Annotated in this window: 54 protein-coding genes and 3 pseudogenes; 33 read left to right on the forward strand and 24 right to left on the reverse strand. The window is 70.9% G+C overall.

The features are described 5' to 3' along the window. Positions 1-365: 365 nt before the first annotated feature. Together AB0J69_RS48265 and AB0J69_RS48270 are read left to right on the forward strand one after the other, a co-directional pair. The gene (locus AB0J69_RS48265; protein ID WP_364132586.1) at positions 366-746 is read left to right on the forward strand and encodes a VOC family protein; all 381 of its coding nucleotides are present in this window, start codon (positions 366-368) and stop codon (positions 744-746) included. After that, positions 743-1,627, forward strand: coding sequence for a sigma-70 family RNA polymerase sigma factor (locus AB0J69_RS48270; RefSeq protein WP_364132587.1), 885 nt, complete (start codon positions 743-745; stop codon positions 1,625-1,627). The genes AB0J69_RS48265 and AB0J69_RS48270 overlap by 4 nt, the downstream gene beginning before the upstream one ends. 201 nt (positions 1,628-1,828) lie before the next feature. Here AB0J69_RS48270 and AB0J69_RS48275 read toward each other — a convergent pair. The 3 genes and pseudogenes from AB0J69_RS48275 to AB0J69_RS48285 form a co-directional block, all read right to left on the reverse strand. Further along, positions 1,829-2,023, reverse strand: a pseudogene (locus AB0J69_RS48275) (dihydrofolate reductase family protein); the annotation flags it as partial. Between the two features lie 236 nt (positions 2,024-2,259). Further along, a complete protein-coding gene (locus tag AB0J69_RS48280) occupies positions 2,260-2,829 on the reverse strand; it encodes a dihydrofolate reductase family protein (RefSeq protein WP_364132588.1) in 570 nt (189 codons plus the stop codon). Positions 2,830-2,858: 29 nt separating this feature from the next. Continuing rightward, on the reverse strand, positions 2,859-3,356 hold the full coding sequence (locus AB0J69_RS48285) for a pyridoxamine 5'-phosphate oxidase family protein (protein ID WP_364132589.1): 498 nt from the start codon (positions 3,354-3,356) through the stop codon (positions 2,859-2,861). A gap of 297 nt (positions 3,357-3,653) precedes the next feature. Between AB0J69_RS48285 and AB0J69_RS48290 the strand changes: the two genes are divergently transcribed. Continuing rightward, positions 3,654-4,955, forward strand: coding sequence for a pentapeptide repeat-containing protein (locus AB0J69_RS48290; protein ID WP_364132590.1), 1,302 nt, complete (start codon positions 3,654-3,656; stop codon positions 4,953-4,955). Positions 4,956-5,156: 201 nt separating this feature from the next. Here the strand turns inward: AB0J69_RS48290 and AB0J69_RS48295 are convergent. Next, positions 5,157-5,315, reverse strand: a pseudogene (locus AB0J69_RS48295) (MerR family transcriptional regulator); the annotation flags it as partial. A 130-nt stretch (positions 5,316-5,445) separates the two neighbouring features. Beyond that, complete coding sequence (locus AB0J69_RS48300; RefSeq protein ID WP_364132591.1) at positions 5,446-7,032, reverse strand: serine hydrolase domain-containing protein; 1,587 nt, start codon at positions 7,030-7,032, stop codon at positions 5,446-5,448. 253 nt (positions 7,033-7,285) lie between these two features. Between AB0J69_RS48300 and AB0J69_RS48305 the strand changes: the two genes are divergently transcribed. Beyond that, positions 7,286-7,693 (forward strand): YciI family protein, encoded by a 408-nt coding sequence (locus tag AB0J69_RS48305; protein WP_364132660.1) that lies wholly within the window; start codon positions 7,286-7,288, stop codon positions 7,691-7,693. Then, on the forward strand, positions 7,690-8,835 hold the full coding sequence (locus AB0J69_RS48310; RefSeq protein WP_364132593.1) for a DUF6596 domain-containing protein: 1,146 nt from the start codon (positions 7,690-7,692) through the stop codon (positions 8,833-8,835). Before AB0J69_RS48305 ends, AB0J69_RS48310 begins: the two co-directional genes overlap by 4 nt. An 18-nt stretch (positions 8,836-8,853) precedes the next feature. On the opposite strand, the gene AB0J69_RS48315 is transcribed toward AB0J69_RS48310, so the two are convergent. Continuing rightward, complete coding sequence (locus tag AB0J69_RS48315; RefSeq protein ID WP_364132595.1) at positions 8,854-9,672, reverse strand: alpha/beta hydrolase; 819 nt, start codon at positions 9,670-9,672, stop codon at positions 8,854-8,856. Between the two features lie 48 nt (positions 9,673-9,720). On the opposite strand from AB0J69_RS48315, the gene AB0J69_RS48320 reads away from it, so the two are divergent. From AB0J69_RS48320 to AB0J69_RS48340, 5 genes are all read left to right on the forward strand, one after another. Continuing rightward, positions 9,721-10,359, forward strand: coding sequence for a TetR/AcrR family transcriptional regulator C-terminal domain-containing protein (locus AB0J69_RS48320; RefSeq protein ID WP_364132596.1), 639 nt, complete (start codon positions 9,721-9,723; stop codon positions 10,357-10,359). Between the two features lie 726 nt (positions 10,360-11,085). Next, a complete protein-coding gene (locus tag AB0J69_RS48325; RefSeq protein ID WP_364132597.1) occupies positions 11,086-11,754 on the forward strand; it encodes an RICIN domain-containing protein in 669 nt (222 codons plus the stop codon). Between the two features lie 271 nt (positions 11,755-12,025). Further along, positions 12,026-14,239: an ATP-dependent RecD-like DNA helicase gene (locus AB0J69_RS48330; RefSeq protein ID WP_364132598.1), complete on the forward strand. Its 2,214-nt coding sequence runs from the start codon at positions 12,026-12,028 to the stop codon at positions 14,237-14,239. 90 nt (positions 14,240-14,329) lie between these two features. Beyond that, positions 14,330-15,559 (forward strand): Ig-like domain-containing protein, encoded by a 1,230-nt coding sequence (locus AB0J69_RS48335; protein WP_364132600.1) that lies wholly within the window; start codon positions 14,330-14,332, stop codon positions 15,557-15,559. After that, positions 15,556-16,059 (forward strand): GNAT family N-acetyltransferase, encoded by a 504-nt coding sequence (locus tag AB0J69_RS48340; protein WP_364132602.1) that lies wholly within the window; start codon positions 15,556-15,558, stop codon positions 16,057-16,059. The genes AB0J69_RS48335 and AB0J69_RS48340 overlap by 4 nt, the downstream gene beginning before the upstream one ends. Positions 16,060-16,082: 23 nt before the next feature. On the opposite strand, the gene AB0J69_RS48345 is transcribed toward AB0J69_RS48340, so the two are convergent. Continuing rightward, entirely contained in the window at positions 16,083-17,039 is a 957-nt protein-coding gene (locus tag AB0J69_RS48345) for a radical SAM protein (protein WP_364132604.1), read from the reverse strand. 152 nt (positions 17,040-17,191) lie between these two features. Between AB0J69_RS48345 and AB0J69_RS48350 the strand changes: the two genes are divergently transcribed. The 11 genes from AB0J69_RS48350 to AB0J69_RS48400 all read left to right on the forward strand — a co-directional run bounded on the left by AB0J69_RS48350 (position 17,192) and on the right by AB0J69_RS48400 (position 27,000). Further along, positions 17,192-17,515, forward strand: a complete 324-nt coding sequence (locus AB0J69_RS48350) for a multidrug efflux SMR transporter (RefSeq protein ID WP_364132606.1) — start codon at positions 17,192-17,194, stop codon at positions 17,513-17,515. Further along, positions 17,512-18,162, forward strand: coding sequence for a TetR family transcriptional regulator (locus tag AB0J69_RS48355; RefSeq protein WP_364132607.1), 651 nt, complete (start codon positions 17,512-17,514; stop codon positions 18,160-18,162). Before AB0J69_RS48350 ends, AB0J69_RS48355 begins: the two co-directional genes overlap by 4 nt. Further along, positions 18,159-18,713 (forward strand): GNAT family N-acetyltransferase, encoded by a 555-nt coding sequence (locus tag AB0J69_RS48360; RefSeq protein ID WP_364132609.1) that lies wholly within the window; start codon positions 18,159-18,161, stop codon positions 18,711-18,713. The genes AB0J69_RS48355 and AB0J69_RS48360 overlap by 4 nt, the downstream gene beginning before the upstream one ends. Further along, the gene (locus tag AB0J69_RS48365) at positions 18,710-19,012 is read left to right on the forward strand and encodes a DUF952 domain-containing protein (protein WP_364132611.1); all 303 of its coding nucleotides are present in this window, start codon (positions 18,710-18,712) and stop codon (positions 19,010-19,012) included. Before AB0J69_RS48360 ends, AB0J69_RS48365 begins: the two co-directional genes overlap by 4 nt. Positions 19,013-19,063: 51 nt before the next feature. Beyond that, entirely contained in the window at positions 19,064-19,438 is a 375-nt protein-coding gene (locus tag AB0J69_RS48370) for a nuclear transport factor 2 family protein (RefSeq protein ID WP_364132612.1), read from the forward strand. Positions 19,439-20,175: 737 nt separating this feature from the next. Continuing rightward, entirely contained in the window at positions 20,176-20,427 is a 252-nt protein-coding gene (locus AB0J69_RS48375; protein WP_364132613.1) for a hypothetical protein, read from the forward strand. Positions 20,428-21,474: 1,047 nt separating this feature from the next. Further along, positions 21,475-23,190 (forward strand): enoyl-CoA hydratase-related protein, encoded by a 1,716-nt coding sequence (locus tag AB0J69_RS48380; protein WP_364132615.1) that lies wholly within the window; start codon positions 21,475-21,477, stop codon positions 23,188-23,190. A 34-nt stretch (positions 23,191-23,224) separates the two neighbouring features. Next, a complete protein-coding gene (locus AB0J69_RS48385; protein ID WP_364132617.1) occupies positions 23,225-24,736 on the forward strand; it encodes a UDP-N-acetylglucosamine 1-carboxyvinyltransferase in 1,512 nt (503 codons plus the stop codon). 68 nt (positions 24,737-24,804) lie between these two features. Then, the gene (locus tag AB0J69_RS48390) at positions 24,805-25,836 is read left to right on the forward strand and encodes a tyrosine-type recombinase/integrase (RefSeq protein WP_364132618.1); all 1,032 of its coding nucleotides are present in this window, start codon (positions 24,805-24,807) and stop codon (positions 25,834-25,836) included. 64 nt (positions 25,837-25,900) lie between these two features. After that, the gene (locus AB0J69_RS48395) at positions 25,901-26,155 is read left to right on the forward strand and encodes a helix-turn-helix transcriptional regulator (protein ID WP_364132619.1); all 255 of its coding nucleotides are present in this window, start codon (positions 25,901-25,903) and stop codon (positions 26,153-26,155) included. A gap of 374 nt (positions 26,156-26,529) precedes the next feature. Next, positions 26,530-27,000, forward strand: coding sequence for a hypothetical protein (locus AB0J69_RS48400; protein WP_364132620.1), 471 nt, complete (start codon positions 26,530-26,532; stop codon positions 26,998-27,000). 144 nt (positions 27,001-27,144) lie between these two features. On the opposite strand, the gene AB0J69_RS48405 is transcribed toward AB0J69_RS48400, so the two are convergent. The 5 genes from AB0J69_RS48405 to AB0J69_RS48425 all read right to left on the reverse strand — a co-directional run bounded on the left by AB0J69_RS48405 (position 27,145) and on the right by AB0J69_RS48425 (position 31,901). Beyond that, the gene (locus AB0J69_RS48405) at positions 27,145-29,523 is read right to left on the reverse strand and encodes a LuxR C-terminal-related transcriptional regulator (RefSeq protein WP_364132621.1); all 2,379 of its coding nucleotides are present in this window, start codon (positions 29,521-29,523) and stop codon (positions 27,145-27,147) included. Positions 29,524-29,735: 212 nt separating this feature from the next. Beyond that, entirely contained in the window at positions 29,736-30,167 is a 432-nt protein-coding gene (locus AB0J69_RS48410) for an ATP-binding protein (protein WP_364132661.1), read from the reverse strand. 5 nt (positions 30,168-30,172) lie between these two features. Continuing rightward, a complete protein-coding gene (locus AB0J69_RS48415) occupies positions 30,173-30,403 on the reverse strand; it encodes a DUF5999 family protein (protein WP_364132623.1) in 231 nt (76 codons plus the stop codon). 114 nt (positions 30,404-30,517) lie between these two features. Next, positions 30,518-31,033, reverse strand: coding sequence for a hypothetical protein (locus AB0J69_RS48420; protein ID WP_364132624.1), 516 nt, complete (start codon positions 31,031-31,033; stop codon positions 30,518-30,520). Continuing rightward, positions 31,023-31,901 (reverse strand): GyrI-like domain-containing protein, encoded by an 879-nt coding sequence (locus tag AB0J69_RS48425; RefSeq protein ID WP_364132626.1) that lies wholly within the window; start codon positions 31,899-31,901, stop codon positions 31,023-31,025. The genes AB0J69_RS48420 and AB0J69_RS48425 overlap by 11 nt, the downstream gene beginning before the upstream one ends. Before the next feature lie 70 nt (positions 31,902-31,971). On the opposite strand from AB0J69_RS48425, the gene AB0J69_RS48430 reads away from it, so the two are divergent. From AB0J69_RS48430 to AB0J69_RS48440, 3 genes are read left to right on the forward strand one after another with little or no spacing between them, the layout of a single operon-like run. Continuing rightward, positions 31,972-32,733: a MerR family transcriptional regulator gene (locus AB0J69_RS48430; protein ID WP_364132628.1), complete on the forward strand. Its 762-nt coding sequence runs from the start codon at positions 31,972-31,974 to the stop codon at positions 32,731-32,733. Between the two features lie 51 nt (positions 32,734-32,784). Continuing rightward, the gene (locus tag AB0J69_RS48435; protein ID WP_364132629.1) at positions 32,785-33,096 is read left to right on the forward strand and encodes a metalloregulator ArsR/SmtB family transcription factor; all 312 of its coding nucleotides are present in this window, start codon (positions 32,785-32,787) and stop codon (positions 33,094-33,096) included. Beyond that, positions 33,093-33,887, forward strand: a complete 795-nt coding sequence (locus AB0J69_RS48440) for an SRPBCC domain-containing protein (RefSeq protein WP_364132631.1) — start codon at positions 33,093-33,095, stop codon at positions 33,885-33,887. Before AB0J69_RS48435 ends, AB0J69_RS48440 begins: the two co-directional genes overlap by 4 nt. A 60-nt stretch (positions 33,888-33,947) precedes the next feature. Here AB0J69_RS48440 and AB0J69_RS48445 read toward each other — a convergent pair whose 3' ends face one another. The 4 genes from AB0J69_RS48445 to AB0J69_RS48460 form a co-directional block, all read right to left on the reverse strand. After that, complete coding sequence (locus AB0J69_RS48445; protein ID WP_364132632.1) at positions 33,948-34,973, reverse strand: DUF4037 domain-containing protein; 1,026 nt, start codon at positions 34,971-34,973, stop codon at positions 33,948-33,950. A 221-nt stretch (positions 34,974-35,194) separates the two neighbouring features. Continuing rightward, on the reverse strand, positions 35,195-35,938 hold the full coding sequence (locus AB0J69_RS48450; RefSeq protein WP_364132634.1) for a GNAT family N-acetyltransferase: 744 nt from the start codon (positions 35,936-35,938) through the stop codon (positions 35,195-35,197). 13 nt (positions 35,939-35,951) lie between these two features. Further along, entirely contained in the window at positions 35,952-37,382 is a 1,431-nt protein-coding gene (gene purB, locus AB0J69_RS48455) for an adenylosuccinate lyase (protein ID WP_364132635.1), read from the reverse strand. 171 nt (positions 37,383-37,553) lie between these two features. Beyond that, positions 37,554-40,829, reverse strand: a complete 3,276-nt coding sequence (locus AB0J69_RS48460; RefSeq protein WP_364132637.1) for an efflux RND transporter permease subunit — start codon at positions 40,827-40,829, stop codon at positions 37,554-37,556. 104 nt (positions 40,830-40,933) lie between these two features. On the opposite strand from AB0J69_RS48460, the gene AB0J69_RS48465 reads away from it, so the two are divergent. Next, on the forward strand, positions 40,934-41,386 hold the full coding sequence (locus tag AB0J69_RS48465) for a MarR family transcriptional regulator (RefSeq protein ID WP_364132638.1): 453 nt from the start codon (positions 40,934-40,936) through the stop codon (positions 41,384-41,386). An 88-nt stretch (positions 41,387-41,474) separates the two neighbouring features. On the opposite strand, the gene AB0J69_RS48470 is transcribed toward AB0J69_RS48465, so the two are convergent. Next, positions 41,475-43,763 carry an ATP-binding domain-containing protein gene (locus tag AB0J69_RS48470; protein ID WP_364132640.1) on the reverse strand — a complete coding sequence of 763 codons (2,289 nt, stop codon included), beginning with the start codon at positions 43,761-43,763 and terminating at the stop codon, positions 41,475-41,477. A 417-nt stretch (positions 43,764-44,180) separates the two neighbouring features. Between AB0J69_RS48470 and AB0J69_RS48475 the strand changes: the two genes are divergently transcribed. Beyond that, entirely contained in the window at positions 44,181-44,402 is a 222-nt protein-coding gene (locus tag AB0J69_RS48475; RefSeq protein WP_364132641.1) for a hypothetical protein, read from the forward strand. A gap of 60 nt (positions 44,403-44,462) precedes the next feature. Here the strand turns inward: AB0J69_RS48475 and AB0J69_RS48480 are convergent, their stop codons facing one another. Beyond that, positions 44,463-45,494, reverse strand: a complete 1,032-nt coding sequence (locus AB0J69_RS48480; protein ID WP_364132642.1) for a hypothetical protein — start codon at positions 45,492-45,494, stop codon at positions 44,463-44,465. A 343-nt stretch (positions 45,495-45,837) separates the two neighbouring features. On the opposite strand from AB0J69_RS48480, the gene AB0J69_RS48485 reads away from it, so the two are divergent. Further along, positions 45,838-46,536, forward strand: coding sequence for an alpha/beta fold hydrolase (locus AB0J69_RS48485; protein WP_364132643.1), 699 nt, complete (start codon positions 45,838-45,840; stop codon positions 46,534-46,536). A 769-nt stretch (positions 46,537-47,305) separates the two neighbouring features. After that, positions 47,306-48,382, forward strand: a complete 1,077-nt coding sequence (locus AB0J69_RS48490; RefSeq protein WP_364132644.1) for an RNA polymerase subunit sigma-70 — start codon at positions 47,306-47,308, stop codon at positions 48,380-48,382. A gap of 257 nt (positions 48,383-48,639) precedes the next feature. On the opposite strand, the pseudogene AB0J69_RS48495 reads toward AB0J69_RS48490, so the two are convergent. Further along, positions 48,640-49,204: pseudogene (locus tag AB0J69_RS48495) on the reverse strand (dihydrofolate reductase family protein). 586 nt (positions 49,205-49,790) lie between these two features. Between AB0J69_RS48495 and AB0J69_RS48500 the strand changes: the two are divergent. Continuing rightward, on the forward strand, positions 49,791-50,276 hold the full coding sequence (locus tag AB0J69_RS48500; RefSeq protein ID WP_364132646.1) for a DUF4158 domain-containing protein: 486 nt from the start codon (positions 49,791-49,793) through the stop codon (positions 50,274-50,276). Between the two features lie 11 nt (positions 50,277-50,287). After that, positions 50,288-51,049 (forward strand): SDR family oxidoreductase, encoded by a 762-nt coding sequence (locus tag AB0J69_RS48505; RefSeq protein ID WP_364132647.1) that lies wholly within the window; start codon positions 50,288-50,290, stop codon positions 51,047-51,049. Between the two features lie 160 nt (positions 51,050-51,209). Here the strand turns inward: AB0J69_RS48505 and AB0J69_RS48510 are convergent, their stop codons facing one another. Then, entirely contained in the window at positions 51,210-51,680 is a 471-nt protein-coding gene (locus tag AB0J69_RS48510) for a pyridoxamine 5'-phosphate oxidase family protein (RefSeq protein ID WP_364132648.1), read from the reverse strand. A gap of 132 nt (positions 51,681-51,812) precedes the next feature. On the opposite strand from AB0J69_RS48510, the gene AB0J69_RS48515 reads away from it, so the two are divergent. Further along, complete coding sequence (locus AB0J69_RS48515; RefSeq protein ID WP_364132649.1) at positions 51,813-52,358, forward strand: dihydrofolate reductase family protein; 546 nt, start codon at positions 51,813-51,815, stop codon at positions 52,356-52,358. 286 nt (positions 52,359-52,644) lie between these two features. Here the strand turns inward: AB0J69_RS48515 and AB0J69_RS48520 are convergent, their stop codons facing one another. Together AB0J69_RS48520 and AB0J69_RS48525 are read right to left on the reverse strand one after the other, a co-directional pair. Continuing rightward, complete coding sequence (locus AB0J69_RS48520; RefSeq protein WP_364132650.1) at positions 52,645-53,301, reverse strand: histidine phosphatase family protein; 657 nt, start codon at positions 53,299-53,301, stop codon at positions 52,645-52,647. Between the two features lie 67 nt (positions 53,302-53,368). After that, a complete protein-coding gene (locus AB0J69_RS48525) occupies positions 53,369-54,616 on the reverse strand; it encodes a PEP/pyruvate-binding domain-containing protein (RefSeq protein WP_364132652.1) in 1,248 nt (415 codons plus the stop codon). Between the two features lie 60 nt (positions 54,617-54,676). Here AB0J69_RS48525 and AB0J69_RS48530 point away from each other — a divergent pair, with 60 nt between their 5' ends. After that, positions 54,677-55,069, forward strand: coding sequence for a DNA-binding protein (locus AB0J69_RS48530; protein WP_364132654.1), 393 nt, complete (start codon positions 54,677-54,679; stop codon positions 55,067-55,069). Next, positions 55,066-55,701: a transcriptional regulator gene (locus tag AB0J69_RS48535; protein WP_364132656.1), complete on the forward strand. Its 636-nt coding sequence runs from the start codon at positions 55,066-55,068 to the stop codon at positions 55,699-55,701. Before AB0J69_RS48530 ends, AB0J69_RS48535 begins: the two co-directional genes overlap by 4 nt. A gap of 164 nt (positions 55,702-55,865) precedes the next feature. On the opposite strand, the gene AB0J69_RS48540 is transcribed toward AB0J69_RS48535, so the two are convergent. Both AB0J69_RS48540 and AB0J69_RS48545 read right to left on the reverse strand, forming a co-directional pair. Then, on the reverse strand, positions 55,866-56,537 hold the full coding sequence (locus tag AB0J69_RS48540) for a DAK2 domain-containing protein (protein WP_364132658.1): 672 nt from the start codon (positions 56,535-56,537) through the stop codon (positions 55,866-55,868). After that, positions 56,534-57,416 (reverse strand): dihydroxyacetone kinase subunit DhaK (locus AB0J69_RS48545; RefSeq protein WP_364132659.1); only part of this gene is annotated, 883 nt, incomplete at its 5' end. The genes AB0J69_RS48545 and AB0J69_RS48540, both read right to left, overlap by 4 nt.

Raw genomic sequence — 57,416 nt, forward strand, 5'->3', positions numbered from 1 at the left:
GCCGGTCCGGGTTGCGGGGGCGGGCGGGGCGGGGGGGGGGGGGGGGGCGCGGCGCCGCAGCGGGTGGCCAGCAGCAGCGCCGCCACGACCAGGGTCATGCGTGTGGGCATCGCGCGCCTCCCGCTGCCGCAGGTGCCTGTCGGGCATGGGTCTGCCTGGAAGTCTCCTGCACACCGCGCCCGCGCGCGAGCCTTCCGACGAGCGGCGGCCACGTGGAGCCGGTCCTCGCGCCGGGCATGGCGGCGATCAGCAGACGTCCTGTTACCTTTTCGCGTGGGCACTCGTCATGGGTGTGACGACCGAAGACGCACGGTCGTCACACCGACGAGTGAAGCGAGAACAGGATGCTGACTACCATCATGTACGTGACGGTCTACGTCACCGATCAGGACCGTGCGCTGGAGTTCTACACCGAGGGGCTCGGCCTGGAAAAGCGGGTCGACTTCTCGGGGCCCGACGGACGGTTCCTCACCGTGGGCGTTCCCGACAGCCCGGTGCAGATCCTCCTGTGGTCGCATGCGGCGGCCGCGGGTCAGCCGGGTGAGGTGGGCCGGGATGGCGCGCCCGGTCCGCTGATCCTTGAATCCGATGATCTGCGGAAGGATTTCGAGATCCTGCGCCGGCGCGGCGTCACCTTCGAGGAGTCCGAACCGGTGGACTATCCGTTCGGGGTTCGCATCGAGGCGGTGGATCCGGACGGCAACCGGGTCTCGCTCCGCCAGCAGCGAAAGCAGCGCCGGCCGTGACGGCCGTGACCACCCAGCCGTCCGGCCTGGTGACCGAGGCGTTCGAAGCCCAGCGCGATCGGCTGCGCGCCCTCGCCTACCGCGTGCTGGGCTCGCACGCCGACGCCGAGGACGTGGTCCAGGAAGCCTGGATGCGCCTCGTCCGCCAGGACGCGGCGACCATCGGCAACCTGGCGGGCTGGCTGACCACCGTGGTGGGCCGGATCAGCCTGGACCTCCTGAGATCCCGGCAAGCCCACCCCGAGACCGCTTACGGGCACGCGTTCGCGGACCTCGTGGTGACGCCCGCCGACGACCCCGCGCCGGACGAGCAGGTGGCGCTGGCCGATTCGGTCGGCCTCGCCCTGCTCATCGTGCTCGACTCGCTCACCCCGAGCGAGCGCCTGGCGTTCGTCCTGCACGACATGTTCGCGGTCCCGTTCCACGAGATCGGCCACATCCTCGGCAAATCCACCGACGCCACCAAGATGATCGCCAGCCGCGCCCGCCGCAAGGTCCGAACCACGGACCGGCCGGCGGGCCCGGGCCGCGAGCACCAGAAGGTCGTCCAGGCGTTCAGCGCCGCCGCGCTCGGCGGCGACTTCGAAGCGCTCCTGCGTGTCCTCGACCCGAACGTGAAGCTGACCGTCGACACCCCCGACGGCATGGTCGTCACCCTCGGCGCCACTGCGGTCGCCGCCGGCGCCCGCATGTTCTCCGGCGAGGTCGCCCGCCAGCGACCCGTGCTGGTCAACGGCATCCCCGGCCACATGTCCTGGCGCCCCGACGGAACCCCTCTGTCCGTCATCGCCTTCACCGTCACCGAAGGCCGGATCACCGGCATCCACATCGTCGTCGACCCGGCCAAACTCGCCTCGATCCATCTGCCCGCCCCGGCCTGAGCCGGTGTCGTCAGGGTGGGGGTTGGGGGTGGTGGCCGGCCGTGAGCTCGGCGACGTACCTGTCGATCGTCGCCGAGCTCACGCCGAGCGCCGGGACGCATCGAAGCGCTCGAACCGGCCGGTCATCCGCCGGGTGGCGGCCACATGGCCGGCGCGGCGAATGCCCGGTCCGGCGAGGCACTGGTGACTCGGACGGCGGTGTCAGTCCGACTCACCGCGGGCGCGCCGGTAGCACTCGTAGATCACGCGCGAGCCGAGCGTCCTGGTCTCGACCAGGTCCAGCCGAACCTCCTCGGCGCCCGGCGGCAGGTAGGGCGTGCCGCCACCGACGACGACCGGATAGCGGAACATCCCCAGCTCGTCGACCAGTCCGAGCTCGATCGCCGCCCTCCCGGTCCGTGATGAAGCCGTCCACCGAGACGATCATCGAGAAGATCAGCATGACTTCGACCCTTCTGAAGGCAGCTCTGCCACGGCTGGTGACCGATCGCGAGCCGAAGACTCACCGTCGTGGCGGTGCAAGCGATCGTACGGCCGTTGATCGACGCCGCCGCGCAGTCCCGCGCAGTCCCGCGACCGTCCTGGGGCCGGACAGCACACCCCCGCCGAAGCGGGAGACGCGGACTTTCCGCTTACTTCTTGATCTCGTAGCGCAGACGCACCACGCCGTTGTCGAACGAGGTGCCCTCTGCCAGCTTCAGCTCTTGCCTATCCGCGAAGATGCGCGTTCCCCTGCCGCGTGACGCCGGGCAGACGAGCAGGATGATCTCGTCGACGACACCGACATCCATCAGGAAGTGCATGAGTTTCAAGCTCCCCCACAGCCAGATGTCCTTGCCGCTCTGCTCCTTCAGCTCCCGGAGGGTGGCGACCGGGTCGCGCGTCACGGTCGCGGCGGGAAAATCTCCCCAGGGGGCGTCATCCAGCTTCGACGAGGCGACGACCTTGGTGAGGTTGTTGAGCTTCTCGCCGTACTCGCCCTGCTCGTCGGCGTACGGCCAGTAGTCCTTGGACTGGGCGTAGGTGTTCGCGCCGAGAATCAACGTGTCGACCGAGTCGATGAACCCCATCATGCTGGCCTCGAACGCCTTGTTGGTGGTCTCGGAAAAGGGCTCCCCGGACACGAAACTGAGCCCGCCGTCCTCCTCCGCGGCGATGTTGTCGACGGTGACCCACTGCTGGACGATGAGTTTGCGCATCATGTTCTCCTCTGTATTGGTCGGGACCGTGTTCACGCGCGCTCACGCTCGGCCCGTTGCCGGACCAGCTCCTCGACCGCGCTCGGCAGGGTCGTCTCGAAGTCGATCAGCTTCGCCCACGTCGGGGTCACCACGATCCGGACCATGCCGTCGTAGAGCGAGCGGACCTCGGCCTCCCACTCGACCCGCTGCTCGGGCGTCATCTTGTACGAGCCGTTGATCTGGAGGTATTCGTCCGGGATGCCGTCGACGACGTCCAGCTCGACCCGGCCGCGGATCAGCAGGATCTTGGGCGGGTGCGCCTCGGTGTCGATCGTCAGGGCGACCATCGGGTTCTCGCGCAGAGCCGGGAGCTTCGGGGCGTTCTTCGTGGTGCACATGACGATCTCCGAGCCGTTCCAGGTGAACGCGATCGGGACGTTCCGGGGCATGCCGTCCTTGGCCACGTACGCCAGCCGGGTCACGTCGCGTGCCAGCAGCTCTTGGCTGATCGGCCGGTCCAGGATCTCGGTGATCTCGTTCGCTCGCATGGCCGTCCCTCCAGGGTCGTTGTCGTGATTCGCCCCAGGGACGGAGCCGCCGGAGCATTCTCGACATCCGCCGGCCCCGAGTTCCGAAATTTTTTCCGGCTGCCACCGCCATGGCGGCCATCCACTCTGTGGCCGGCACCACGGGCACCGGCGGCTTGGCGGGCGCGATCCAAGACGGCCGGTCGCGATCGCCGCTCACGCCTGTTCACAGGGCCTCGGGCGCCCGGCGAGTCACCCGAAGTAACAGTTCCGTCGAAAGGCTTACATTCGGTACCCAGCTCCAGATCAAATGGGGCTGTGACATCACGGCAAGCGCGTCGGCGGCGGGCCCTGATCTGGTCGATCAGCGTGGTCGTCATCACCGCCATCGCCACCGTGACCTTCCACCTGCTCACCGGCGCACCCGGCACCGCCTGGCTGGCGCCGGTGCTGGACCGGCTGCCCCGTTACCTGACGCCGCCGTACACCACGGCGGATCTCCCTCCGCTGGTGCTCACCATCCTCGCGGCCGTCAGCCTCCTGATCGGCGCCGGATTCTGGGCCGCGGGCGAGCTGCGTCGCCGCCGCGAGCTGCGGCCGCTCACCCCGGAGGAGACCGAGGCCCGCCCGCCTGAGAAAGCTTTCGGCACGCTCGCCGCCGACCGAGGGGCGCTTCTTGAGCGGATGAGCACCTGGGGCATCGTCCTCGGGTTGCTGCTGGCCGCGGGCAGCCTGGTCTACACCGACGCCAGGTCCATGCAGACCCCGCTGGAAGGGCAGAGCCTCGACAGGTACGGCCAAGCCGTGGCGCAGCTCGCTTCCGAGCGGATCGAGGTCCGCCTGGACGCGATCGACACGCTGCAGCGCCTGGCGCAGGATTCTCCACGTGATCGGGTGATGACCGTCGACGTCATGTCCGCGTACGTGCGCGAGCACGATTCCATGTCCCCAGCCCGGCAACTCGGGCAACCGGCCACCGACGTGCAGATGGCCCTGACCGTGCTCGGCAGCGTCTACGACGCGCCGAACACCGAGCTCGGGCACGACTGGGTCTGCGGCTGCAACCTGGCGCGCATCCGCGTGCCGGGCGCGGATCTGAGCGGCCTGAACCTCGGCACCGCCGTCCTGACCCGGGCGGACCTGAGCGGGGCCCACCTGAGCGGGGCCAACCTGGCCCACACCGACCTGTCCGGCAGCGACCTGCACAAGGCGTACCTGGACAGTGCGGACCTGGGGCACGCGATCCTGTTCATGGCGGACCTCAGCGAGGCGGACCTGAACGGCGCGGACCTGAGCGGGGTGGACCTGTTCGAGGCGGACCTGAGGAAGGCGGACCTGAGCTGGGCCGACCTGAGCGGGGTGGACCTGTTCAACGCGGACCTGCGCGGGGCGGACCTGCGCGAGGCGAACCTGAACGGGGCGAGCCTGCGCGGGGCGGACCTGCGTAGAGCGGATCTGCGCAAGGCGAGCCTGCTCGGCGCTGACCTGAAGGGGACGAACCTCAAGGGCGCCGACCTGACAGGTGCCGACCTGACGGGCGCCGACCTGACCGGGGCGAACCTGAACGCGGCCAGGACCGACGACGACACCAAGCTCCCCGCAGGAGCCCCTGGGACGTGAGCGGGCGGCGTCCCCGGCGGCCCGGGCACGCCCGCGATGCCCTGGACCACGCGCTCCTGCCGGTACCGGACGAGATGCCCCCGGCCACCCGCCGGGCGGCCGGTCCGAGGGACCGGAGCGCGGCGCGGTCAGGGGGAGTCCGGCGTCGAGCAGGAGCCCGATGTCGGCCAGGGGCACCCCTGCGGCGGCCAGCGTGCGGACCTGCACCAGGCGCAACAGCTCGGCCGATCCGTAGCGCCGGTAGCCGGAGCTGTCGCGTTCCGGCTCCTTCACCAGGCCGAGCTTGTGGTAGTGCCGGACCGTCTTCACTGTGACGCCGACGAATGCCGCCGCCTGCCCGATCGTGACCCCGTTCCTCATCTGCTCAGCCTGCCCTGTGCTCGAGCCCGGCGACCACGCACACCGCGGCCGGGCGTATGGACGGGCCACGCCGGGCCCGTGGAGCTCGGCGTGGCCCTGGTTCGGGGTTCTCCCTGATGCACGCCGGTGCTCAGTCCGCCGGCTGGGCCGGATCGGCCTGTCCACCGCCGAACACCTCGTTGAGGAGCCGTTGCTGGGCGTACCGGAATGCCGCCGCGATGGACAGGTCGGCGTCGTCCACGCAGTTCAGCGCGGCGGTCAGGGTCCTGCTGCCGCCGGGTGTGCCGCACATCAGCGCCGCGTGGCCCACGGTGCCGCCGTTGTGCGAGATGACGGTGCCGCCGCCGTCCGTGGTCACCACGAACACGCCCAGGCCGTAGTCCATGTTCGGGATGCCCGTCGGGTGCGGGGTGCACATCTCGGCCAGCAACTCGGCCGGCAGGAGCTTGCCGCCCAGCAGCGCGGAGATGAAGGTGTGCAGGTCTTGGGTGGTGGAGATCATGTCGCCGCCGGTGGAGCTCCAGGAGATGTTCTGGCGGGTGACGTCGATCGTCTTCTGCTCGCCCGCGTCCTCGTAGCGGTAGTAGGCGTGGGCGTGCGGCTCGGGGATCTCCGGCGAGGCGTCCGGCACCACCGTGCCCGACAGCCCGAGCGGCCCCAGGATCCGCCACTGCATCTCCTCGGCCAGCGAGCGGCCGGTGACCTTCTCGATCAGCAACCTGGCCAGCACGTAGTTGGTGTTGGAATAGCTCCAGCCGGTCCCCGGCTCGAACCGGGCCGGCCTGGACAGCGCCAGCTCCACCAGCTCCTGCGGCCGGTAGGTCTTGAACCGGTTGTCCACCCACTCCCTGCCCGCGGGGCCGTAAGGGATGGTGATCCCCGGCGCGAACGTCCCGTCGTCGTAGACCTCGCCGAGGAAGTCGAACAGCCCGCTGGTGTGCTGCAGCAGCATCCGCACCGTGACCCGCCGGTCCAGCCCGAACTCGGGCAGGTAGTCCGCCGCCGGGATGTCCAGCCCGATCTTGCCCTCGGCCACCAGCTGCAGCACCAGGGTCGCGGTGAAGGTCTTGGTGTTGCTGCCGATCCGCACGTGCCCGTTGACCGGCGGCTTCGCGGCCCCGCCCAGCTCGGCCACCCCGGCGCTGCCGGCCCACGCGCCCCGCTCATCGTGCACGCGCAGCGACACCCCGAGGAAACCGGAATCGACGATCTCCTCGATCGCCTGCTGCAGCTCCGGCCGGTCGTGCCCGGAAGCGGCCGCCGGCGCCGCCCCGCCGCCCGCAGCGGCCGCCCCGGCGGCGTCGAGGGCGGCTGCGTCGAGGGCGGCGGTGATCTTGCGGGCCATCGCGGCCGTGGTGGTGCCGGCCTGGTCCGGGCGAGCCTGGGCGGCTTCGATGGCGAGGAGGATGGTGCCGCGGAAGTTGCCGGCCTCTGCCGGTGCTTGCCCGCCGAGCAGGTTCATGGCTGCGGTCAGGGCCGGCAGCACCTGGTCGGCGAGTTCTGCGACGGTCTTGCCCTGCAGTTCGATGTCCTCGGCGTTCGCGGCGAGCACGTGCCCGACCAGACCGGTCGCCGACGTCAGGGCGATGGTGGCCTTCGTGGTGGCCTTCGTGGCGGCCTTGCGGGGCGAGCCGGTGGCGGCGGCCATCAGCGACACGGCGCCGTACGCGGCGGTCCGCAGGGTGCTTTTGTCCTGGTCGGACAGGGGGATGGACATGGTGGACCGCTCCTTGAGATCTGTTGTTCCCGGTCGGCGTCGTGCCGCTGCGGCGAGCTTCCACCCTGACCTCAGGTCAACCTCAACAGTGATCTAGCCCACAGCTGCTTGTTTCGGTGGTTCGGGACGGCTCGCGCACGGATCCGGTGGTGTCCCGCAGCGCCAGCGTCGCGGTGGGATGTCGAGAACCCGCGCGGTTTCGTCCCGCACGGACCACCGGCCACAATGGGCCGTACACACCAAGGAGAACATGATGGCCAAGTACCTGCTGCTCAAGCACTACCGGGGCGCGCCGGCAGCGGTCAACGACGTGCCGATGGACCAGTGGACGCCGGAGGAGGTCTCGGCCCACGTGCAGTACATGCGGGACTTCGCCGCCCGGCTCGAGGGCACCGGCGAGTTCGTCGACCATCGGGCGCTCTCCCCGGAGGGCACGTTCGTCCGCTACGACGGCGAGGGACGGCCGCCGGTCACCGACGGCCCGTTCGCGGAGACCAAGGACCTGATCGCCGGCTGGATGGTGATCGACGTCGAGACCTATGAGCGGGCGCTGGAGCTGGCCGGCGAGCTGTCGGCGGCTCCGGGCGCGGGTGGCAAGCCGATCCACGAGTGGCTCGAGGTGCGCCCCCTCCTGGGCGAGCGGCTCACGGTGACCGAGTGAACGAGCCGCTGCTGCGGGAGCTGGTGCCCGCGGTGATCGGTGTCCTTGTCCGTCGCGGAGCCGACTTCGCGGCGGCCGAGGACGCCGTGCAGGAAGCCCTGGTCGAGGCCCTGCGCACGTGGCCGGACGACCAGCCGCGCGACCCCAAGGGCTGGCTGGTCACCGTGGCCTGGCGCAAGTTCCTCGACGCCGCCCGCGCCGACACCTCCCGCCGGCACCGCGAGGTACGCGTCGAGACCGAGCCCGTGCCCGGCCCGGGGGAGGCGGTGGACGACACGCTCCAGCTGTACTTCCTGTGCGCGCACCCGTCCCTGACCCCGGCCTCGGCCGTCGCGCTCACGCTGCGCGCGGTCGCCGGCCTGACCACGCGTCAGATCGCGCAGGCCTACCTCGTGCCGGAGGCGACCATGGCCCAGCGCATCAGCCGGGCCAAGCGGACCGTCTCCTCCGTCCGGTTCAACCAGCCCGGCGACGTCCCCACGGTGCTGCGCGTGCTCTACCTGGTCTTCAACGAGGGCTACTCCGGCGACGTCGACCTCGCCGGCGAGGCGATCCGGCTCACCCGCCAACTGGCGGTCAAGACCCACCATGAGGAGGTCGCGGGCCTGCTCGCGCTCATGCTGCTCCACCACGCGCGGCGCCCGGCCCGGACCGGCCCCGACGGCCGGCTCATCCCCCTGGCCGAGCAGGACCGCAGCCTGTGGAACACCCGCCTGATCGCCGAGGGCGTCGACGTGCTGCAGGCCGCCCTGGCCCGCGACCGCCTGGGGGAGTTCCAGGCCCAGGCCGCCATCGCCGCGCTGCACGCCGACGCCCGCACGGCCGAGGAGACCGACTGGGTGCAGATCGTCGAGTGGTACGACGAACTGGTACGCCTCACCGACAGCCCGGTGGCCCGCCTCAACCGGGCCGTCGCGGTCGGCGAGGCCGACGGCCCGCGGGCCGGCCTGGCCGCCCTGGCGGAGCTCGACCCCGCCCTGCCCCGCCACATCGCCGTCGCGGCGTACCTGCATGAGCGCGACGGTGACCCCGTGACCGCGGCACGGCTCTACGCCGAAGCCGCCCGATCGGCCTCCAGCCTCCCCGAACGCGACCACCTCACGCGACAGGCCGCACGGCTCAACGCGCAGCTGCGCGGCTGAGCGGCCGCGCGGCGGGCTCTACCCGAGGCCGTGGTCGCGGGCCCACTCCGCGAGCACGGCTTCGAAGGCGTCACGTTCCTCCAGGTACGGGAAGTGACCGCTGCGCTCGAACACCGCCAGGCGGGCCCGGGGGAGGCGTCCGGCGATCTCCCGGCTGTGGGCGGGCGGGCACTGCGGGTCATGCCGTCCGACCATCACGAGTGTGGGGCAGGCGATGCCCTCCAGCCGGGGCCCCAGGTCGAACCCGCTCAGCTCCTCGGAGAACGCCATCATGCGCGGCATGGAGACCTCCGGCTCGGCCCAGCCGGGCGGCACAGGCGTCGCCTCCGGGTCGGCCACGCTGAGCCTGAACACGATGTCGGCGAACCTGGCCTGGTCGGCGGCGTCCCCGAGAGCGAGCGGGCGGGCCCGGGCGAGCTCGGCGGCTCGCGGGTGGCCCGGGGCGTACAGGCTGTCCTGGAGGAACCGATGGCTGGGCGCGGTGCCGATGAGGACCAGGGCGCTGATCGCCGAGGGATCCTGCAGGGCGTGCAGCAGGGCGACCATCCCGCCGGTCGAGGCGCCGGCCACCACCCACGAGGCGATCCCGAGGGCATCGCGGGCCTCGTGCAGCTGCTCGGCGAAGGCGGCCATCGACAGGTCCCGCCGATCGCGGACAGGACCGGACCCGGCCAGTCCGCGCGGGTTGATCGCGTGCACGCGGAACAGGGGAGTGAGGGTACGCGCCAGCAGGTCGCCCGCGGAGACCGCCGTGTACTGGTGGATCATGGCCAGCGCGACTCCCTGACCTGCGATCTCGCAGGTCAGCTCGCCGCCGGGAATGGCGATCGTCTCCATGCGGCCTCCCCGCTGTTTACAACGTAGTTGACAATGTACGCTGGAAGGATGGGGACGGCTAGACCAACCCGGCTGACCGCGCAGCAGATCACCGACACCGCGCTACAGCTGATCGACGCCCACGGCCTGACAGGGCTGACCATGCGCCGCCTGGGCGCCGAGCTGGGCGTCGAAGCGATGGCGATCTACCGCCATTTCTCCGGCAAGGAGGTGCTGCTGCAGGCCGTGGCCGCCCGATTCGGCGCCACGTTGCGGAGCCGGATGCCCACCGGTGTGCGCGGCTGGGACAAGGTCCGCCACCTGGCCAGGACGCTCCGGCAAGGGCTGCTCGACCACCCCAACCTCGTCCCGCTGCTGTTCGACCGTCCCGCGCTGTTCACCGCGGAATGGCTCGAGAGCCTGGACGTCCAGTTGTCTGCCTACCGCGAAGCCGGGCTTGGCGCCGCGGCGAGCGTGCAGGCCTACCGGACGCTCGGGGCGTACGTCTTGGGCTATGTCACCGTGGAGCTGCAGTTCCGGCGGAACCCCTACCACCCCGAGGACGCCGGGCCCGTCCTGGCGCTCCTGGCCTCCGGCCGCTTCGCCACCCTTCAGGATGCGCTCCCGCACCTGGCCGCCGACTGGGACGAGGTGTTCGAGCTCGGCCTGGACACGGTCATCACCGGCATCCAGGCACAACTCACCTAAAGGTACGCCCGCCCTTGGCGGGACGGTACTGGCAGACGAATTCCAGCCACGGCGGGGCCACCATCATGAAGTGCTCCCAGCTCCCCGGCACCGCGTCGCCACGGCCGCCCTGCACTTCGCGGACGGACGTCAGCAGGAAGCCCTCCCCGACGAGCCCGTTGACGATCTGATGCGCACTTTGCGCGCAGTTGTTGGTCTAATTGTTGGTCGTCGTATTGTTTGTCACCCTTGACAGAATCGGCGCGCTTGCGAGCCGGTGCCGCCGATAATCGCGGCACCAGCCAAGAAGGTCAGCACGGCGGTGAATTGCGTCACCTTGTTCACACCTATCTCCTGGTGGAGACGTGGCCTTGTGACAGTGAAAGATACCGCCACGTGATCGACGCGGCCGAAGCAGACACGTTTGCCGAGACAATTGACAGCCTTTTTGCCGCTTGACCAGGGTCCCATGTCCGGGAAAAAGCGGGCGATCAACAGGTCTGGAGGTCTCGTGCACCGCCTGTCACGCGCTCGCTCCCACCGGCTCCTGCACCCGCGCCGCCTCGACGCAGTCCGCCGGCAAAGGGGCCGCCACCTTTCATCGCGAGACGCAAGTGCGAGACATCCGGAAAGATACGGGACCGAACAATAAACACTGCGGACGGCCAGATTCTCCCAACAGGCGTATTGGGCAGGCATTGATCAGGCTTGACTCGATCCCGGAAGATCCTCGATAGACTGACATTGTTGCTTCCCGCATCCCGTGTCCGCGCTCCTCAGAAAGAGCAGCGAGGGGGAATCGCAATGCCTGATCCTAGAGCCTTCCTGAACGCCGTCAGCGCGTCATTCCTGGTTTTCGCCGGGCTTCCGCCCGCGTTCGCGGACGGCACCCGCGATCGGGGTCCCGACACCTGGATCACCAACAGGATCACAGGCGGGCAACTCTACGTCGACATACCTGCAGGATGCCGCTACAACATCGAGAATCCTGAATGCGTCCTCGGCAAACGCATCCGGCTGGGCGCACGAATCGGCGGCAACTACCACGCCTTCTTCTTCGAGTCCGACCCCGGCCGCGTAGGGCACCTGATCAAATGGACCGGCCTGAACGGTACGAAATGCCTGGATGTTGCGTGGGGCGGCAAGGCCAACGGCACCCCCGTGATCCTGTGGGGCTGCCATGGAGGCGCCAACCAGCAGTGGCAGCCGGAGGTGTTCTACAAGGGACCCCACAACGGCTTCAAAACGCTCAAGAACGTCAGCAGCGGCAAGTGCCTCGACGTCGACAACCCGGCCTACCCCAACTGGCCGCGCCCCGACGCGCCCCTGCAGATCTGGGACTGCTTCCATCCCACCGAGCTCCGCAAGGCTGCGAACCGCGTCAATCAAGTCTGGGAGTACCGATGGGGCCACTGACGAGGGCCGTCCGCGCCCAGACGCACGGTCAGCGGCGCAGGCAGGAAGGGCAACTGCGGGAGACGTGACACCACTGGGGCCGGCGGTGCAGAACCCACTGTTCTGAGTCCGTCACGCGCGCTCCACGTCCTTCCGCGTCCGTCTCCTGGCGTCCTGCTTGATGGCGCCCTTGGCCACCCGTCGTCCTGGCGGCCCATCCCGCCGTGCAACCCCCGCACGCCGCCCTTCCTTTACCCTGACCAGGAGACGATCACGCGAAAGGGATGCAACGGTGAGCGAAGGCGCGGCCAAGATCGCACCCTCCGAGCTTTCAGCCGTACTCGAACGCATCACCTACGCCAACGAGGAGACCGGCTACACCATCGCCCGCGTCGCCACCGAACGCACCGGCGCCGACCTGCTCACCGTCGTCGGCCCGCTGCTCGGCGCCCAGGTCGGCGAGTCGCTGCGGCTGCTGGGCCGCTGGACCTCCCACCCCCGCTACGGCCGCCAGTTCGAGGTGTGGTCCTACACCACCGTGCTGCCGGCCACCGTCCAGGGCATCCGCCGCTACCTCGGCTCCGGCCTCATCAAGGGCATCGGCCCCAAGATGGCCGAGCGCATCGTCGACCACTTCGGCACCGACACCCTCGACATCATCGAGCAGCACCCCGGACGCCTCACCGAAGTGCCCGGCCTCGGCCCCAAACGCACCAAGATGATCGCCGCCGCCTGGGACGAACAGAAGATCATCAAAGAGGTGATGATCTTCCTGCAGGGCGTCGGCGTGTCCACCTCCATCGCCGTACGCATCTTCAAGCAGTACGGCGACACCTCCATCTCCGTCGTCAGGACCCAGCCCTACAAGCTCGCCGACGACGTGTGGGGGATCGGCTTCAAGACCGCCGACACCATCGCCCAGGCCGTCGGCATTCCCCACGACAGCCCCGAACGCGTCAAGGCCGGCCTGCGCTACACCCTGTCCCAGGCCGCCGACGACGGCCACTGCTACCTGCCCGCCCCCAACCTCGTCGCCGACGCCGTCAAGATCCTCGACGTGCCCGCCGAGCTCGCCACCGCCTGCCTGGAACAGCTCGTCGCCGACGAAGGCGTCGTCCGCGAGAGCGTCCCCGCCGGCGACAACCACGTACCCGCCGTCTACCTGCCGCCCTTCCACCGCGCCGAGATCTCCCTGGCCTCCGGCCTGCTGTCCCTGCTCAACGGCGGCCACGACCGCCTGAAGACCTTCGCCGACGTCGACTGGGAACGCGCCGAGACCTGGCTGCACGCCCAGACCGGCGCCGAACTGGCCACCGAGCAGCGCCAGGCCGTCCGCCTGGCCCTCACCGAGAAGGTCGCCGTCCTGACCGGCGGCCCCGGCTGCGGCAAGAGCTTCACCGTACGCTCCATCGTGCTGCTGGCCCGCGCCAAACGCGCCAAGGTCATCCTGGCCGCCCCCACCGGCCGCGCCGCCAAACGCCTGGCCGAGCTGACCGGCCACGAGGCCACCACCGTGCACCGCCTGCTGCAGCTGCGCCCCGGCGGCGAGGCCACCTTCGACCGCGACAACCCCCTCGACGCCGACCTCGTCGTCGTCGACGAGGCCTCCATGCTCGACCTGCTGCTGGCCAACAAACTCGTCAAAGCCGTCGCCCCCGGCGCCCACCTGCTGTTCGTCGGCGACGTCGACCAGCTGCCCTCCGTCGGCGCCGGCGAGGTCCTCAAAGACCTCCTGGCCGCCGACGACATCCCCCGCGTACGGCTGACCCAGATCTTCCGCCAGGCCCAGGAATCCGGCGTCGTCGTCAACGCCCACCGCGTCAACACCGGCCGCCACCCCGTCCTGGAGGGCATGAAGGACTTCTTCCTGTTCCCCTGCGAGGAACCCGAGGAGATCGCCGCCCTCACCGTCGACGTCGTCGCCCGCCGCATCCCGCGCCGCTTCCGCCTCGACCCCCGCCGCGACGTCCAGGTCCTGGCCCCCATGCACCGCGGCGCCGCCGGCGCCGGCGCCCTCAACACCGCCCTGCAGGAAGCCCTCACCCCCGCCCGCGAGGGCATGCCCGAACGCCGCTACGGCGGCCGCGTCTTCCGCGTCGGCGACAAGGTCACCCAGCTGCGCAACAACTACGACAAGGGCGCCGCCGGCGTCTTCAACGGCACCGTCGGCATCGTCACCGACATCCGGCCCGACGAGCACAAGCTCACCGTCCTGACCGACGAGGACGAATCCGTCGAATACGCCTTCGACGAACTCGACGAGCTCGCCCACGCCTACGCCGTCTCCATCCACCGCTCCCAGGGCAGCGAATACCCCGCCGTCGTCATCCCCCTGGCCACCAGCGCCTGGATGATGCTGCAGCGCAACCTGCTCTACACCGCCATCACCCGGGCCAAGAAACTCGTCGTGATCGTCGGCTCGCGCCGGGCGCTGGCCCAGGCCGTACGCACCAGGGGAGCGGGCCGCCGCCACACCGGCCTGACCCACCGCCTGACCCGGCACTGACCTGCCCCCACCCCCATAAGTAATAGAAATGTGATCGAACTCTCCCAAAGGATTCCGCGTCATACATGTGGGAGCATTAAGGTTTTTGGGGTGCCTTTTGGTGCCCATGGGGAGAGGACGATCTTGAACGTTGCGCCCGCCTGGAGGACACCCGCCACCGCACTCGCGCTGCTCACGGCGGCTGCCCTGACGGCCTCATGCTCGAACGGCGGCACCGCGGCCCCCCGCACCGGCACCCCCGAAGGCACCACCGTGGCCACCCCCCAGGCCCCCACCGTCAAGATCACCCCCGGCGAAGGCACCACCAAGGTCAGCCCCGAGAAGAAAGTCGTCGTCGAAGCCGCCGGCGCCGCCCTCGACAACGTCACCGTCCAAGCCGACGGCGAACAACTCGACGGCAAATACAACACCGACAAGACCCGCTGGGTCTCCAAGACGCCGCTGAAGCCCTCCACCAGCTACGACGTCTCCGCCACCGCCGGCGCCACCACCGCCACCAGCACCTTCACCACCGCCAAACCCCAGCGCGCCCTGCAGATCGCCGACGTCACCCCCAACGCCAAGGGCGAGACCCTCGGCGTCGGCGCCCCCATCATCGTCACCTTCAACCAGCCCGTCACCAGCAAGGCCACCATCGAACGGGCCCTGGAGGTCGAGGCGGAAAAGCCCGTCGAAGGCGCCTGGCGCTGGATCAACGACACCGTCGTCATCTACCGCACCGCCAAATACTGGCCCGCCCACCAGAAAGTCACCTTCAACGCCAACATCACCGGCATCAAAGGCGGCAAAGGCCTCTACGGCGTCAAGGACTACACCGCCAACCTCAAGATCGGCGCCAAACAGATCAGCAAGGTCGACGTCGCCAAACACATGATGTACGTCTACAAAGACGGCAAACGCGTCCAAACCATGCGCATCAGCGCCGGCATGGCCACCACCCGCGAATACACCACCACCTCCGGCGTCCACCTCACCATGGAACGCGGCAACCCCGTCCGCATGATCTCCCCAGGCCGCAAAAAAGGCGACCCCGGCTACTACGACGTCATGATCAACCACGCCGTACGCATCTCCAACTCCGGCGAATACGTCCACGCCAAGGACAACGTCTGGGCCCAAGGCGTCCGCAACGTCAGCCACGGCTGCATCAACTCCCGCCCCGACCAGGCCAAATGGTTCTACGACAACTTCCAGCGCGGCGACGTCGTCGACATCAAGGGCACCAACCGCGAACTCGAATGGAACAACGGCTGGGGCTACTGGCAAATGTCGTTCTCCCAGTGGAAAAAGGGCAGCGCCCTGAAGAACGACAACCGATGACCCCGCACATCCGCCCAGGACAAACCAGCGACATCCCCCTCGTCCTGGCCATGTTCGACAGCGCCGTCACCTGGCTCACCACCCAAGGCCGCACCGGCCAATGGGGCAGCCGCCCCTTCACCGGCGACCCCCACCGCACCCAGCAGGTCACCACCTGGCTCCACGGCGGCGGCATGCGCATCGCCGAACTCGACGGCCACCCCGCCGGCTGCATCTCCGTCGGCCCCGCCCACGACTACGTCACCCCCGCCACCGAACCCGAGCTCTACGTCCAGGCCCTGGTCACCCACCGCCGCCACGCCGGCCACGGCGTCGGCCGCGCCCTGCTCGACTGGGCCGCCGACGAAGCCCGCACCCGCGGCGCCACCCTCCTGCGCGTCGACTGCTACGCCGGCGACGACGGCCGCCTGGTCGCCTACTACGAAAGCTGCGGCTTCACCCGCGCCACACCCTTCACCGTGGGGGAGTGGCCCGGCATGCTCCTGCACCGCCACCCCTGACCCTCACCACCGCCACCCCACCGTCACACCAGCGCCAGCTGCGCCGCCTCCGGCTCACCCCGCACCGCCACCGGCGCCCCGCACTCCATCCCGTACACCCGGCACAACGCCGCGATCTGCCCCGTGATCCGCCCCTCATACCCCGCCGCCGGCAACCCCGCACGGTCGTACAACTCCTCATACCGCTCCACCAGCCGCGGATGCGCCTGCTCCAACCACTCCAGATACCACGCCCGCGTCCCCACCGGCAGCCGCAACACCACCGGCTCCACCACCCGAGCCCCCGCCGCCGCGATCCGCCGCACCGTCGCCCCCAGCTGATCAGCCGCGTCACTGAGCAACGGCAACACCGGCGCCATCAGCACCCGGCAATCCACCCCCGCCTCCACCAGCGCCGACACCAGCTCCAGCCGCGCCTGCGCCGTCGGCGCCCCCGGCTCCACCACCCGCCGGATCCGCTCGTCCACGAACGCGATCGACACCGCCACCCGCGCACCCGCCCGCGCCAGCAACCCCGCATCCCGCAACACCAACGCACTCTTGGTGTACACCGTGAACGGCACCCCCGACCCCGCCAGCGCCCCGACCACCCCCGGCATCAGCCGATACGTCTCCTCAGCCGCCTGGTAACAGTCACCGCTCACCCCCACCGCCAGCTCCTCGCCCTCCCAGCGCGCCAGCTCCACCCGCAACCGCTCCACCACGTTCGGCCGCACCACGATCCGCGTGTCGAAATCACGCCCCGCATCCAGCCCCAGCCGCCGATGCCCGGCACGGGCACCGCAGCCGCGGCAGGCATGGGCGCAGCCACGGTAGGGGGACACGGCCCACCGCTGGGCGATGCCCGCGGTCTGCGGCACCCGCTCGATCACCGTACGGGCCTGCATCTCGTAGAAGTCCCCGCGCACCACCGCCCGCCGCTCGATCAGCGGACGCTCATCGGCGGCGTCGTCGACCAGCGAAAGCGCGTCCCAACCCACGCCCACCAGTGGAACACGTATTCGACTCCCTTTTCAAGCGATTCCACCAACACAAGACCCCCACGCCCTGACACCAGGCCCGGGGGAGTGGGGGACAGGCACCCCGATAAAATTGGCACACCCGTACCACTTCATGTCAGGGGAACCCCACCATGGCCTGGCTCCTGCTCGCCCTCGCCATCGCCTCAGAAGTCCTCGCCACCTCCGCACTCAAACTCAGCAACGGCTTCACCCACCTCGGCTGGACCATCGTCGTCGCCGCCGGCTACATCACCTCCTTCGCCCTCCTGGCCCGCGTCCTCAAACTCCACCTCGACATGGGCACCGCCTACGCCGTCTGGTCCGGAGCCGGCACCGCCGCCATCGCCCTCATCGGCGCCGCTTTCATGGGCGAAACCCTCACCCCCCTCAAGATCAGCGGCATCCTCCTCATCATCGGCGGCGTCGTCGTCCTCAACCTCGCAGGTGCCCATTGACCCCCCACCCGGCACCCGAGAACCCTGCCACCCCAGACACCGGACCACCCAACCCAGCCACCCCCACAACCACGGCCACCACCACCCCCGCCCAAGCACGCGGCAAACGCCGCCGCGCCACCCTCCTCACCGCCGCCGTCACCCTCCTCACCGAAGGCGGATTCGCCGCCGTCACCCACCGGGCCGTCGCCCAGCGCGCCAACCTCCCCCTCGCCGCCACCACCTACTACTTCACCTCACGCGACCAGCTCCTCGCCGAAGCCTTCGCCCAGCTCGTCGAAACCGAACTCGCCACCACCCGCACCTGGATCACCCACCACGGACTCACCACCCTCACCGACCAGATCGCCACCGCCGACCGCACCCGCCAGCTCGGCCTGTGGGAGCTCTACGTCCACGCCGGCCGCGACCCCGCACTCCAGCACATCGCCCGCCGCTGGACCGACGGCTGCGTCCACCTCATCGCCACCGCCCTCGACCTCCCCGAAACCAACCCCCGCGCACGCCTCCTCTACACCACCATCTCCGCCCTCTGGCTCGAACAGCTCGTCGAACAACGCCCCCTCGACGAAGCCCGCACCCTCCTCACCCTCGCCCTCGAAAACGCGTTGCCACCCCCACCACCCCTCCCTACACTGCCCCAATGATCAAACCCGACTACCCCATCACCACCCCCCGCCTCCACCTGCGCCCCTTCACCCCCGACGACCTCGACGCCGTCAACACCTACGAATCCCTGCCCCACGTCACCCGCTACCTCTACTGGGACGCCCGCGACCGCGACACCACCCGCACCCACCTCGACAAAAGAATCACCCGCACCGCCATCCACCACGAAGGCGACGCCATCGACCTGGCCATCACCCTGCCCACCACCGACCAAGTGATCGGCAACGCCCTGCTCATCTGGACCAGCGAACAACACCGCCAAGGCGAAATCGGCTACATCCTCCACCCCAACCACCACGGCCACGGCTACGCCACCGAAGCCGCCCACGCCATGCTCCATCTCGGCTTCACCGAACTCGGCCTCCACCGCATCACCGGCCGCATCGACACCCGCAACACCGCCTCCGCCCGCGTCCTGGAAAAACTCCACATGCGCCGCGAAGCCACCCTCATCGACAACGAAATCGTCAAAGGCGAATGGACCAGCGAAACCATCTACGCCATCCTCGAAACCGAATGGACCCCATGACCATCCACCACCTCGCCCTGCACACCGACTGGCAAGCCGCCCAGAAAACAGGGGAGTACCGCATCTCCACCCTCGGCCGCACCCTCGACCAAGAAGGCTTCATCCACTGCAGCCGAGACCTCACCCAGCTCCACGGCGTCCACCAAGCCTTCTACAGCCACCTCACCCAACCCCTCGTCATCCTCGACATCGACCCCACCGGCCTCGACATCCGCATCGAGAACGGCTACCCCCACCTGTACGGCCCCCTGCCCATCACCGCCGTCACCGCCACCCACCCCTACACACCCCACCACTGACCCCACCGAACCGGGGGAGAGGCACCCCACCACACCACCACAATGGTCACCATGAACCCCCGAACCGCCGCCCAACGCTTCGCCGACACCTGGCAACACGGCTGGACCCACCACGACACCGCCGCCATCACCGCCCTGTACCACGACGACGCCGTCCACACCAGCATGCCCTTCCGCCCCCCGCACCACGGCAAGCAAGCCATCGCCGACTACATCACCTGGTCCTTCACCGGCGAAAGCAACCCCCACGTCACCTTCACCACCCCCATCGTCGACGGCGACCAGGCCGCCATCGAATTCCGGGTCCACACCCACGACAACGGCCGCCCCATCACCCTCGCCGGCTGCGTCTTCGCCCGCTTCGACCCCGACGGCCTCGCCACCCAGACCCGCGACTACTGGCACACCACCGACGGCCACCAATAACCCACCGCCGGCAAACCCCGAAAACCGGCCCGCACGCCGGGCCAGACACAGGCACCACGAAAAACCAGGCGCCCGGAAAAACCCGGGCACCACCAAAGATCAGCGCACCACCCGCAACGGCGCATGCCCCGCACCCACCGCCGGAGCCACCGGAACCGGAGCCGCAACCGCAGGAGCAGCGGGGGAGGACTGCGGACGCGCCATCTGCTGCGTCTGCTCCTGCGCCTGCCGCTCAGCCTGCCGCCGGCCCTGATCCGCCATCCCGGCGCACCCACCCGCGCAGTACCCGTTCGTCACGATCAACCGCCCCCGCAGCGGCGTGTACGACTCCTTACCGGAAGCGGGCAGGACCCCCTGACACACCGGGCATAACACCGAGTTCCCCACGTGCTGCTCCTCTCGCGGCGCGTATAGCAGGAGCTCCACCCTAAAACCACAGATCCCGCCAAGGACAGCGAATCAACGAAGCGTCAAACCCGCCGTCAACGCACGCGAAGACCCCGCCGAAGCACCGTACGAGAGCACGAAACCCCCGCTCAGCACCCCCGCACCACGGGTACCGCCACCCCCGCAGGGCGCCATGGGACACGCAAAAAATCTTCCCGGACAACACACTCGCCCCACCCGTCCAGGAGAGCGCCCACCCCTTCCCAGAAGCGCTACTTGACATAATGTTCATTATCAAGCAACCACCGAAGCGCTGAATAAACCACCCGAACCCGGGCAGACGCCCCACCATGGCCGCCCTCGAGACCACCCCCAGCCTCATCGCGCTCACCGCCGTCATCACCGCCGCCGCCATCTGGCTGATCATCCTCGCGGCCCGGCTGACCCGCCGCCCGCGCAACCGGCCCAGCGTCAGCGTCGACCTTGTCGATCAAGCACGCGAGCTCAAGGCACTCGGCCAGATCCGCGACGCCGTCTTCCTCGTCCGCGGCGAGACCGGCATGAGCCAGCGCGCCGCCGCCCGCTTCGTCAACCGCCTATGACCCCCTACCGGACCCAAAAGCGACAGATAATGCCAAACCAGACAGAAGGTGGGTTCTGTCTGGTTTAGCTCATTGTCGCAACGACGGCCATGAACCCGACGAAGAAGGCTTCAACGCCAACGTCAACCAAGCCCGACTCCCCGAGTTCCTCACGCCGGGCTCCTGACGCCGGCGGAGGATCTTGCGGAAGTCAGCAAGGACAGCGGCGCCGGTTAGCAGCTCGCGTTCGGCGGTGATGCGGGCGGGGGTCTCCTCCCCCAGGCGGCTGTAGCGCCCGCGCTGCAGGCCAGTCGATGTCGTGGAGTCCGTCGAACATGTGTGGCACTATGCCGGGCCCTGCTGACGTTCCCCCTGGGTTACAGGTCGGCTTCGGGTGGGGGGAATTCCCGGAGGAGTCGGGTGCTGTTGCGGTGCGGTTACTGTTCGTGGTTCTGGGGTGTCCGGGTGGGTGCCTCTCCCCCGGTTGGGTCGGCCAGGGTGGTGTGAAGGCGGGGTCAAGGGGTCTTGGGGTGGTGGGCGGGGTGCGGGAAGACGGGGTGGGGGCGGGGGTTTGGATCGCCGTTGCGGGGGGTTGGTCAAAGGGGCTGTCGGGCAGTCCTGTCCTGGGCGTGACCTCGGGGTGTGGCGTGCTGGGTGATGCTGGGGCTGTGTGGCGGCCTGGGCCGGGGTGTGGGCCGGGTCGTCGCTGAGGGGCTCGGGCCGCCTCCCTCGCCCGGGCCCCCCTTTTTTTCGCTCTGGGGCTGGGCTGTGGAGGGGTGGGGGGTTTCGGGCGGGTGCCGGTGGGGTGGGGGGTGGCGCCCGCACAGGGGAAGGTGGCGCCCGCACAGGGGATCTTTTCGGGCAAAGCGGGTCAATTGGGGCTGGTCAGGGCGGGTTTTTGCGGGGAATCGTCACCACGAGTCGAAGTTTCATGTCAACATCAATGGCATGTTTGGGCCATATGGGACTGCCGTAAACGTCTGCGACGGGTGTGTTCATCCCCTGTCCGCCCGGTAGTCCGCCGCGCCCTGGTGCCGTACTCTCCCCCGCCCGGAAAGAAGTCCCGCGTTGCGTATCTTGCTGCTCTGCTCCTCCTTCAACGGCCTGACCCAGCGTGCCTGGCTGGAGTTGCGCCGGGCCGGTCACGACGTGAGCGTCGAGCTGGCCGTCTCATCGGAGGCGATGGTGGAGGCGGCCGAGCTGGCCAAGCCGGATCTCGTCATCTGCCCGTTCCTGAAGGAGCGGGTGCCGTCGGCGTTGTGGCGCGCCCACCGTACGGTGATCATCCATCCGGGGCCGCCCGGGGACCGGGGGCCGTCCTCGCTGGACTGGGCGATCTCCGAGGCCGAGCCGGAATGGGGCGTGACGGCGTTGCAGGCGGTCGAGGAGATGGACGCGGGCCCCATCTGGGGCTATCGGACCTTCGCGGTGCCGGCCCCGATCGACGGGGAGCCGCCGCGCAAGTCGGCGCTGTACAACGGGCCGGTGGCCGACGCGGCGGTGGAGCTGGTGGCGGAGGTGGCGGCCAAGGCGGGCGACGCGTCGTTCGTGCCGGCTCCGCTGGACTACCGCTCCCCCGAGGTGCGGGGGCGGTTGCGGCGGGCGATGCGGCACGGTGACCGGGAGTTCTCCTGGCTGGAGCCGACGGCCGACATCGTCCGGCGGGTGCGCGCGGCCGACGGGGCGCCGGGCGGGCGGGCGCGGTTGTGCGACCTGCCGGTGCGGGTGTTCGACGTCTACCGGGGGCCGGAGCTCGCGGGCCCGGCCGGGCAGGTGGTCGCGCGGCGGGAGGGCGCGGTGCTGGTGCACACCGGTGACGGCACGGTGTGGGTGGGGCACCTGCGGCTGGAGCAGGAGGGCGCGATCAAGCTGCCGGCCGCGATGGCGCTGGGCGAGCTGGTGGCCGGCGTGCCGGAGCGGCCGGGCTACAGCGAGATCACCTACGACCGCAGCGAAGCGGTGGGGGTGGTGAGTTTCGACTTCTACAACGGGGCGATGTCGACCGAGCAGTGCCGGCGGCTGGCCTCGGCGCTGCGGTACGCGGTGGCGCAGGACACCCGGGTGCTGGTGGTGCGTGGCGGGGAGGTGTTCTCCAACGGCATCCACCTGAACGTGATCGAGGCGGCCCGCCATCCGGAGCTGGAGGCGTGGATGAACATCAACGCGATCAACGCGGTGTGCCGGGAGATCGTCGGCTGCATGGGGCAGCTGGTGGTGACGTCCATCGGCGGGAACGCGGGCGCGGGCGGGGTGATGATGGGGCTGGGCGCCGACCGGGTGATCGTGCGCGACTCGGTGGTGCTCAACCCGCACTACCGCACGATGGGGCTGTTCGGCAGCGAGTACTGGACGTACGTGCTGCCGCGCCGGGTGGGCGCCGAGCGGGCCCGGCAGCTGACCCGGCAGGCGCTGCCGATCGGCGCGGCCGAGGCGGTGGAGTACGGGCTGGCCGACAAGTCGCTGCCCGGGCCGCGGCTGGACTTCGAGCGGCGGGTTCTGGAGTACGCCGAGCGGCTGGCGGCCGATCCGGGATACGATCACCTGCTGGCGGGACGCAGGCAGGTGCGGGAGGTCGACGAGCGGCGCAAGCCGCTGGACGCCTACCGGGCCGAGGAGCTGGCCGAGATGAGCCGCGACATGTTCGACGACCGTAACGGGTTCCGGCAGGCGCGGCGGGCGTTCGTGCACAAGGCGCGGGCGCAGGCGACACCGGAGCATCTGGCGCGTCACCGGGAGTTGTCCGGCGCGTCGGCCACTGCGGGCGCAGGGGCATCTCATATGTGAGATATGGTCTCGTGTTGTGGCAGATGATTACCTTGTGCGGATCGGTCGGCTGATCCGGGACGCGCGCCAGCATCGTGGTTGGACACAGCTGCAGCTGGCCGACGCCCTGGCGACGAGTCAGAGCGCGGTCAACCGGATCGAGCGCGGCAACCAGAACATCAGTCTTGAGATGATCGCCCGGATCGGTGAGGCGCTCGACAGTGAGATCGTCTCGCTCGGCTACGCGGGGCCGATGCATCTGCGGGTGGTGGGCGGCCGCCGGCTGTCGGGCAGCATCGACGTCAAGACGTCGAAGAACGCGTGCGTGGCGCTGCTGTGCGCGTCGCTGCTGAACTCCGGCCGCACGATCTTGCGGAAGGTGGCGCGGATCGAGGAGGTCTACCGGATCCTGGAGGTGCTGGCCTCGATCGGGGTGCGCGCCCGGTGGATCAACGAGGGCAGCGACCTGGAGATCGTGCCGCCGGCCCGGCTGGAGCTGGAGGCGATGGACACCGAGGCGGCCCGCCGTACCAGGAGCGTGATCATGTTCCTGGGGCCGCTGATGCACCGTACCGAGCAGTTCCAGATCCCGTACGCCGGCGGCTGCGACCTGGGCACCCGCACCGTGCAGCCGCACATGTCGGCGCTGCGCCACTTCGGGCTCGACATCACCGCGACCGGCGGCTTCTACCACGCGCGCGTGGACCGGGGGGCGGCGCCGTCACGGCCGATCGTGCTGACCGAGCGCGGCGACACCGTGACGGAGAACGCGCTGCTGGCCGCCGCGCGGCACGACGGGGTCACCGTGATTCGCAACGCCTCCTCCAACTACATGGTGCAGGACCTGTGCTTCTTCCTGGAGCAGCTGGGCGTGCGGGTGGAGGGCATCGGCACCACCACGCTGACGGTGCACGGCCTGCCGTTCATCGAGCGTGACGTGGACTACTCGCCGTCGGAGGACCCGGTGGAGGCGATGAGCCTGCTGGCGGCGGCGGTGGTGACCTCCTCGGAGCTGACGATCTGCCGGGTGCCGGTGGAGTTCCTGGAGATCGAGCTGGCGGTGCTGGAGGAGATGGGGCTCGATCACGACCGGACCGGGGAATACCCGGCGGCCAACGGCCGCACCAGGCTGGTGGACCTGACGGTGCGGCCGTCGAAGCTGGTCTCCCCCATCGACAAGATCCACCCGATGCCGTTCCCCGGCCTGAACATCGACAACGTGCCCTTCTTCGCCGCGATCGCCGCCTCGGCGCAGGGCTCGACGCTGATCCACGACTGGGTCTACGACAACCGCGCCATCTACCTGACGGAGCTGACGCGGCTGGGCGCGTCGGTGAAGCTGCTGGACCCGCACCGGGTGCTGGTGGAGGGGCCGACGCGGTGGCGCAGCGCGGAGATGATGTGCCCGCCGGCGCTGCGGCCGGCGGTGGTGGTGCTGCTGGCCATGATGGCCGCCGAGGGCACCTCGGTGCTGCGCAACGTGTACGTCATCAACCGCGGCTACGAGGACCTGGCCGAGCGGCTGAACGCGCTGGGGGCCCGCATCGAGACCTTCCGCGACATCTGACGTTCTGTCGGTGGGGGCCGCTACCGTCGTCCCTGGATCTTCGTGACGCGAGGTGAGAGGGGTGGCCGGTGCGGCCTGCGGAGCTCGACCGGTTGACGGTGGCGGAGGCGGCGGACCGCTATGTGGAGCTGGTGCGGGCCAGGACGCTGACGGGGGCGCTGTCGCCCTCGACGGCGGAGGTCTACGCGCGTGACGTGGCGACGCTGGTGGAGCTGGCCGGTGAGGCGACGGTGCTGGACGACCTGACCGGGGCCGACGTCGACGCGATCCTGCTGGCGTTCGCCCGCAAACCGGACGGCCGCTCCTCCCGTGCCGAGGAGTCCCCGGCCGACGGGGCCAGGCAGTCGCCGTCGTCGCAGGCGCGGTTCCGCCGCTCGGTCTCGGCGCTGTTCAAGCACGCCACCCTCGCCGGGTGGGTGCAGATCAACCCGATGACGCAGTCGACGGTGACGGCCAAGGAGCGGGGCGGGCTGCGGCCGGAGCGGCGCGCCCTGACCCGCGAGCAGGCCCAGGGGCTCATCGGCGCCGCCCAGGCGCTGCAGGAGACGCCCCCCGAGCCGGGCAAGCGGCGCGACCAGCGCATGGAGCTGCGCGACGCGGTGATCGTGCTGCTGCTGGCCACGGTCGGGCCGCGGGTGTCGGAGCTGGTGCGCGCCAACGTGGAGGACTTCTTCACCAACGACGGGGTGCGTTACTGGCGGATCTTCGGCAAGGGCGGCCGCACCCGTGACGTGCCGCTGCCCGGCGACGTGGCGCTGGTGCTGCAGGCCTACCTGACGCGCGGCCGGCCGGCGGCGCAGGACAAGGCGCTGCTGCTGTCGTGGCGGGGGCGGCGGCTGGCCCGCGGTGACGTGCAGGCCGTCATCGACCGGGTGCAGCGGCGCGTCGACCCCGACCAGCGCCGCTCGGTGACGCCGCACGGGCTGCGGCACACCACGGCCACCCATCTGCTGGCCGACGCGGTCGACATGGACGCGGTCCGCCGGGTGCTGGGGCACAGCGACCTGTCGACGCTGGGGCGTTACCGCGACGAGCTGCCGGGCGAGCTGGAGGTGGCCATGCGCACCCACCCGCTGCTGCGCGAGCGCCCCGCACCGTGAGCGGCTCCCCCGCGCGGGCCTTCCGCGCCGACGCCTGTTCACCTCGCGGGTATACAGTGAAGGCATGGTACGACCTCCGCTGACCCCCGAAGAGCGGCTCCGTGGCGAGCAGCTCGGCCTGGTGCTGCGCCGGGCCCGTGGCGAGCGCAGCATTGTCGAGGTCGCCGCCGCCGCCGGGATGTCCGCCGAGACGCTGCGCAAGATCGAGACCGGCCGCATCGCCACGCCGGCGTTCTTCACGATCGCGGCTCTGGCCGACGTGCTCGGCATCTCGCTGGACCAGCTCGCCGACCGTTCCACCCCCGCCGCCGCCCCCTGACGACGGCCGGGCCTCGGGGTCGGGGCGGTCCTGAGAGCGGCGCCGGTGCCGAGGCGCGTGTTCGGGCAGCGGCACGACCACGGGTGGCAGGTGTCGAGGAACAGCGTCTTCGGCCGGGCCCGCGCGGTGGCGCTTGTCGCCGCGGCGAGGCCGGCAAGGTCTTCCCGGTCGCCCCTGGGTCGCGTAGCTGAGACCGGTCTGGCCCTGGCGCGGGCGGGCTGACGGCCGCGGGGGCGCTCATGTCCAGCCGCGTGCCCCGGGCACTACGTACGCCCTCAACAGGTACCCATATGGGGATTTACCCCCTCTCCCTGGTCGCGGAGGCCGGCACATCCTGGAGACCTGGCGCCAACCCCGAAGGGGGAAGGAACGACGTGCGAACCACCACTCAGCGGCACCACGACACCCCGCACGGGCCCGCCCTGCGGCTGCCGTCCTGGAACGCGCTCCTGGCCGTCGTCAGTGGCCTGGCCGCCCGCACCGGATGGGCCCGCCAGGGCCGCGAGGTGTCCTGGAGGTTGTCGGCCCGCCCGTCGGCGGTGCCCAGCGCCCGCCGGATGACCGCGGCCCGCCTGTCGGCCTGGGGGCTGCGCGAGCATGCCTCCACCGCCCAGCTGCTCGTCGGCGAACTCGTCCGCGACACCCTCGGCCGCGGCGCCACCACCATCAGGCTCGCGCTCGGCCTGGAGGACGGGCTGCTGCGCGCCGAGGTCGAAGGCTGCGGCCCGCAGCCGGGCCCGGACCCGGACCAGCCGGTGCTGGCACGCCTGGCCTGCTGCTGGGGCGTGGCCGGCCAGGTGGCCTGGTTCGAGCTGCCCGCCAGCGGCCCCTGCGCACCGCACTGACACCCCTCACAGAACCCATGGAGAACCCCAGACCCCCCACCGGTGTCCGGGGCCGGCGGTCACCATCCAGGCCGGCTCCGGGCCACCGCCCAGCACCCCCCGGGCCGGGACGGTCCTGCCCCGGTCCCGGCCCGGGGACCACCCTCAGTCCCCCGGATCCTGCTCCGGCGGCTCCCCGTCGCGGGCCCGCTCCCCCACCCACACCGCGATCTGCGCCCGCGAGTTGAACCCCAGCTTGGCCAGGATGTGCTCGATGTGCCCCTCGGCGGTCCGCTGCGCGATCACCAGCGACGCCGCGATCTCCTTGTTGGTCATCCCCTGCGCCACGAGCCCGGCGATCTCGCTCTCGCGGCGCGTCAGCACCGGCTCCCCCTTGCTTCCGTCCAGATCGGGAGACTCCTCCCGGCGCACGTCCTCCTGCAGCGCGTACGCCACCGCCTCCTCCCGGCCCAGCCCGGCCCCGCGCCGCACCTGCGCCTCGAAGGCCGCCTCCCCCAGCGCCGCACGCGTACGCGCCTCGCACTGCTCGTGATAGCCGGCCAGATGCCCGTACCCCGACAGCGGCGCCCCGAGCGCCCCCCACACCGCCCGCAGCACCCCCAGCAGCCGCGCGGCCCGCCGATGATCCCCCTGCGCGGCCGCGATCCACGCCAGCACCTCGATCGTGACCCCCACGCCCAGCAGATCCCCCATCGACCGGTCGAACGCCAGACCTTCCCGCTCCAGCTCCGTCGCCCCCGCCAGGTCCCCCTGCCGCCACAGCTCCACGCCCAGCGCCATCATCATGTACGCCCGGTGCCAGCCCTCCCCGTGCGCCTCGCACACCGCCAGGCACTCCCGCCCCGCCTCGACGGCCTCCTGCGGCCGCCCCAGGAACGAATACGCCAGCGACAGCCGGATCAGCGCCAGCGCCAGCCCGACCACGTCACCCGTGCGGCGGTGCCGCTCCAGCGCCTCCCGGTAATGCCCGACCGCGTCCCCGGTACGGCCCTCGAACATGTCGACCATGCCGCGAAACAGCGCCACGTAGGCCAGGATCGGCTCCTCACGCAGCTGCTCGCCGATCCGGTGCCCCTCCCGCAGCATCGTCGTGGCGGCCGGCAGGTCGGCCTGGATGATCGCCAGCCAGGCCGCGGCCCACAAGGCGTGGCCGCGTACCCGCAGCTCCTCCCGGCCCGGGCCGGGGCCGGCGGCCAGTCCCCGCTCCAGCCAGCCCCGTCCCTCACCCAGGTAATAACTGGTGATCCAGTGATACAGCAGATCGGTGGCCATGCTCAGGCCGCCCGCGCAGCCGTCCGGCGTGGCCGGCCACGACTCCAGGGCGGCGCGCAGGTTGGCATGCTCGGCCCGCAGCCGCCGGAACCACCACACCTGCCCCGGCCCGAACAGCTCCGCCCGCGCCCGCGCCGCCAGGTCGCGGTAATAACCGCGATGCCGCCGCCGCAGCGCCTCCCGCTCGCCGCAGGCCTCCAGCTGCTCGGCGCCGTAGGCGCGCAGGGTCTCCAGCATCGCGTAGCGTACGCCGTCCTGGTGGTCTTCCCGCGCCAGCACGCACTTGTCCACCAGGCCGATCACCAGGTCGACGACGTCCTCGCGGGCGATGCCGTCCCCCGAGCAGACCGTCTCGGCCGCCTCCAGGTCCATCCCCCCGGCGAACACCGACGCGCGCCGCCACAGCAGCCGTTCCTCTTCCGAACATAGGGCGTAACTCCAGTCGATCAGCGCCCGCAGCGTCTGGTGCCGGGGCAGCACGGCCCTGGACCCGGCGCTGAGCAGGCGGAAACGGTCATCGAGCCGCTCCAGCAGCTGCTGGACCGACAGGGCGCGCAACCGGACGGCGGCCAGCTCGATCGCCAGCGGCAGCCCGTCGAGCCGGCGCACGATACGGCAGACGACGTCGCGGTTGTCCTCGGTGACGGCGAAGCCCGGAAAGGCGGCGCTGGCCCGCTCGGCGAACAGCCGCACGGCCTCGCTTTGCGCGAACGCCTCCAGCGACGGCCGCCGCGTCTCGCACTCCGGCAGCGTCAGCGGCGGCACCGGCACGGACTGCTCACCGGCGATGCCGAGCGCCTGCCTGCTGGTGGCCAGGATGCGCACCTCAGGCGCGGCCCGCAGGAGGGTGTCGGCCAGCACGGCGCAGGCGTCCAGCAGATGCTCGCAGTTGTCGAGGATCACCAGGGCCTGCCTGCCGCGCAGGTGCTCGGTCAGCACCGCCATCGGCGGCGCCGCGCTGCGCGTGCGGATCTCCAGCGCCTCGGCCACCACCCGGGCCAGCAGGCCCGGATCGCGCAGCGCGGCCAGCTCCACCAGCCACACACCGTCGCGGAAGGCCCGCCGCACCTCCTGGCCGGCCCGCACCGCCAGCCGGGTCTTGCCCACGCCCCCCGTGCCGGTCAGCGTCACCGCCCTGGAGGCGCCCAGCAGTCGCCGGACCTCGGCCACCTCGTGCCGACGTCCGACGAAACTCGTCACCTCCGACGGCAGCCCGCCATTGTGGCGGCCCCGGGAGGCTGTGGTCGTCACCGCTGTCATGGTGCCTCTCGACGACGCGGGCGGCGGGTCACCATGGCGCCGCGACCCCCTCGTCGCCACCAGGTTATGTCCCGCCCGCCGCCCAAGGGTGCCCTGGTCAAGAAGCCACAGGAAGTTTTGACCATGTCATGGTGACGCGGCGGCCCGTGCTTGACGGACCGCCGCGCCAGGGGATCGCGGCCGGCAAGAGGCGGGTCCGGCCGCTAGCCCGGCACGGCGACCAGCCGTACCGGGGGGAGGAGACCGCGGTCCCGGTGGGGTGACGACCGGGTCACCGGGGCGGGCAGCTCGAACCACACGACCTTGCCCCGGCGCGTACGGGTGCTGCCCCAGGCCGAGGCCAGCGCCGCCACCAGCGCCAGCCCCCGCGACCCCTCGTCGTCAGGGGTGGCCGCCCGCGGGCGGGGCAGCCCCGTCCCGCCGTCGCCGACCTCGCAGCGCAGCACGCCACCGGCGGCCGACAGGCGCAGCCGCACCGGCCCCCCGGCGTGCTGGACCGCGTTCGTGACCAGCTCGCTGACCAGCAGGTCGGCCGGCTCGTCCGGCACGCCCCAGTCGCGCAGCGTGGCGCGCGTCAGGCGGCGCGCCACGGGCACCGAGACCTCGCACGGCGCCAGTGTCCACGCCGCCGACATGCGGTTCACGCGGCCCGTCCCGCCTGGCCGCGGTGGGCGGGCAGACCCCGCCCGGCGGGGCGCGGGTGCGCCGGCGCGATGCTGCGGCCGTCCGGCAGCAGGTCGCCCGTGTCCTCGAAGCAGACCACCCCGTTGCACAGCAGCCCCCACCCCTGCTCGGGGTGGTAGGCCACCAGACGCGCCGCCTCGCGGTCGGCCGCGTCCGGGGACGGGCAGGGGGGCTGGTGGTGGCACATGGTGTTCGTTCCTCGTTCCCCGCTTCCAGCGGATCGCGCTTCCCCTTCACCCTGCCGCCGCACGCCACCCCGGAAAAGGCGAGAAATCCCCGTTCGGGTACCTGTTTCGCGGACCTAGGTACCCGGACGTACCGGCTGCCGCAGCACCGTACGCGGCCACGGATCGTCCAGCGCCGTCAGATACACCTCATGGTGCGGCCCGTTGGCCACCAGCCCCCGCTCGGCCATGAACCGCTCCATCACCGCCAGCGACACATGCTCCTCGCTGAACGGTCCCTCGTGAACCACCTCCACGCACTCCCCCTCCGTGAACGACGACACTCGCACCCGATCGACCGCCGCTCCCGACACCCGCGCCGCCTCCCGCGCCCGCTCCACCGCTCCCGGCTCCGGCACGCCGCCCAGCGGCAACAGCAGATGCCAACGCCACCGCTCCCGCGGCACCTCCAGCGCCGGCCCCTCCTCCTCCACCCACCACAACCCCTCCAGCGGCCCCTGCGGGCCACCCATCGCCGAAGCCACCGCGTACAGCGCCCCGATCGCCGACATGTGCTCGGCCTCGCCAGGCTCCCCCACTCCCGTCACACTCAGGCACGTCACCAGCCCGTACGACGTCAGCTCAGGACTCATCGCTCTCCTCCAGACAGACCATCAGATGGGTCACCAACTCCTCCGGCGAGGTCACGGCCGGATCCGACACGTACACCTCCCGGAGCGGACCCCGCACCACGTGCCGCCGCTCGGCACACCACGCCAGCACGGCATGCGCGGTCAACGAAATCTGCTCATAAGGCCCCACATGCGTGGCGCAGGCGAACGTCCCGCCCGGCAACACCCGCAGTTCCAGCCCACCCCCCGGCCGGCAGTCGTCCTCCAGCACCAGGGCGACCGACACCTCCACGAGCTCACCCAGATCCACCGGGAACAACCCCACCAACCGCACCGGCCCGGCCGCCCCACCGGCCGCCCCACCGGCCGCCCCACCGGCCGCCCCACCGGCCGCTCTGCCCGGCACCCCGCCCGCCGTCACGACCTCCAGCAACCGCCTCACCGCCAGCGACGTCGCCCGCCCGATGTCCTCCGTCCCCGACGCCCGCTCCCGCACCACCGCCACCCGCCGCGCCCGCTCCGCCACCACCCGCACCCGCGCCGCCGGCAACCCCTCCGCCATCACCCGCTCCAGGCACGACAACGTCCGCCGCCGCCGCGCCAGCTCCTCCTCCAGCGACTCCCGCACCCCCTCCAGAGCCGCCGGCGCACCCGACAGCACCTCACCCACCACCGCCAGCGGCACATCCAGCGACCGCAGCAACCCGATCGACAACGCCACCCGCGCCTGCGACGCCCGGTAATAGCGGTAACCCGTCTCCCCGTCCACATACGCCGGCCGCAGCAACCCCAGCTCGTCGTAGTGCCGCAACTGCTTCACACTCAACCGCCCCAGACGGGCGAACTGCCCGATCGGCAACAGCTCCTCGTCGTCCACACCCACCAGCATGAGCCCTCCCGCAGGGGGAGAGTCCAACCCGGCTTGACCCTCACGCAACGTCACCCGGCAAGCTGTCACCATGAGCTTCTCCGTGGGCCAGGTCGCCAGACTCGCCGGCATCACCGTGCGCACCCTGCACCACTACGACGAGATCGGCCTGCTCACCCCCGGCGAGCGCACCACCGCCGGCTACCGGCGCTACACCGACGCCGACCTCACCCGCCTGCAGCAGATCCTCCTCTACCGCGAGCTCGGCTTCCCCCTCGAAGAGATCGCCGTCATCCTCGACGAGCCCGCCACCGACGACCTCACCCACCTGCGCCGCCAGCACGAGCTCCTCACCCGCAAGGCCGAGCGCCTGCACGAGGTCATCACCGCCGTCGAGCGCGCCATGCAGGCCCGCACCAGCGGCATCACCCTCACCCCCGAAGAACGCTTCGAGATCTTCGGCGGCTTCCGCCCCGAAGACCACGACCCCGAGGTCGAACGCCGCTGGGGAAACACCCCCCGCTACGCCGAAAGCCGCCGCCGCGTCGCCGGCTACACCAAGGCCGACTGGCTCCAGCTCAAAGCCGAAGCCGCCACCATCAGCGACGACCTCGTCGCCGCCTACAAAGCCGGCCTGCCCGCCGACGGCGCCCACGCCATGGACCTCGCCGAGCGCCACCGCGGCCACATCACCCGCTGGTTCTACGACTGCCCCCACGACATCCACACCTGCCTGGGCGACCTCTACGTCCAAGACCCCCGCTTCACCGCCACCTTCGACGCCCTCACCCCCGGCCTGGCCACCTACTTCCGCCAGGCCATCCACGCCAACGCCCGCCGCGCCACCCCCTGACCCCCATACATGCAGTTGCGGGCATATAACCAGTCCGGTATATTCCCGGCCATGCCCTTCGACGTGTTGGCCGAACCCACCCGACGCCACATCCTCGACCTCCTCCTCCAACGCCCCCACCTCGTCGGCGAACTCAGCGACCACCTCGGCCTCACCCAACCGGGCACCTCCAAACACCTGCGCGCCCTACGCCAAGCCGGACTCGTCACCGTCCGCAAAGACGCCCAACGCCGCTGGTACGAACTCCGCCCCCAACCCCTCGCCGAGATCGACGCCTGGCTCACCCCCTACCGCAGACTCTGGAACACCACCCTCGACCGCCTCGAACACCACCTCGACACCATGGAAGACCACACCCCATGAACGAGACCCTCACCCTGCACCCCGACGGCCGCACCACCCTGCGCCTCCAGCGCCGCCTGCCCCACCCCCCGGCCAAGGTCTGGCGCGCCATCACCCAACCCGAACACCTCGCCGCCTGGTTCCCCGCCGAGGTCACCATCGACGGCGACCGCATCAGCTACGGCTTCGGCCCCGACGGCACCATCACCGAGAACGACCCACCCCACACCTTCGCCCACACCTGGGGCGACGACGAACTGCGCTGGCACCTCCAGCCCGACGGCGCCGGCACCCTGCTCACCTTCACCCACACCTTCACCGACCGCCACGGCGCCGCCAGCTTCGCCGCCGGCTGGCACACCTGCATCCAAGCCATGCTCGCCCACCTCGACGGACGCCACCTCCACCAGCCCGCCGAACCCGACCCCGCCGACTCCCGCCGCCTCCACGAGGACTACATCGCCATCCTCGGCCTGCCCTCCACCACCACCGACCACGGCAACGTCCGCGTCGAACGCCAGCTCACCCGCCCTGCCGAAGACGTCTGGCACCGCCTCGACGGCCCCGCCGCCACCCCCGGCAACCCGCCACCGGCCCCCTTCACCGTCCCCGGCCTCCAGCCCGGCCCCGTCACCCGCGCCGAGACCGCCAAACTCCTGGAGTACGACACCCCCGGCGGCAGCGTCCGCTGGGAGCTCACCGAGGGCACCGGCCAGGGCCCCCGCCTCATCGTCACCCACACCGGCGACACGGCCCTCCTCGACGCATGGCGCATCCGCGTCGAGGACCTCGCGGCTTCCCTGGCTGCTTGAGGGATTGAAAAAGGGCGAAGGACAAATCCTCTCAACCCTCGCCCTTTACAAAGTAGATCACTACGCGGTGAGACCCAGCACCGCCGCCGTCACCGCCCGCGCCCGCCCCGGCACCACCAGCAGATCCACCGAATCCGACAGCTGATCCACACACCCCGTCACCGGCAGTCCCCTGATCACCGGATCCGACACCGCCGCCATCAGCGCCTCGGCGAACCGGTCCCCACCGATCACCCGGAACGGCCGGTCGTAGAACCCCCGCACCCGCTCGTCCAGCCGCTCGGCCAGCCCGATCCGGTTCTGCAGCGCCGCCAGCCGCGCGTACGCCGAGGCCAGCTCCGCCTCCCGCTCCCGCCACGAACGCGCCGCCACCGCGGCGCCCAGCGACTCCCCCAGCTCCGCCGACCCGGGCAGCCGCGCCAGCGCGCTGCCCAGCCATTTCGCGTACGGCGGGTAGCGCCGCCGCAGCAGCAGCGCCAGCCGCATCACCTCCCGCGCCAGCCGCGCCCCCACCACGGCCGACCCCAGCTCGTCCCCCACCTCACCGCACCGGCCGGGGAACGGCTCCTCCTGCGCGATCCGCCGCCACTGACACGCCAGCACGTACCGCCACACATCCTGCGGATACCACCGCAACGCCGCCCTGACCGCCTCCAGCCCCGGCTCACCGCCCCCGTCCGGCAGGCCGTCGTGGAACACCTGCCCGCGCGTCACCTCGGCCAGGCTCTGCCACGGCGCCGACAACCAGTCCAGCAGCGACACCCCGTCCCTCGGGTCGAACCCCAGCTGCCCGCGCAGCCAAGCCCCCAGCTCCGTCACCATCACCCCGGGACGCACCTGCCCGTGATAACCGAACACGGTCGGGAACCCGCCGAACCGCTCCGGCAGCCCCGCCACCACCTTCTCCTCCACCTCGGCCACCCGCCCCGCCGCCACGAACAGCAGCACCCGCGGCCCCCAGTCATGATCGGCGGACCGGGCCGTGTCGAACTCCAGCACCTCCGACCCGGGCCCGATCAACGCCGCACTATGCGCCACCCCCGACAGCAGCGGCGCCACCGCCTCGCCGTAGAAGGCGCGCGACAACTCAATACCTGGTACAAAATCGGACATCACCCCGTCAACTCTGCACCAGCCCACCCCGAACCTCACCCGATTTTCCGCGCCCCGGCACGGGCGCACTCCTCCGCATGAGCGCCGGCCCGGCCGGGGGGCACCGCCGAACCGATGCACCGGCAGCGTGACGATGGCCCGGGCCACCGCCCGCCCTCGGCGGCGTCCAGCCCGTCCCTTCACCACATCCCGGCTCAGCCGGACACGTAGGACGCCAGCAACCGCCGCCGCCGGTAGCCGATCCGCTCGTACACCCCGATCGCCGCCGCGTTGCCGTCATCCACCATCAAAGCCGCCCGCCCGTGCCCCGCCACCAGCTCCCACGACAGCCACCCGCACACCAGCCCCGCCAGCCCCCGCCCGCGGAAGCTCGCCCGGGTGGCCACCCCGGCCAGCAGCCCCACCGCCGGCGCCGACCACGCGTCGGCCGCCACCGCCGCCAGCACCCCGCCGACGCGCACGCCCGCCCACCGGCGCACCCCCGCCTCCCCGGGCACCGCGTACGACTGCGGCGCCTCGGCCGCCAGCAACGCCGCCACCTCCGGCTCCGCACCACCACCCAGCCACCCCACCCCCGCCCCTGCGCCAGGCGCAGGGGCGAGCGCGTCGCCGGGCAGGCTCATCCAGGAGAACTCCCCGTCCTCCTCCAGCCCGTCCAGCTTCGCCGTCACCTCACGCACCAGCCCCACGTCCCCCAGCGGCCGGTACGTCGCCCCCAGCTCCCCCAGCGCATGCCGCACCAGCTCCACCGCGCACGACACATCGCCCCACACGGCCAACCGATCACGCCGCGACACCCCCGGGCAGCCGGCCACCACCGCATCGCCCAGCACCCAGGCCCGCCCGCCCCCGCGCAGGCCCTGAGCCGCCCACACCACCAGATCGTCGTCCCCGCACGCGGCCCGCACCTCGCGGTCCGAACGCAGCTCCCTGATCAACGCGGCTCCCTGATCACAGGATCGACCCCGGCCGGTACGCGGCCGCCTCCGGACGCGCCGCCACGACCTCGCCCACCGCCCGCGAGACCGCCTCCACCTGATCGGCCGCCGCCCCCGTGAACGACACCCGATCGGCCAGCAACTCCTCCAGCCGCGCCCGGTCCAGCGGGAAACGCTCGTCGGCGGCCAGCCGGTCCAGCAGCTCGTTGGCCGCCCCGCGCGAGCGCATCGCCAGCGCCGCCGCCACCGCGTGCTCCTTGATCAGCTCGTGCGCCTGCTCACGGCCCACCCCGGCCCGCACCGCCGCCATCAGCATCTTCGTCGTCGCCAGGAACGGCAGGTAACGGCCCAGCTCGGCCGCGATCACCGCCGGGAACGCGCCGAACTCGTCCAGCACCGTCAGCATCGTCTCCACCAGCCCGTCGAAGGCGAAGAACGCATCCGGCAACGCCACCCGGCGCACCACCGAGCACGACACGTCGCCCTCGTTCCACTGGTCACCCGCCAGCTCGCCGACCATCGAGGCGTAGCCGCGCAGCACCACGGCCAGGCCGTTGACCCGCTCGCACGAGCGGGTGTTCATCTTGTGCGGCATCGCCGAGGAGCCGACCTGCCCCTCCTTGAACCCCTCGGTCACCAGCTCCTGACCGGCCATCAGCCGGATCGTCTTGGCCAGCGACGACGGCGCCGCCGCCAGCTGCACCAGCGCGGTGACCACCTCGAAGTCCAGCGACCGCGGATAGACCTGCCCCACGCTGCTGAAACGGTGCTCGAAGCCCAGGTGGGCGGCCACCCGCTCCTCCAGCGCGGCCAGCTTGGCCCGATCGCCGCCCAGCAGGTCGAGCATGTCCTGCGCCGTGCCCACCGGGCCCTTGATCCCGCGCAGCGGGTAACGGGCGATCAGCTCCTCCAGCCGCCGGTAGGCCACCAGCAGCTCGTCAGCCGCCGTCGCGAACCGCTTGCCCAGCGTCGTGGCCTGCGCCGCCACGTTGTGCGAACGGCCCGCGATCACCGTCGCCTCGTGCTCGGTCGCCAGCGCCGCCAGCCGCGACAACAGCGCCACCACCCGGTCACGCACCAGCAGCAGGCTGTCACGCACCTGCAGCTGCTCGACGTTCTCGGTCAGGTCGCGCGAGGTCATGCCCTTGTGCACCTGCTCGTGCCCGGCCAGCGCGTTGAACTCCTCGATGCGGGCCTTCACATCATGCCGGGTGACGCGCTCACGCGCGGCGATGGAGTCCAGATCGACCTGCCCGACCACCTTGTCGTAGTCGTCGATCGCCCCCTCGGGCACCGCGACCCCCAGCTCGGCCTGCGCCCGCAACACCGCCAGCCACAACCGCCGCTCAGCGATGATCTTGTATTCGGGCGCCCACAGGCGGGTCAGCTCCGCCGAGGCATACCGGCCGGCCAGGACATCAGGGATACGCGGCTTGGAAGTCACGTTGGACAAGTGTATTCACACACCTGCCGGCGCACGTCACACGGGACCCACCCCGCACACACACGCGCGGGCCCGCCCGTACGGCACGCAGTCCGTACGGGCGGGCCCGCGATCTCCCGCGCCGCATGAGGGGTCGGCGCGGGAAACCACACCGGCGTCACTGGGCTGACGTCACTGGGCCGGCGTCAGCACCTTCGCCTCGTGCTTCGGCGCGGCCGGCGTGCGCCGCATCCGCTCCTTGGCCCGCTCCACCATCGTGTACAGCGTCGGCACCAGCACCAGCGTCAGCAGCGTCGAGGAGATCAGACCACCGATCACCACGATCGCCAGCGGCTGCGAGATGAACCCGCCGGACCCGGTCACCCCCAGCGCCATCGGCGTCAGCGCGCAGATCGTGGCCACCGCGGTCATCAGGATCGGCCGCAACCTGCGCCGGCCACCCTCGATCACCGCCTCCACCACACCCATGCCCTGCTCACGGTACTGGTTGATCAGGTCGATCAGCACGATCGCGTTCGTCACCACGATGCCGATCAGCATCAGCATGCCGATCAACGCCGGCACACCCAGCGCCGTGTCCGTGGCCACCAGCAGCCCCACCGCGCCCGTCGCCGCGAACGGCACCGACACCAGCAGGATCACCGGCTGGATGAAGCTGCGGAACGTCGCCACCATGATCAGGAACACGATCGCGATCGCCGCCAGCATCGCCAGCCCCAGATCGGCGAACGCGTCGGCCTGGTCCGCCGACACACCACCGATCTCGTAGGAGGCACCCGAGGCCAGCGTCACCGAGTCCAGCTTCGTCGTCAGCGCCTGCGTCACCGTACCCAGGTCACCCGCGTCGGCCGCCTTGGCCGACACCGTCGCCGACCGCTCGCCGTCGATCCTGGTCACCTGCGTCGGCCCGGCCACCTCACGCACGTCCGCCACCGACGACAGCTTCACCAGCCCACCGGCCGTGGGCAGCTTCAGGTCCTCGATCGCCTTGATGTCGTCCGGCGCGTCCGCGCCACGCAGCACCAGGTCGCTCGCCCGGCCGTCCAGCGTGATCTGGCCCAGCGGCGCCCCGCGGAACGCCTGTGCCACCGCCTGGCCCACCTGCGCCTCCGACAGGCCCCGCTCCGCGGCCTCCTCCCGGTCGACCACGACCTCGACCCGGGGCGCGCTCGTCTCCAGGTTCGACGACAGGTCCCGCAGCCCGGACACCTCGCCCATCGCCGTCTTGACCGCGTCGGTCGCCGTACGCAGCGTCTCGATGTCGGGCGCCCGCACGATCACGTCGATCGTGTCGGAGGCGAACCCGCCACCGCCGGCGCCGCCGACCGTGACCTCTCCGACCCCCGACAGCTTCGCGACCCCGTCGCGCAGCTCCTGCTCGGCCTTGGCGGTGTCGGCGCCGTCCTTCAACGTCACCGAGTACGAGACCCGGTCCGCCCCACCGCCGACGGCACCGCCCTGCATGGCGTTGCCACCGCCCACGTTCACCTGGTACGTCTCCACCGCGTCCATGCCCGACAGCACGCCCTCGACCTGCTTGGCCGCCTTGTCGGTCGTGGCCAGGTCCGTGCCCACCGGCATCCGCTGCGACAACGACAGCGTGTTCTGCCCCGAGGAGTCCAGGAAGTTCGTCTGCAGCCCGCCGGCCAGGCCCATCGTGCCGACGAACACCGCCACCCCGATCAGCACCGTCACCAGCTTGAACCGCGTCGCGAACCGCAGCACCGGCAGATAGGCCCGCTGCAGCGGCGAGCGCAGCTCCTTGGCCTCGGCCTCCTCACGCTGCTTGCGCGCCTGCTCCGGCGTCAGCTCCGGCGTCTTCAGGAACCAGTACGCCAGCACCGGCACCACCGTCAGCGACACCACCAGCGAGGCCAGCAGCGCCACCGTCACCGTGATGGCGAACGGGCTGAACAGCTCGCCCACCATGCCGCCCACCATCGCGATCGGCGCGAACACCGCCACCGTCGTCAGCGTCGAGGCCGTCACCGCGCCCGACACCTCGCGCACCGCCGTCAGGATCGCCTGTAGTCGCGCCTCACCGTAGGCCAGATGCCGCTTGATGTTCTCCAGCACCACGATCGAGTCGTCCACGACCCGGCCCACCGCGATCGTCAGCGCGCCCAGCGTCAGCATGTTGAGCGAGTAGTCACCCGCCCACAGCACGATCAGCGCGATCACCACCGACAGCGGGATCGACACCGCCGTCACCAGCGTCGAGCGCACCGACAGCAGGAACACCAGGATCACCAGCACCGCGAACGCCAGGCCCAGCAGGCCCTCGGTGGTCAGGCTCTCGATCGACTGCTCCACGTACGGCGCCTGGTCGAACACCACCGACACCTGCGTGTCCGAGGAGTCGCCCAGCGCCTTGGTCAGCTCCGGCAGCTTCTCCCGGATCTGGTGCGAGATCGTCACCGCGTTGCCGTCGGGCGTCATCGTCACCGACACGCCCAGGCTCGTCTTCCCGTCCGTACGGGTGATCGTCGTCGAGTCCGCCAGCCCGCGCGTGATGTCCGCGACCTCACCCAGCTTGACCGGCTTGAGCGGCTTCGGCCGCACCAGCTGCGCCTGAGCCTGAGCCTGTTGTGCTTGGGCCTGTTGTGCTTGGGCCTGTTGTGCTTGGGCCTGGGCGGACTGCCCCTGCCCCGGCTGCCCGGTCTGCGGGCGCGCCTGCTGCGGCTGGGACTGCTGCGGGGTCGCCGCCGGCTGGGCGGGCGTCAGGTACAGGTCCTTCAGCTTGTCGACCGAGTCGACCCGCGTGCCCACCTGGACCGTCAGCGACTTGCCGTCCGTGGTCAGCGAGCCCGCCGGGATCGGCGTGCCGTTCGCCTTGAGCACCTCGGGGATCTGCGCCGCCGACACACCCGCCGCCGCCATCTTCTTGGCGTCCGGCTCGATCGTCACGACCTCGTCACGGGTGCCCGTGATCGACGCCTCCCGTACGCCTTCCACGCCCTGCAGCTCCGGCACCATGATCCGGCGCAGCTTGTCGGCCATCGCCCGCTCGTCGCCGCCGTCGCCCACCGCCAGCACCAGCACCGGGATGTCGTCAGTGTTGCCGGCCACCACCTGCGGATCCACGCCGTCGGGCAAGGGCACCCTGCTGATGGCCTGCTGCATCTTGTTCAGCGAGGACTCGATGTCGGTGCCGTACTCGAAGGCCACCTGGATCTGCGCCAGGCCCTCCTTCGAGGTCGAGGTCATCTGCTCCATCCCGGCCAGCCCCTGGAAGGAGTCCTCGATCGGCGCCGTGACCTGGTCCTCGACGATCTCCGGCGAGGCACCCGGATACGGCGCGACCACGAAGGCGCCCGGGAACGACAAAGACGGCAGCAACTGCTGTTTCAACTGCGGGATCGTGAACGCGCCGAACGCGCTGAGCACGACCGCCAGCAAGATCACAAGGCTGCGGTTGACCAAGCTCAACCGGGCGAATGCGGTCATAGGCTCCCCTCCAAGAGTTCGCCCCAGACTAACACTTCGCCTTGTACGAATATTTAGACGACTGAAGCTTTCCTGATAACCTTCTCAGGAAGCGAGAGGTGAGCGTGAGCAACGAACGCGAAGAACTGATCCGCCGGATCGGCGAAACCCAGCGGGGCCTGGCCCGGCTGTTCGCCCAGCACCAATCCCCCCTGTTCAGCTCCAACCTCACCATGCGGCAGCTCAAGGTCATCATGGTCCTGTCCATGAACGGCTCCGTCTCCGGACAGGACCTCGCCCACAACCTCGGAGTCGGCCTCGGCACCGTCACCGGCATCGTCGACCGCCTCGTCGCCCACGGCCTCGTCAGCCGCCACGAGGACCCCCATGACCGCCGCGTCCGCCGCGTCGAGCTCACCCCCAAGGGCACCGCGCTCATCGAAGAGATCAACAACGCCGGCGTGCAGCACTACCAGCGCATCATGGACCACCTCGACACCGAGACCCTGCGCGCCCTCGACCACGTCACCCGCACCATCCGCGCCGTGGCCGACAAGCTCTCCCACGACAACGGCTGACCCACCCGGCCGATTCCCGCCGCTGAAGGTTTTCGCGGCAGGCAGCGGGAAGACTGCATCCACCCGCCGCCTTTACATTGTAGATTCCTTAGGCCAGGCGGGACAGGACCGGCGGCAGCTCGCCCTCGTGCACCACCGTCAGCCGCCGCGTCGCCCGCGTCACCGCCACGTACAGGTCCTGGCCGCCCATCGGCGACTGCTCCAGGATGCCCGCCGGATCCACCACCACGACCGCGTCGAACTCCAGCCCCTTGGCCTGCCCCACCGTCAGCACCACCACCGGCGCGTCCAGGTCCCCCCGCGGGAACAACCGCGCCACCTCCGCGTGCCGGGCGTCCGGCGTCACCACGCCCACCCGGCCCTCACCGCTCCCGCCGGCGACGGCCGCCAGCTCCCGCTCCACCAGCCCCGGCAGCCCGGACACCGGCAGGCGCACCGCCCGCGGCTCCGCCTCGCCCTCACGCACCGACTCCGGCGGCTCCTGGCCCGGCGAGTACGCGCGCAACACGTCCGCCGCCACCCGCATGATCTCCACCGGCGTGCGGTAGTTGACCAGCAGCCGCTCCACCCGCCAGCGGCCCTCCAGATGCGGGTCGAGCACCTCGCCCCACTCACGCGCGCCCGCCGCCGACCCCGTCTGCGCCAGGTCGCCCACCACGGTCAGCGACTTGGCCGGCACCCGCCGCATGATCATCCGCCAGGCCATCGGCGACAACTCCTGCGCCTCGTCCACGATCACGTGACCATAGGCCCACGTACGGTCCGCCACCGCCCGGTCGGCCGTGGTCAGGCCCGCGCCGTCGTCGGCATGCCGCTCGGCCAGCACGTCGGCCCGGTCGAAGACGCCCGCCTCGGCCACGCCCGTCGTCTCCAGCACCTCCCGCGCGAACAACTCCTGCTCGGCCTGCTCCTCCCCGGACAGCCTGGCCCGCACCCGCCGCGCCGAGTCGTCCTCACCCAGCAGCTCGGCCGCCTCGTCCAGCAGCGGCACGTCCCCGTCCGTCCACTCCGCGCCGGCCGGGCGCACCAGCTCCTGCCAGTCCAGCCCCGGCGGCGCCGCCGACCACAACGTCTCCGGCGAGGACAGCAGCTCCGACACCAGCCGCTGCGGCGTCAGCTCCGGCCACAGCCCGTCCACCGCCCGCCGCACCTCCGGCTCGCCCCACAACCGGCCCGAGGCCAGCTCCAGATCCAGCTCGTCCAGATCGCCCTCCAGGTCGAGCGGCTCGATCAGCTCCGGCTCGTCGACGTCCAACTCCTCGATGTGCAGCGACTCCTCCAGCGCCCGCGCCTCCGCCCTGGCCAGCTCCTTGAGCATCTCGGTGACGTACAGCTTGCGGGCCATGTTGTGCGGCAGCCGCACCGCCCGCGCCCGCTCGCGCAACCGCGCGCACGTCTCGTGCGGCACCCGCAGCCGCAGCCCGTCCAGCTCCACCACCAGCTCGCCCTCCGGCACCCGCTGGCGCAGCGCCAGCGCCCCGGCCACCACCTCGGCCATCCGCACGTCGCCCTTGACCACCGCCGTCGCCGGCCGGTCGGCCGCGACCGCCCGCACCCCCGGGAACATCTCACCGACCGTGGTCATCACCACCTGCGTCTCACCCAGCGCCGGCAGCACCTGGCCGATGTACCGCAGGAACATCGGGTTGGGGCCCACCACCAGCACCCCGCGCCGCTCGAGCGTGTCGCGGTGGGTGTAGAGCAGGTACGCCGCCCGGTGCAGCGCCGCGACCGTCTTGCCGGTGCCCGGCCCGCCCTGCACCACCAGCGCCCCCTGCAGCGAGGAGCGGATCACCCGGTCCTGCTCGGTCTGGATGGTGGCCACCACGTCGCCCATCCGCCCCGTACGGCCCCGCCGCAACGCCGCCAGCAGCGCCGCCTCGCCCACCAGCGTGCGCCGGTCCCCCTCGCTCATCCCCTCCAGGTCGAACACCTCGTCGTCGATGCCCACCACCTGACGGTCCTTCAGATGCAGATGCCGGCGCCGCACCAGGCCACCCGGATCGGTGGCCGTGGCCACGTAGAACGGCCGCGCCGCCGGCGCCCGCCAGTCGATCAGCACCGACTCGTGCCCCTCGTCACGCAGCCCGATCCGGCCGATGTACGTGCCGTCCCCCGAGGCGTCGTCGATCCGGCCGAAACACAGGCCCCGCTCGACCGCGTTGAGCTGCGCCAGCCGCCGCGCCTGCTCCGAGGCCAGCGCCTCGCGCTCGACCATCGCCTGCCGCGTCGTTCCCGAGGACCCGCCCCTGGCGTACACCGCACGCAGCGTCTCCCTCGCCCGCTCCCTGGCGACGTCGAGCCTGCCGTAGAGCCACGCCACAGTCCGCTGCTCGCTGTCAAGGGCTTGCGCAAGACCATCTTGACGGTTAGTCATTCCGTGGTATACTCCTATCGGGAGTTCTGTGAAGGCTCAGCTGTTGATATGCGGTGTTCGAGCCTATCCCCGCGCCCGCCCGCGCGCAAACCACCCTCCCCTCACGCGATCAGGTCTGCTCCCACAGGACCGGCCCGCCTCCCGCACCGTGACCAGTCGTGCGAGCGCGCCTTCCTGCCCCCGATGAGCGCGAACACCCGCCCCTCCCACAGCGTCACGGACGGCAGGACGCACGGGCGGGGACGACAGGCCGGAAAGCCGGATGGACCAGCGAAACCGGCCTTCCAGCAGGAGCGGAACGGCGAACCGGTTCGGTGTCACATCTGGTGACGCTGTAGGGGATGACGATCGGCGGCGGCCCCCGTCTTCTCCGGCGGAGTCACTGACCAGCCGATATCTCTACAGGAGAGGTGCCTGATGGCCCTGCCGGTGATGACGGCGGAGCAGCGTGCAAAGGCGTTGGAGAAGGCGGCCGAGGCGCGTACGGCGCGTCGTGCGCTGTTGAGGCAGGGCGCGGGGTTAAATGAGCGGGCGGTCGCGGATAAGCGGCTGTACGCCACGGCGGCCAACGCCGCCCGCCGAGCGGACGGCGTGCTGCCGACGGACCTGGTGGCGCTGCTCGCAGTGCCGGAGGATTAGCGGGTGTCGGAGATGGAGCGCGGCTGCGCCGACCGACGACGACCGGCTGGCTGTCCCTGCTCAGGAAGCAACCGTTTTCTCCGCAACGCATAGGGGCCGAGTCCGGCGCTGGTAGGAGACGGCGGCGATGGCCAGCGCCCAGCCGTATCCACCGAACGCCAATGACGCCGCTCCGCCGATGCCGAACAGGCCGTCGCCCATAATGCCGGCGCCCGCAAGGATTCCGCTTCCGGTGCCGTACAGGGCGAGGGTCGGTGCGACCACCCAGACCGGTGTCAACGGCAGGAACCGGGGCACCCGTCTGCCCGCCAGCCACAGCGTCCAGCGTGGGAAGACCATGCCCCACGGCCGGACGAGTCCCAGCAGCAGGGACACGGCGAGCCCGACGCCGCAGACCCCCGCCAGCACCATGGACCAGGTCGGCCGGAATCCGTTGGGCTCGATTCCGGGGACACCGGCCGCGCCGAGGGCGTGCAGGGTGAGGTAGGGAAGGAAAGCGCAACAGCCGGCATAGGCGATCCGCCTCACCCCGGAGGGCGCCGCGTGCGGCGCGGGATACCGCCGGCCCGATACTTGCGGCGAATGCGCCCGGCCACACCGGGGGCAGACGCCAGCACTACGGCGGACATGCGCCAGGGCGGTGGCCACGAACAGGGCTCCCACGACGGCCAGGCATGACCGCTCGGCGAAGGTCACCCAGTCGCTGTTGCCCTGGCGGTCGGTGACGGTACCAGTCAGGACCAGCTGGATCAGGTTGAGCAGCACCCAGCAGCTACCCGCCAGGGCCAGCACCGCCACGCCCCACACGCCGGCCGACACGGCACGGGCCGGTACTCGCGTGCCCCAGGGACGTACGGTGGCGGCCGCGACCACGGATCCGATGAGCAGCACGGCCGCGCCCGGCCACGTGACGTCGGGCATGCCGAGGTCCGTGACGCCGAGGAACGAGCGATACCCGATGAGCGCGGCCGCCAGCAGCACGCAGCCGTACACGGCGGCAGCTCCGCTCGCGGCGCTCCCCGCCCACGACGCCCACCGCTGCCACCATCCGATCGATGGCGCGACCGCGTGGTCATCGAAACGTCGCCTCACAGGGACCTCCGCGGGCTGGAGAAGAAGACCTTGGAAGCCTGCTGCACCGCACCTTTGATTTCGCTGAGGAACGCTGAGGACTTTCTCAGGCACTTCGAGCACCGGATACCGCGGCCGGCCACCTGCTCGCCTTCCGGATCACGGCTGTGGTCAACGTCGCGCCAGAGCCTCATGATCCCCTCTGAGCTGCGGCGTTCTCCTGATGCTTTTCTTGTCTGCCCCCGCTTGGGGGAACTGGGGTCACGTTCGGGAGAAGCCCCCCGGAGCCCCGACGGCTCGCTAGGGCGCGTAGCGAAAGTGTTCAGGGCGGGCGGTTGTCAGGCTGCTCCCTTACGGTGCAGCCATGGCGAATTTCGTACTGGTTGCAGGCGCGCGGCTCGGAGCATGGGCATGGGACGAGGTGGTGCCGTATCTGCGCGCCGCCGGCCAGGGCGCTCACCCGTTGACGCTGTCCGGTCTTGCCGACAAGCGCGGTGTGCCGGCTGGGCAGCAGACCCACGTCCAGGACATAGTTGACGAGGTCGAAGGCCAGGATCTGCGCGAGGTTGTCCTCGTGGGCCACAGCTACTCGGGCATCCCGGTCGGTCAGGCCGCGGAGCGGATCGGTGACCGGCTGGCCCACGTGGTCTTCGTCGATTCCAGCGTTCCGGCCGATGGCAAGGCGTTCGTCTCCGCCTGGCCGGACGGTGGGGCGATGGTGAAGGCATCGATCGCCGAGAACGGAGGATTCTGGCCGCTCGTGGCCGCAGCCCACTACGACGGCCAGGGCCTCACCAATGAGCAGATCACACGGATCGTGGCCGGCTCGACGCCGCACCCGGGCGCCACCCTGACCGAGCCCGCCGTGCTGGCACGTCCACTTGACGAACTCCCGGCGACGTACATCCAATGCCTGCTCGACTCAGCCGAGCCGAGCGACGACGTGGCCAAGCTGCTGACCAGCGAGCACTGGCGGCTGGTCGAGATGCACACCGGCCACTGGCCGATGTTCTCCCAGCCGCGCGAACTGGCGCAGATCCTCCTGGAAGCAGCCGGGGAGTGACCGCAGGCCCATGCTTGCGGGCTCCTTTGGGGCGTGCGTCGCGTGCGCTGGTCACAGCCACTCGTTGGTGGCTGCGACGAGGACAGCGGCCTCGTAACGGACGGTAGTTTCTCGTAGCGGGTGACTACCGCCCGGTCTCTTGAGCCGGTTGATCCCACATTCGGCTGCGAGGCGCTCGCGGTAGCCGGTCTTGTCGAACTTCCGCGGCCGACCGCTGCGAGAGCCGAGCTTCTTGCGATTGCGGGCCTGGTCGGCCTTGTCCGGACGCAGATCGTTGCAAGTGCCCCGGTGGCATGCCGGTGGGCGCGGCAGACGGACAGTACGAGCCCGTCATCGGCTCCGACCATCTGGCTGACAGTCTTGCGATACATCGTCCACATCACCTGGGGGCAACCTGTGCTGCGTGCAGCCCTTCCGCTCTCAGCAACAGCATGACCGTCTGCAAGTACATCCCTGCGTCCCCCCACTGTCCGGGCCCCATCATCCGGTCGAGGTAGCAGAACAGTACGACTGGCGCCCCGAACGCCTCCGAGTTCAAGGCGGCGATCTTTGTGGGCCTGTTGGGGTCGTCACGCTCGATTCCAGCGCTTCGTGCCGCTGAGCGGCTGCGGCGGAAAAGCGATCCAGATACGGCGAGAGCACGTCCCTGGATCGGCCCCGACCCATCCGGCCTGGCGAACGGCCCGGTGTCAGCGGCTTCACCGATCAGAAATCCTCCGCCACGTCGTCAGCTCTGTTAGCCCTTGCACCGGTGGAAGGATTGATGACCATGACCGACACCAGACCGCTGGGCGCCGACGAGGCCACGTTCATCGCGGCGGTCCGCTCAGGCGACACGGCGCGGTTCGCACTCATCACGGAGCGCCACCGGCGTGAGCTGCAGGTGCATTGCTACCGGATGCTCGCGAACTACGAGGACGCCCAGGACCTGACGCAGGAGACGTTCCTGCGAGCGTGGAACAAGCGGGAGTCGTTCAAGGGTCACGCGACCCTGCGGACCTGGCTGTACCGGATCGCGACGAACGCCTGCCTCGACTTCCTGGAGAAGCGCAACGACCGCACACCCGTCCCGTCCGAGCTGCCGGACCCCGCCTCCGAGATGCTGTACCTGCAGCCCTACCCCGACCGGATGCTCCCCGAGGACCCGCAGGAATCGGTGGTGGCGCGGGAAACGATCGAGCTGGCGTTCATCGTCGCCGTCCAGCACCTGCCGCCGCGGCAGCGGGCGGCGTTCATCCTGCGCGACGTCCTCGGCTGGCCGGCATCGAAGGCCGCCGACGCCCTCGAGCTGACCGTCGCATCGGTGACCAGCGCACTGCAGCGGGCCCGTGTGACGATGCGCGAGCAGCTGCCCGACCGCCGCCTCGACTGGCGGAGCCCCGCCACCCACGAGCTGTCGAATGACGAGCGGAGCGTGGTGAAGTCGTATATCGACGCCCATGAGCGCAACGACCTGGACGGGCTGACGTCCCTGCTGCGCGACGACCTGCGCTTCGCGATGCTGCCCGAGCCGGGAACCTCGGTCATCACGGCCAAGGACGCGGTGGACGGCTGGGTCTCCGGCGGGCTCTTCCAGCGCGGCTACGACGACTGGCGCTGCATCACCACGACGGTCAACCGCATGCCTGCCGCCGTGCTGTACCTCCGCACCTCCGACGACCCGGAGTACCGGCTATTCAACATCGCGGTCCTGGACATCGTCGACGGGAAGATCGCCGAGCTCACCGGGTTCGACGCCACCGACAAACCATGGCTGGGCCTGCCCCCGACACTGTCATCAGACAAAAGCCCCATCGTCGACGAGTCCAGCGCACGGGCCGCCGTCACCGAAGTCACCGCGGAATGAGCACCCCGACCAGCTGAACACCAACGCGGTAACGCCAACCCCACCGCCCCGCCGGCGTTGCCGGCGGGGCGTCTTCATGCCCGAAGAACGTCGTCACGATCAACGACGCCGTTGTCCCTCATCTCCAGCAAGTCGGTCAACAGCTCACTCGGAACGCAAGGAAGGACCCGGGGAAGGTTCCCTCATAGCCGAGGGTCACGGTGAGCACGCCAGGAAGGATTCAACCTGGCCTCACGAGCCGAGCATCTGGCCCGTGCTCATCGCCTCGTCTCGTATCGGGTCAGCACCACGCCGCCGGGAAACGTCCGCGCCTCCACGAGGTTCAGGTTCTCCCAGCTGTCCGGGGCCGTGAAGAACGGCGTGCCGCCGCCGAGCAAGGCCGGTGCGGTGACCAGCACGTACTCGTCGATCAGCCCGGCCCGCATGGCCGCTGCGGCAAGTGTGGCGCCGCCGATGTCCATGGGGCCGCCGTCTTCGGCCTTGAGCCGGGTGATCTCGGTGACCGCGTCGCCGGTGACCAGGCGGGTGTTCCAGTCGGCCTTGTCGGTCGTCGAGGAGAACACCCCCTTCGGCATGTCCCGCCAGCGGCGGGCGTACTCGATCTCCGCCGGGGTAGCGCCAGGCTGCTGGTCGGCGGTCGGCCAGTGGGAGCTCATCGTCTCCCACAGTTTGCGCCCCGTACAGCGCCAGGCCGGTGGCCCCCACCCGGTCGGACCACCACTGGAACAGCTCGTCGCTCGGCACGCTCCAGCCGAGGTCGTCGCCGGGCGCGGCGATGCAGCCGTCCAGGCTCAGGTTCATGCCGAAGATCAGTTTCCGCATCGTGCCAGCCTCCTGTGAGTCGATCTCACACGTACAGACGGGCACGGCGCGGAACACCTAATCGGTGCGCGATCTGCGCCCGCAGGTAGTCCTCTGCTCATGCTGATGGCCAAATCCCGGCACAAGAAGCCGGAGAACCTGCGGCGTTACTTCAAGCCCCTCCCCGGACGCCATCGCGGACCTCACCAGCCTGCTCGCCCCTCGGACCAGCGGCTAACCTGCCTCGAACCGCTCAACCAAGATCGCGCCTGTGGGTTTGGGCGTACCTTGGCTGGACCCTTCTCGTCCTGTTCGATCAGCCGTACCGGGCGCCCGCTGATCCGAATCAGGCCTGGCCGAGACCGTTCCGGCTACGCGCCGGACTATCTCACGGTCGGCCCGGCCGCCCGACGAACGGGCTACGGGGGGCTGATGACGGTGAGCATCGCCCGCCGACGGCGGTGATCTCGCACATCCGGCCGACCGCGTCATGTGCTGGACCACGTGATCACGGCCGCCGTGAGACTGACCCAAGGCACCACGTGATCGGTCATGTTGATCATCTGACTGGCCGCTGCTGATATCCGAGGGCGCCCCCACCGCCGCCGTGCGAGGTGAGGGCGCCCTCGCACGCCTGGAGGCCCCTATACCGGCCAGTTTCCTGTCCGCCGAGCAACGCAGCCGATACGGCGTCTTCAACGCCGTCCCCGACATCGCCCAGCTGGGCGCCTTCTTCCACCTGAATGGCGATGACCGGCGCCGGGCGATGGCCGCCAACGGCACTCGCACCCAGCTCGGCTGGTCCGTGCAACTGGGCACCGCACGGTTCTTAAACTGCTTCCTGGACGATCCCGAGGACGTTCCCACCGCGGTGGTCGACTACGTCGCCGAGCAGCTCGGCCTGCAAGCCGCCGACGCCACACCCTCAGAATCCGCCATCGGGCAAGACTGGCCTGGTCAGACCCGCAGTGGCAACAGATGTGACACCAATCCCGGTTCGCCGTTCCACTCCTACGGGCAGGCCAAACCCTCCACGCCATGCCCGGAACCGAAGCCCCGACCCTCTGGGTCCCGGGAGCCGCGCGGCTGCTAGCTTGACCGTCCATGTCGGACTATCTGCGGGAGCTGTTCTCCCTTCACGGCCGGCGCGCGCTGGTGACCGGCGGCAGCTCCGGAATCGGGTACGCCATCGCCGAGGCCATCGGGCGCGCCGGGGCCGAGGTCGTGCTGGTCGCCCGCCGGCCGGCCGAACTGGAGCAGGCCGCCACCCGGCTGCGCGGGCACGGCGTCACCGCCTCCTGGATCAGCGCCGACCTCGGTGACCGCGGCGACGTCCAGCGCGTCTGCGACACCACCGGCGACATCGACATCCTGGTCAACGACGCCGGCAACAACATCCGCAAGCCGATGGCCGACCTCACCCCCGACGACTACGAACGCACCCTCGCCGTCAACCTCACCGCCCCCTACCTGCTCGGCCAGCACTACGGGCCGAAGATGGCCGGTCGCGGCTGGGGACGCATCATCAACATCGGCTCCCAGCAGTCCATCAGCGCCTTCGGCAACAGCGGCGTCTACGGTGCCGCCAAGGCCGCCCTCGCCGGCCTGACCCGCTCCCAGGCCGAGGCCTGGTCGGCCGACGGGGTGTGCGTCAACACGATCATCCCCGGCTTCGTGCTGACCCCGCTCACCGAGCCCACCAAGGCCATCCCCGGCCGCGTCGAAGCCCTCGCCGCCCGCCACATGATCGGCCGCAACGGCCTCCCGCAGGACTTCGCGGGCGCCGCCGTGTTCCTGGCAGGCGACGCCTCCGCGTTCGTCACCGGCCAGATGCTCTTCGTCGACGGCGGCTTCTCCGTCCACTGACCCCGCACCGGCCCGGTCGATCCCGGGCCGGTCGAGCAGGCGGACGACACCCGCCTCCTCCTCGTCCCACGCTGTCCTGAACGGCGACCCGCGACTGTCGGCAGGATTGTGGGTCGTCGCGGGAGGGTGTTGCACGTCGCCGGCGCCTTTACGTTGTAGATCACTTACGGCGGAACTGCCGCACTCCCACCCCTTCGCGCCAGCCGTCGATGACGATCTCGTCGCCCTCCACCCTGGTCCACGCCACCTCGGTCAGCTCGATCCGGAACAGGTGCGAGCCCGGACCGGGCATCCCGTACGACGCCAGCACCGCCGCATCGGTGATCTCCACCGCCCGCCCGGCCAGCTTCAGGTCGCCCTCCCAGGTGGACGGATCCTCCCCTTCGGGATCGCGGGAGGTCACGTGGATCGCCATCCGCGGATCCCGCAGCAGGTCGGCCGCCTTGACCGCCTGCGACATCGACCCGATCCACAGCTCGCCGTCCTTGAAGCTCGTCTCGACGCCGCTCACCCGCGGCGAGCCGTCCTTGCGCACGGTCGCCAGGACCTTGTGCCTGTAGGCGTCCATCAGCCGCCGCGCGACCTGGGCCAGCTCCGGCGCCTGCCGATCGAACTCTTGCCATGAAGCCATGGCCCCCATCATGGACGCCGCCGCCGACAGATTCCACGCACCGCTCCACGCGTTCTTGAACACCGGTTTACAAACCGGGGCATGTCTCGGTACGTTTGTAAACGAAGACTCATTTATAAATGGAGGGTGCGCATGTACGCAGACCGGCCGTTCAAGTCAGCGGTGTTCATCGGCATCAGCCTGGACGGGTTCATCGCCCGCGAGGACGGCGACCTCGGCTGGCTCACCAGCAGGGGCGAGGCCGCCGGGGGGGACCTGGGCTACGACGAGTTCATCAGCGGCATCGACGCCGTCGTCATGGGGCGGGGCACGTACGAGCCGGGCCTCACCTACGACCCGTGGCCGCACGAGGGCCGGCACACCGCCGTCCTGAGCACCACCCTGGAGGCCGGCGCCGACCCGCGCGTCACCGTCTACCGCGACCTCGACACGCTCGTGCGCGGGCTGGCCGAACGCGGGACCAAGAGCGTGTACGTCGACGGCGGGCAGGTCATCCGCACTTTCCTGCGCGCGGGGCTGATCGACGAGATCACCCTCACCACGGTGCCGGTGCTGATCGGGACGGGGCTGCCGCTGTTCGGCCCGGCCGGCCGGGATGTCCCGCTCACGCATCTGTCGACCAAGGTGTTCGGGGCCGGGGTCGTGCAGTCCGCGTACGCGGTCGAACATCCGGCCTGACCAGGGCGAAGTCCTTGTGACAACCCGGTGTGATCACGGTACGAGGAACCGGGCAGGAGCCGGGCACTGACTCCCGCTTCCCGACCGCCATCCCGTCGGCGCCGAGATCCAGCGCCTTCGAGGGCTGATCCCCTCCTCCTCCCTGCAGCCGATCACGGCAGGCAGTGGTGAGGCGGCACGGTGCGCCCACCGGTGAGCGTGGAGGTTACGGCGAGCACGCGGGCTCGGTCAGCGGCACGTGGCCGGGGAGTGCGTACGGACGGCGGGAGCGACAGCGGGAGCCGCCTCACGGCCTCAGGACTTCCGGGAACCCGGTCCAGCGCAGGCCGGGCGGGAGGTGGCTCATGTCGTTGAACATCACGATCGTGGGCGGCAGGCCGTTGCGGTACTCGATGACCGTCAGCGCGGTGTTGGCGCTGTTCAGCCCGAGCCACCGGGACGGCGGCGCGTCCAGCGCGTGCCGCACCAGCCACGCGATCGGATAGGCGTGCGTCACCAGGACCTCGTGCGTGTCGGGCACGGTCCCGTTCGAGGTCTGGTCGGGGACCTTGGCGAACCGGGCGACCAGGGCCTCGGCAAGCCTCTGGCCCGAGGCCGCCTCGGCGGCGTCGTAGCCGTCGAAGAAGCCGGCCCAGGACGGGGGTGTCTCGGCCGCAGCGGGAACGTAGGGCACGTGGTCGACGAGTTCGGCGGCCTCGATCACGGGCACGTCCGGCAGATGCCGGGCGAGTTCGTGCGCGCTGGCCACGGCGCGGGGCAGCGGAGAGTGCCACACGGTGTCGACCGGTACGCCGGTGAGCCGTTCGCCCAGCAGGCTCGCCTGCCGGTGTCCGATGTCGGTGAGTTCCCCGAACGCGTCGGCCGCGCCGTGGCGTGCCAGGTAGAGGTGTCGAGTTGCCATGAGCAGCGAGGGGCGCGGTGCCCGGGCGGGCCCGCTTCCCATCTCCTTTCGATCCGCAGGTGTGGGGGCGGCGCCTGGCCTGACACGACCGAGGCGGCGGGTCGGCCGGTCACGCGTTCGCCGCCGTGACGGTGCCGGTGGTGCCGTCGACGGTGATGACGGTGCCGTCGTGGAGTCGGTCCGTCGCGTTCGCGACACCGAGGACGGCGGGGATGGCGTGCTCCCGGGCGACGATCGCGGCGTGGGAGAGCACGCCTCCGGTTTCGGTGACGACGCCGGCGGCGATGCGCAGCAGCGGCGTCCAGGCGGGATCGGTGAAGGGGCACACCAGGATGTCGCCCGGGCGCACGCGCGCGAAGTCGCCGGGACCGCGGACGATCCTCGCGGTGCCGGTCACGGTCCCGCGGCTGCCTGGTGTTCCGGTGAGAGCCGCTGTCGAGGGGCCCGGGAGGCCGACAGGCGATGCCGGCGGTGGGAGCGCGGCGGTGACCGGCCGTGCTTGCAGCACCCAGGTACGGCCGTCGGCGATCGCCCACTCGATGTCCTGCGGTCCACCGAACACGGCGGCGATCTCTTCCCCCAGCTTGGCGAGCTGTGTGGCGGTCGCGTCGTCGATCGTCGGCCGGTCCCGGGCGAGGATGGGCACGTCGCGCGTGACGAGTCGCCTGCCGCGCCGGTCAAGGCGGGTCCGTTTGTCGGCGATGGTACGTGTGACCGAACCGTCCTTGGCGACCCGGTAAGCGTCAGGGGTGACCGTGCCCCCGACGATGCTGGGGCCGAGGCCCCAGGACGCCTCGATCTCGGTCGCGCCGCTCGGGTCCGCGGGTGTGAACATGACCCCGGACGCCTTGGCGTCCAGATGGCGCTGGACGATGACGGCCATCGCGAGATCGTCGAACGGCCGGCCGTCGCGCCCGGAGGCGCCACGGTAGCCGACGGCACGGGGGGAGAACAGCGAGGCCCAGCAGGCACGTACGGCCTCGGCGACCTCGCCGGCTCCGTGCACGGCGAGGAAGCTCTCGTGCTGACCGGCCGCCGACGCCTGGCCCGTGTCCTCGTCCGCTGCCGAAGACCTCACCGCCACGGGCGGATCGCCGAGCTCGTGGAGTGCGCGTTCCAGCGCGCCGAGCACGGCGGCGTGGACCGGGCGGGCCTCGATCGCCTGCCGCGTCGCCTCAGGATCGTCCGACTCGCCGGCGGGCCGACCGAGGTCCAGGTCGCGGACCGCATCGAGGTAGGCGGCGAACGGGACGACGAAGCCGTCAGGCACCGGCAGACCCGCACGGAGCAACGCGCCGAGCGCGCCGGCCTTGCCCCCGCACGTATCGGCGGCAGCCTCCGCCAAGGATACGATCACCCGCTCCCGCCTTTCAATAGTTTGTTGACAACATTTTATTGATTGTCCATCATGAGTCGCATGCCACGCAACCCGGACACCGACCACATGCACGCCGACCACGTCCAGGCCCAACGCGAGCAGGACGCGCGCGAGCACCTCCTGACCCTGGGCGCGGACGCGCTCGAAGCCCGCCCGTGGCGGCCCCCGCCCGTCCCGCCATCAGCGGTCGACCTCGTGCACTTCGCCGTCTGGCGCCACGCCGACCTGGCCCCGGAGGACATCTTGCGCGCGCTCGCCCTCCTGCCCGCCGCCCGCGCCGAGGTCGAAGGACTCGAATCCGCCCTGCTGTTCACGGCCCGGAGCGCAGGGCTCACCTGGGCACAGATGGCGCACGCGATGGGGTTCAACTCCCCGCAGGCGTGCCAGCAGCACTGCAACCGGCTTGCCGCACGACAGGACTCCGGCTCGTGACCCGGGAATCCCCCTCCGACCTGCTGATCCTGCACGCCGTGCGCATCTCCGGGTACGCGGACACCCCGGCGATCGCTCATCGGTACGGGCTCGACGAGACCGAGACGAAACAGGTGCTGCGCGACGGCCAGGCGCGCGGCTGGGTCGAGCACACCGCCTTCGCCGGCACCGGAGGCTGGTCGCTGACCGAATCGGGCCGGGCCGAGAACGAGCGCCGGCTGGCGGCCGAGCTCGCCCGCGTCGGCGGCGCCGAGGAGGTCCGTGGCGTCTACCGCGAGTTCCTCCCGCTGAACGCCCTCCTGCTACGCGCCTGCACCGACTGGCAGCTCCGGCCCACCGCCGGGGATCGGCTCGCCGTCAACGACCACTCCGATCCCGCGTGGGACGCCCGGATCCTCGACGAGCTCGCCGGCATCGACCGCGCGCTCACGCCACTCGCAGGCCGGCTCGGAGACGTCCTGACACGGTTCCGCGGATACGACACCCGCTTCACCACAGCCCTGGCCCGCGCCCGAGCCGGGGAGGGCGCCTGGGTCGACCGCACCGACGTCGACTCCTGCCATCGTGTCTGGTTCGAGCTCCACGAAGACCTCATCGCCACGCTCGGCATCGACCGGCACGCGGAGCCCTGACCCACCCACGACGGCCCGCCGGGCGGGCGCCACCGGCCACCTCGCTCCGTCAGCGCCCCGGAACCGGCGAAGGCGGCCATGGCTCCGGCCTCACCAGGGGTCCGCACCCGGCGCGTCCGGATCCGGTACGGCTCTCGGGGCGCTGGTCGGAGCCGCCCGGTTGCTCAGCGCGCCCCCGGGAGGGCGTCTCCCTCGGGGTCGCGCACCGAGGCCAGGGCCTGGAACAGGAGTGCCACCCCGATCGCGCCGGGGTCGGGCAGGCCGCGGGCCCGGTCCCCGACGTAGCTGGCGCGGCCGCGGCGGGCGCGCAGGCCGGCCGTGCCGCGCGCCCCCTCGGTGGCGGCCCGTGCCGCCGCCGCGAAGCCTGCCCCGCGTTCCAGCTCGGACACCGCGGGAGCCAGGGCGTCCACCAGCGTACGGTCGCCGACCTCGGCCTCCCCCACCCGCTGGATGGCGGCCAGACCGGCGGCGGTCCCGGCCGCCCAGCCCGTCTGCGGGTCACGGTCGAGCGTGCGGGCGATCTCGGTGAACAGCAGCCCGAACAGCGGCCCGCTGGTCCCGCCGACCTCGTCGAGGAAGACCCGGCCCGCCACGGCGAACCCCTCCCCGGCCGCACCGGAGCCGCGTGCAGTGGCGCCGGTGCCGTCCGCGGTCGTACCGGGCGCGTCTGGACGGCCGGCGGTGTCCAGTTCGGCCAGGACGCGTTGGAGGCCGGAGCGGAGGTTGTCGCCGAAGTCGCCGTCGCCGCTGGCCTGGTCGAGGCGGGTCAGCTCGGCGTGGGCGGCCGACACGGCCTCGGCGAAGCGGCGCAGGACCGGGGCGGCGGTCGCGGTCATCGTGCCTCCTGGGAGGGGAACGCGGGTGTCCGGGCGGGCGCGCGCCACCAGGTACGCCACCCGTCGTGCAGGCGGGTCAGGGTGAGGGAGAAGCCGGCCATGTCGAGCGCGGGGACGAACGTGCCCACCAGCGACTCGCCCACCACCAGGCCGCGTCCCTCCAGGTCGCCGGCCACCTGCTCGAAGATCCCGTACAGCTCGAGCTGGGTGGTCGCGCCGAGCCCGTTGACCAGGACCAGCAGCTCGTCGGGGCCGGGCGGCAGGCCGGTGAGGAGCTCGTCCAGCATGCGCGCCAGCAGGTCCGGCAGCGGCGGCCGCGCGATCGTGCGGGCGGCGCGCTCGCCGTGGATGCCGACGCCGTACTCCAGCTCGCCCGGCCCCAGCTCGAAGGCCGGTGCGGAGGTGTGCGGGGAGGTCTGGGCGCGGGAGGCGACGGCGAGGCTGCGGGAGGCGGCCGCGACGGCGGTGCCCAGCTCGGTCAGCTCGGCCAGGCCGCGGCCCTCGTCGGCGGCGGCGCCCAGGACCTTCTCCACCACGACGGTGGCGCCGGTGCCGCGCCGCCCGGTCGCGCTCCGGGTGTCGTCGGTGGCCAGGTCGTCGTCCACGAGGACGCGACCCACCTCGATGCCTTCGTGGCGCAGCCGTTCGGCGGCGATGCCGAAGTTGATGCGGTCTCCGGTGTAGTTCTTGACCACGTGGAGCACGCCGCCCGGCCCGGCGGCGGCCAGGCTCGCCTGGAGGATCTGCCGGTTGTGCGGGGAGGCGAACACCTGGCCGGGGGCGACCGCGTCCAGCATGCCGCGGCCGAGGAAGCCGGCGTGCAGGGGCTCGTGGCCGGAGCCGCCGCCCGAGACCAGGCCGACGGCGCGGCGCGGGTCG

The organism is Nonomuraea sp. NPDC049709 (genome assembly GCF_040674815.1).
Taxonomy (GTDB): Bacteria; Actinomycetota; Actinomycetes; order Streptosporangiales; family Streptosporangiaceae; genus Nonomuraea.

Excerpts from the sequence above, each read along its gene's own strand:
- AB0J69_RS48280 (WP_364132588.1), bottom strand. The coding sequence starts at position 2,829 with ATGATGCGCAAACTCATCGTCCAGCAGTGGGTCACCGTCGACAACATC.
- AB0J69_RS48285 (WP_364132589.1), bottom strand. The coding sequence starts at position 3,356 with ATGCGAGCGAACGAGATCACCGAGATCCTGGACCGGCCGATCAGCCAA.
- AB0J69_RS48300 (WP_364132591.1), bottom strand. The coding sequence starts at position 7,032 with ATGTCCATCCCCCTGTCCGACCAGGACAAAAGCACCCTGCGGACCGCC.
- AB0J69_RS48305 (WP_364132660.1), top strand. The coding sequence starts at position 7,286 with ATGGCCAAGTACCTGCTGCTCAAGCACTACCGGGGCGCGCCGGCAGCG.
- AB0J69_RS48315 (WP_364132595.1), bottom strand. The coding sequence starts at position 9,672 with ATGGAGACGATCGCCATTCCCGGCGGCGAGCTGACCTGCGAGATCGCA.
- AB0J69_RS48320 (WP_364132596.1), top strand. The coding sequence starts at position 9,721 with ATGGGGACGGCTAGACCAACCCGGCTGACCGCGCAGCAGATCACCGAC.
- AB0J69_RS48340 (WP_364132602.1), top strand. The coding sequence starts at position 15,556 with ATGACCCCGCACATCCGCCCAGGACAAACCAGCGACATCCCCCTCGTC.
- AB0J69_RS48350 (WP_364132606.1), top strand. The coding sequence starts at position 17,192 with ATGGCCTGGCTCCTGCTCGCCCTCGCCATCGCCTCAGAAGTCCTCGCC.
- AB0J69_RS48360 (WP_364132609.1), top strand. The coding sequence starts at position 18,159 with ATGATCAAACCCGACTACCCCATCACCACCCCCCGCCTCCACCTGCGC.
- AB0J69_RS48365 (WP_364132611.1), top strand. The coding sequence starts at position 18,710 with ATGACCATCCACCACCTCGCCCTGCACACCGACTGGCAAGCCGCCCAG.
- AB0J69_RS48370 (WP_364132612.1), top strand. The coding sequence starts at position 19,064 with ATGAACCCCCGAACCGCCGCCCAACGCTTCGCCGACACCTGGCAACAC.
- AB0J69_RS48375 (WP_364132613.1), top strand. The coding sequence starts at position 20,176 with ATGGCCGCCCTCGAGACCACCCCCAGCCTCATCGCGCTCACCGCCGTC.
- AB0J69_RS48395 (WP_364132619.1), top strand. The coding sequence starts at position 25,901 with ATGGTACGACCTCCGCTGACCCCCGAAGAGCGGCTCCGTGGCGAGCAG.
- AB0J69_RS48410 (WP_364132661.1), bottom strand. The coding sequence starts at position 30,167 with ATGTCGGCGGCGTGGACACTGGCGCCGTGCGAGGTCTCGGTGCCCGTG.
- AB0J69_RS48415 (WP_364132623.1), bottom strand. The coding sequence starts at position 30,403 with ATGTGCCACCACCAGCCCCCCTGCCCGTCCCCGGACGCGGCCGACCGC.
- AB0J69_RS48420 (WP_364132624.1), bottom strand. The coding sequence starts at position 31,033 with ATGAGTCCTGAGCTGACGTCGTACGGGCTGGTGACGTGCCTGAGTGTG.
- AB0J69_RS48425 (WP_364132626.1), bottom strand. The coding sequence starts at position 31,901 with ATGCTGGTGGGTGTGGACGACGAGGAGCTGTTGCCGATCGGGCAGTTC.
- AB0J69_RS48430 (WP_364132628.1), top strand. The coding sequence starts at position 31,972 with ATGAGCTTCTCCGTGGGCCAGGTCGCCAGACTCGCCGGCATCACCGTG.
- AB0J69_RS48435 (WP_364132629.1), top strand. The coding sequence starts at position 32,785 with ATGCCCTTCGACGTGTTGGCCGAACCCACCCGACGCCACATCCTCGAC.
- AB0J69_RS48440 (WP_364132631.1), top strand. The coding sequence starts at position 33,093 with ATGAACGAGACCCTCACCCTGCACCCCGACGGCCGCACCACCCTGCGC.
- AB0J69_RS48460 (WP_364132637.1), bottom strand. The coding sequence starts at position 40,829 with ATGACCGCATTCGCCCGGTTGAGCTTGGTCAACCGCAGCCTTGTGATC.
- AB0J69_RS48470 (WP_364132640.1), bottom strand. The coding sequence starts at position 43,763 with ATGACTAACCGTCAAGATGGTCTTGCGCAAGCCCTTGACAGCGAGCAG.
- AB0J69_RS48475 (WP_364132641.1), top strand. The coding sequence starts at position 44,181 with ATGGCCCTGCCGGTGATGACGGCGGAGCAGCGTGCAAAGGCGTTGGAG.
- AB0J69_RS48485 (WP_364132643.1), top strand. The coding sequence starts at position 45,838 with ATGGCGAATTTCGTACTGGTTGCAGGCGCGCGGCTCGGAGCATGGGCA.
- AB0J69_RS48490 (WP_364132644.1), top strand. The coding sequence starts at position 47,306 with ATGACCGACACCAGACCGCTGGGCGCCGACGAGGCCACGTTCATCGCG.
- AB0J69_RS48505 (WP_364132647.1), top strand. The coding sequence starts at position 50,288 with ATGTCGGACTATCTGCGGGAGCTGTTCTCCCTTCACGGCCGGCGCGCG.
- AB0J69_RS48510 (WP_364132648.1), bottom strand. The coding sequence starts at position 51,680 with ATGGCTTCATGGCAAGAGTTCGATCGGCAGGCGCCGGAGCTGGCCCAG.
- AB0J69_RS48515 (WP_364132649.1), top strand. The coding sequence starts at position 51,813 with ATGTACGCAGACCGGCCGTTCAAGTCAGCGGTGTTCATCGGCATCAGC.
- AB0J69_RS48520 (WP_364132650.1), bottom strand. The coding sequence starts at position 53,301 with ATGGGAAGCGGGCCCGCCCGGGCACCGCGCCCCTCGCTGCTCATGGCA.
- AB0J69_RS48530 (WP_364132654.1), top strand. The coding sequence starts at position 54,677 with ATGCCACGCAACCCGGACACCGACCACATGCACGCCGACCACGTCCAG.
- AB0J69_RS48540 (WP_364132658.1), bottom strand. The coding sequence starts at position 56,537 with ATGACCGCGACCGCCGCCCCGGTCCTGCGCCGCTTCGCCGAGGCCGTG.